At 67.7% G+C, this 55,500-nt stretch carries 56 protein-coding genes and 1 pseudogene (2 of these 57 only partly in view); 29 read left to right on the forward strand and 28 right to left on the reverse strand.

Features of this window, described 5'->3' with window-relative positions; all coding sequences use genetic code 11:
• The 4 genes from OG394_RS21070 to OG394_RS21085 all read right to left on the reverse strand — a co-directional run.
• A protein-coding gene (locus OG394_RS21070) for a glycoside hydrolase family 3 N-terminal domain-containing protein (RefSeq protein WP_328988720.1) crosses the window boundary here: on the reverse strand, window positions 1-767 show its 5' portion. The gene continues 268 nt to the left of window position 1, outside the view; the window shows 767 of its 1,035 coding nt (coding positions 1-767); its start codon is at window positions 765-767; its stop codon lies off the left edge, out of view.
• A gap of 248 nt (window positions 768-1,015) precedes the next feature.
• Entirely contained in the window at window positions 1,016-1,495 is a 480-nt protein-coding gene (locus OG394_RS21075) for a MarR family winged helix-turn-helix transcriptional regulator (protein ID WP_328988721.1), read from the reverse strand.
• 52 nt (window positions 1,496-1,547) lie between these two features.
• Complete coding sequence (locus OG394_RS21080; RefSeq protein ID WP_328988722.1) at window positions 1,548-2,216, reverse strand: potassium channel family protein; 669 nt, start codon at window positions 2,214-2,216, stop codon at window positions 1,548-1,550.
• Between the two features lie 19 nt (window positions 2,217-2,235).
• Complete coding sequence (locus OG394_RS21085) at window positions 2,236-2,748, reverse strand: acyl-CoA thioesterase (protein WP_328988723.1); 513 nt, start codon at window positions 2,746-2,748, stop codon at window positions 2,236-2,238.
• A gap of 138 nt (window positions 2,749-2,886) precedes the next feature.
• On the opposite strand from OG394_RS21085, the gene OG394_RS21090 reads away from it, so the two are divergent.
• Window positions 2,887-3,768, forward strand: a complete 882-nt coding sequence (locus OG394_RS21090) for a hypothetical protein (protein WP_328988724.1) — start codon at window positions 2,887-2,889, stop codon at window positions 3,766-3,768.
• A 312-nt stretch (window positions 3,769-4,080) separates the two neighbouring features.
• Window positions 4,081-5,838, forward strand: coding sequence for a DUF222 domain-containing protein (locus OG394_RS21095; protein ID WP_328988725.1), 1,758 nt, complete (start codon window positions 4,081-4,083; stop codon window positions 5,836-5,838).
• Window positions 5,839-5,954: 116 nt separating this feature from the next.
• On the opposite strand, the gene OG394_RS21100 is transcribed toward OG394_RS21095, so the two are convergent.
• From OG394_RS21100 to OG394_RS21110, 3 genes are all read right to left on the reverse strand, one after another.
• Window positions 5,955-6,662, reverse strand: a complete 708-nt coding sequence (locus OG394_RS21100; protein WP_328988726.1) for a fasciclin domain-containing protein — start codon at window positions 6,660-6,662, stop codon at window positions 5,955-5,957.
• 155 nt (window positions 6,663-6,817) lie between these two features.
• Window positions 6,818-8,422 carry a molybdopterin-dependent oxidoreductase gene (locus OG394_RS21105; RefSeq protein WP_328988727.1) on the reverse strand — a complete coding sequence of 535 codons (1,605 nt, stop codon included), beginning with the start codon at window positions 8,420-8,422 and terminating at the stop codon, window positions 6,818-6,820.
• Between the two features lie 59 nt (window positions 8,423-8,481).
• A complete protein-coding gene (locus OG394_RS21110; protein WP_328988728.1) occupies window positions 8,482-9,102 on the reverse strand; it encodes a flavin reductase family protein in 621 nt (206 codons plus the stop codon).
• 82 nt (window positions 9,103-9,184) lie between these two features.
• Between OG394_RS21110 and mgrA the strand changes: the two genes are divergently transcribed.
• Both mgrA and OG394_RS21120 read left to right on the forward strand, forming a co-directional pair.
• Window positions 9,185-10,237, forward strand: a complete 1,053-nt coding sequence (gene mgrA / locus OG394_RS21115) for an L-glyceraldehyde 3-phosphate reductase (RefSeq protein ID WP_442914219.1) — start codon at window positions 9,185-9,187, stop codon at window positions 10,235-10,237.
• Window positions 10,238-10,361: 124 nt separating this feature from the next.
• On the forward strand, window positions 10,362-11,060 hold the full coding sequence (locus tag OG394_RS21120; RefSeq protein ID WP_328988730.1) for a hypothetical protein: 699 nt from the start codon (window positions 10,362-10,364) through the stop codon (window positions 11,058-11,060).
• A 78-nt stretch (window positions 11,061-11,138) separates the two neighbouring features.
• Here OG394_RS21120 and OG394_RS21125 read toward each other — a convergent pair whose 3' ends face one another.
• Window positions 11,139-12,116 (reverse strand): TAXI family TRAP transporter solute-binding subunit, encoded by a 978-nt coding sequence (locus OG394_RS21125; protein WP_328988731.1) that lies wholly within the window; start codon window positions 12,114-12,116, stop codon window positions 11,139-11,141.
• Complete coding sequence (locus tag OG394_RS21130; protein ID WP_328988733.1) at window positions 12,113-14,140, reverse strand: TRAP transporter permease; 2,028 nt, start codon at window positions 14,138-14,140, stop codon at window positions 12,113-12,115. The genes OG394_RS21125 and OG394_RS21130 overlap by 4 nt, the downstream gene beginning before the upstream one ends.
• Window positions 14,141-14,263: 123 nt before the next feature.
• Between OG394_RS21130 and OG394_RS21135 the strand changes: the two genes are divergently transcribed.
• Together OG394_RS21135 and OG394_RS21140 are read left to right on the forward strand one after the other, a co-directional pair.
• Entirely contained in the window at window positions 14,264-14,929 is a 666-nt protein-coding gene (locus OG394_RS21135) for a response regulator transcription factor (RefSeq protein WP_328988734.1), read from the forward strand.
• Window positions 14,930-14,946: 17 nt separating this feature from the next.
• Window positions 14,947-16,344: a sensor histidine kinase gene (locus OG394_RS21140; protein WP_328988735.1), complete on the forward strand. Its 1,398-nt coding sequence runs from the start codon at window positions 14,947-14,949 to the stop codon at window positions 16,342-16,344.
• 6 nt (window positions 16,345-16,350) lie between these two features.
• Here OG394_RS21140 and OG394_RS21145 read toward each other — a convergent pair whose 3' ends face one another.
• Complete coding sequence (locus OG394_RS21145; RefSeq protein WP_328988736.1) at window positions 16,351-17,319, reverse strand: TAXI family TRAP transporter solute-binding subunit; 969 nt, start codon at window positions 17,317-17,319, stop codon at window positions 16,351-16,353.
• 133 nt (window positions 17,320-17,452) lie between these two features.
• Between OG394_RS21145 and OG394_RS21150 the strand changes: the two genes are divergently transcribed.
• Window positions 17,453-20,485, forward strand: a complete 3,033-nt coding sequence (locus OG394_RS21150) for an alpha-mannosidase (protein WP_328988737.1) — start codon at window positions 17,453-17,455, stop codon at window positions 20,483-20,485.
• A 49-nt stretch (window positions 20,486-20,534) separates the two neighbouring features.
• Here the strand turns inward: OG394_RS21150 and OG394_RS21155 are convergent, their stop codons facing one another.
• Entirely contained in the window at window positions 20,535-20,666 is a 132-nt protein-coding gene (locus tag OG394_RS21155) for a hypothetical protein (protein ID WP_328988738.1), read from the reverse strand.
• Between the two features lie 14 nt (window positions 20,667-20,680).
• Here OG394_RS21155 and OG394_RS21160 point away from each other — a divergent pair.
• Window positions 20,681-20,866, forward strand: a pseudogene (locus tag OG394_RS21160) (helix-turn-helix domain-containing protein); the annotation flags it as partial.
• Here the strand turns inward: OG394_RS21160 and OG394_RS21165 are convergent.
• Window positions 20,827-21,252: a DUF5709 domain-containing protein gene (locus OG394_RS21165; RefSeq protein WP_328988739.1), complete on the reverse strand. Its 426-nt coding sequence runs from the start codon at window positions 21,250-21,252 to the stop codon at window positions 20,827-20,829. The pseudogene OG394_RS21160 and the gene OG394_RS21165 overlap by 40 nt on opposite strands.
• Window positions 21,253-21,309: 57 nt before the next feature.
• On the opposite strand from OG394_RS21165, the gene OG394_RS21170 reads away from it, so the two are divergent.
• The 3 genes from OG394_RS21170 to OG394_RS21180 are packed head-to-tail and all read left to right on the forward strand — an operon-like array spanning window position 21,310 to window position 23,992.
• Window positions 21,310-22,623 (forward strand): cytochrome P450, encoded by a 1,314-nt coding sequence (locus OG394_RS21170; protein ID WP_328988740.1) that lies wholly within the window; start codon window positions 21,310-21,312, stop codon window positions 22,621-22,623.
• A gap of 10 nt (window positions 22,624-22,633) precedes the next feature.
• Window positions 22,634-23,788: an FUSC family protein gene (locus OG394_RS21175; RefSeq protein ID WP_328988741.1), complete on the forward strand. Its 1,155-nt coding sequence runs from the start codon at window positions 22,634-22,636 to the stop codon at window positions 23,786-23,788.
• A gap of 57 nt (window positions 23,789-23,845) precedes the next feature.
• Window positions 23,846-23,992: a hypothetical protein gene (locus OG394_RS21180; protein ID WP_328988742.1), complete on the forward strand. Its 147-nt coding sequence runs from the start codon at window positions 23,846-23,848 to the stop codon at window positions 23,990-23,992.
• 185 nt (window positions 23,993-24,177) lie between these two features.
• Here the strand turns inward: OG394_RS21180 and OG394_RS21185 are convergent, their stop codons facing one another.
• From OG394_RS21185 to OG394_RS21200, 4 genes are all read right to left on the reverse strand, one after another.
• Window positions 24,178-24,624 (reverse strand): OsmC family protein, encoded by a 447-nt coding sequence (locus OG394_RS21185; RefSeq protein WP_328988743.1) that lies wholly within the window; start codon window positions 24,622-24,624, stop codon window positions 24,178-24,180.
• 8 nt (window positions 24,625-24,632) lie between these two features.
• Complete coding sequence (locus tag OG394_RS21190; protein WP_328988744.1) at window positions 24,633-25,772, reverse strand: phosphatidylinositol-specific phospholipase C1-like protein; 1,140 nt, start codon at window positions 25,770-25,772, stop codon at window positions 24,633-24,635.
• Between the two features lie 88 nt (window positions 25,773-25,860).
• A complete protein-coding gene (locus OG394_RS21195; protein WP_328988745.1) occupies window positions 25,861-27,066 on the reverse strand; it encodes an RNA-guided endonuclease InsQ/TnpB family protein in 1,206 nt (401 codons plus the stop codon).
• Between the two features lie 23 nt (window positions 27,067-27,089).
• Window positions 27,090-29,855, reverse strand: a complete 2,766-nt coding sequence (locus tag OG394_RS21200; protein WP_328988746.1) for a helix-turn-helix transcriptional regulator — start codon at window positions 29,853-29,855, stop codon at window positions 27,090-27,092.
• 117 nt (window positions 29,856-29,972) lie between these two features.
• Between OG394_RS21200 and OG394_RS21205 the strand changes: the two genes are divergently transcribed.
• The 4 genes from OG394_RS21205 to OG394_RS21220 are packed head-to-tail and all read left to right on the forward strand — an operon-like array spanning window position 29,973 to window position 32,906.
• Entirely contained in the window at window positions 29,973-30,590 is a 618-nt protein-coding gene (locus OG394_RS21205) for a hypothetical protein (RefSeq protein ID WP_328988747.1), read from the forward strand.
• Entirely contained in the window at window positions 30,590-31,039 is a 450-nt protein-coding gene (locus OG394_RS21210) for an SgcJ/EcaC family oxidoreductase (protein ID WP_328988748.1), read from the forward strand. The genes OG394_RS21205 and OG394_RS21210 overlap by 1 nt, the downstream gene beginning before the upstream one ends.
• Complete coding sequence (locus OG394_RS21215) at window positions 31,036-32,232, forward strand: FAD-dependent oxidoreductase (protein ID WP_328988749.1); 1,197 nt, start codon at window positions 31,036-31,038, stop codon at window positions 32,230-32,232. The genes OG394_RS21210 and OG394_RS21215 overlap by 4 nt, the downstream gene beginning before the upstream one ends.
• Before the next feature lie 35 nt (window positions 32,233-32,267).
• On the forward strand, window positions 32,268-32,906 hold the full coding sequence (locus OG394_RS21220; RefSeq protein WP_328988750.1) for a TetR/AcrR family transcriptional regulator: 639 nt from the start codon (window positions 32,268-32,270) through the stop codon (window positions 32,904-32,906).
• Between the two features lie 2 nt (window positions 32,907-32,908).
• Here the strand turns inward: OG394_RS21220 and OG394_RS21225 are convergent, their stop codons facing one another.
• Window positions 32,909-33,295, reverse strand: a complete 387-nt coding sequence (locus OG394_RS21225; protein WP_328988751.1) for a hypothetical protein — start codon at window positions 33,293-33,295, stop codon at window positions 32,909-32,911.
• 134 nt (window positions 33,296-33,429) lie between these two features.
• Entirely contained in the window at window positions 33,430-35,355 is a 1,926-nt protein-coding gene (locus OG394_RS21230; protein WP_328988752.1) for a DUF5107 domain-containing protein, read from the reverse strand.
• Between the two features lie 163 nt (window positions 35,356-35,518).
• Here OG394_RS21230 and OG394_RS21235 point away from each other — a divergent pair, with 163 nt between their 5' ends.
• Window positions 35,519-36,292, forward strand: coding sequence for a hypothetical protein (locus OG394_RS21235; RefSeq protein ID WP_328988753.1), 774 nt, complete (start codon window positions 35,519-35,521; stop codon window positions 36,290-36,292).
• On the opposite strand, the gene OG394_RS21240 is transcribed toward OG394_RS21235, so the two are convergent.
• Window positions 36,271-36,903 carry a TetR/AcrR family transcriptional regulator gene (locus tag OG394_RS21240; protein ID WP_328988754.1) on the reverse strand — a complete coding sequence of 211 codons (633 nt, stop codon included), beginning with the start codon at window positions 36,901-36,903 and terminating at the stop codon, window positions 36,271-36,273. The genes OG394_RS21235 and OG394_RS21240 overlap by 22 nt on opposite strands.
• A gap of 51 nt (window positions 36,904-36,954) precedes the next feature.
• Here OG394_RS21240 and OG394_RS21245 point away from each other — a divergent pair, with 51 nt between their 5' ends.
• On the forward strand, window positions 36,955-38,646 hold the full coding sequence (locus tag OG394_RS21245) for an FAD-binding dehydrogenase (RefSeq protein WP_328988755.1): 1,692 nt from the start codon (window positions 36,955-36,957) through the stop codon (window positions 38,644-38,646).
• A gap of 3 nt (window positions 38,647-38,649) precedes the next feature.
• Here the strand turns inward: OG394_RS21245 and OG394_RS21250 are convergent, their stop codons facing one another.
• The 3 genes from OG394_RS21250 to OG394_RS21260 form a co-directional block, all read right to left on the reverse strand.
• On the reverse strand, window positions 38,650-39,525 hold the full coding sequence (locus tag OG394_RS21250; protein WP_328988756.1) for a serine protein kinase RIO: 876 nt from the start codon (window positions 39,523-39,525) through the stop codon (window positions 38,650-38,652).
• Window positions 39,526-39,672: 147 nt separating this feature from the next.
• Complete coding sequence (locus OG394_RS21255; RefSeq protein WP_328988757.1) at window positions 39,673-40,383, reverse strand: NIPSNAP family protein; 711 nt, start codon at window positions 40,381-40,383, stop codon at window positions 39,673-39,675.
• Window positions 40,384-40,465: 82 nt separating this feature from the next.
• Complete coding sequence (locus OG394_RS21260) at window positions 40,466-40,609, reverse strand: GPGG-motif small membrane protein (protein ID WP_328988758.1); 144 nt, start codon at window positions 40,607-40,609, stop codon at window positions 40,466-40,468.
• Window positions 40,610-40,783: 174 nt separating this feature from the next.
• Here OG394_RS21260 and OG394_RS21265 point away from each other — a divergent pair, with 174 nt between their 5' ends.
• The 4 genes from OG394_RS21265 (at window position 40,784) to OG394_RS21280 (ending at window position 43,317) form a co-directional block, all read left to right on the forward strand.
• Complete coding sequence (locus tag OG394_RS21265; protein ID WP_328988759.1) at window positions 40,784-41,749, forward strand: TIGR03557 family F420-dependent LLM class oxidoreductase; 966 nt, start codon at window positions 40,784-40,786, stop codon at window positions 41,747-41,749.
• A 154-nt stretch (window positions 41,750-41,903) separates the two neighbouring features.
• On the forward strand, window positions 41,904-42,053 hold the full coding sequence (locus tag OG394_RS21270; RefSeq protein ID WP_328988760.1) for a hypothetical protein: 150 nt from the start codon (window positions 41,904-41,906) through the stop codon (window positions 42,051-42,053).
• A gap of 139 nt (window positions 42,054-42,192) precedes the next feature.
• Entirely contained in the window at window positions 42,193-43,158 is a 966-nt protein-coding gene (locus OG394_RS21275) for a hypothetical protein (RefSeq protein WP_328988761.1), read from the forward strand.
• A 15-nt stretch (window positions 43,159-43,173) separates the two neighbouring features.
• Window positions 43,174-43,317, forward strand: a complete 144-nt coding sequence (locus tag OG394_RS21280; protein ID WP_328988762.1) for a hypothetical protein — start codon at window positions 43,174-43,176, stop codon at window positions 43,315-43,317.
• A gap of 163 nt (window positions 43,318-43,480) precedes the next feature.
• Here the strand turns inward: OG394_RS21280 and OG394_RS21285 are convergent, their stop codons facing one another.
• Window positions 43,481-43,807 carry a plasmid stabilization protein gene (locus OG394_RS21285; RefSeq protein WP_328988763.1) on the reverse strand — a complete coding sequence of 109 codons (327 nt, stop codon included), beginning with the start codon at window positions 43,805-43,807 and terminating at the stop codon, window positions 43,481-43,483.
• Window positions 43,808-43,928: 121 nt separating this feature from the next.
• Window positions 43,929-44,384 (reverse strand): hypothetical protein, encoded by a 456-nt coding sequence (locus tag OG394_RS21290; RefSeq protein WP_328996854.1) that lies wholly within the window; start codon window positions 44,382-44,384, stop codon window positions 43,929-43,931.
• Window positions 44,385-44,633: 249 nt separating this feature from the next.
• Here OG394_RS21290 and OG394_RS21295 point away from each other — a divergent pair, with 249 nt between their 5' ends.
• The 3 genes from OG394_RS21295 (at window position 44,634) to ku (ending at window position 46,797) form a co-directional block, all read left to right on the forward strand.
• Complete coding sequence (locus OG394_RS21295; RefSeq protein ID WP_328988764.1) at window positions 44,634-44,810, forward strand: CsbD family protein; 177 nt, start codon at window positions 44,634-44,636, stop codon at window positions 44,808-44,810.
• A 92-nt stretch (window positions 44,811-44,902) separates the two neighbouring features.
• Entirely contained in the window at window positions 44,903-45,841 is a 939-nt protein-coding gene (locus tag OG394_RS21300) for a hypothetical protein (RefSeq protein ID WP_328988765.1), read from the forward strand.
• 47 nt (window positions 45,842-45,888) lie between these two features.
• Window positions 45,889-46,797: a non-homologous end joining protein Ku gene (gene ku / locus OG394_RS21305; protein ID WP_328988766.1), complete on the forward strand. Its 909-nt coding sequence runs from the start codon at window positions 45,889-45,891 to the stop codon at window positions 46,795-46,797.
• A 184-nt stretch (window positions 46,798-46,981) separates the two neighbouring features.
• Here ku and OG394_RS21310 read toward each other — a convergent pair whose 3' ends face one another.
• Complete coding sequence (locus tag OG394_RS21310; protein WP_328988767.1) at window positions 46,982-47,830, reverse strand: hypothetical protein; 849 nt, start codon at window positions 47,828-47,830, stop codon at window positions 46,982-46,984.
• Between the two features lie 129 nt (window positions 47,831-47,959).
• A complete protein-coding gene (locus OG394_RS21315) occupies window positions 47,960-48,313 on the reverse strand; it encodes a VOC family protein (RefSeq protein WP_328988768.1) in 354 nt (117 codons plus the stop codon).
• 18 nt (window positions 48,314-48,331) lie between these two features.
• Between OG394_RS21315 and OG394_RS21320 the strand changes: the two genes are divergently transcribed.
• Window positions 48,332-48,790, forward strand: a complete 459-nt coding sequence (locus OG394_RS21320) for a GNAT family N-acetyltransferase (RefSeq protein WP_328988769.1) — start codon at window positions 48,332-48,334, stop codon at window positions 48,788-48,790.
• 3 nt (window positions 48,791-48,793) lie between these two features.
• Here the strand turns inward: OG394_RS21320 and OG394_RS21325 are convergent, their stop codons facing one another.
• The gene (locus tag OG394_RS21325) at window positions 48,794-50,083 is read right to left on the reverse strand and encodes an MFS transporter (protein WP_328988770.1); all 1,290 of its coding nucleotides are present in this window, start codon (window positions 50,081-50,083) and stop codon (window positions 48,794-48,796) included.
• Between the two features lie 94 nt (window positions 50,084-50,177).
• Here OG394_RS21325 and OG394_RS21330 point away from each other — a divergent pair, with 94 nt between their 5' ends.
• Both OG394_RS21330 and OG394_RS21335 read left to right on the forward strand, forming a co-directional pair.
• Window positions 50,178-50,651: a MarR family winged helix-turn-helix transcriptional regulator gene (locus OG394_RS21330; RefSeq protein ID WP_328988771.1), complete on the forward strand. Its 474-nt coding sequence runs from the start codon at window positions 50,178-50,180 to the stop codon at window positions 50,649-50,651.
• Window positions 50,651-52,762, forward strand: coding sequence for a thiamine pyrophosphate-dependent enzyme (locus OG394_RS21335; protein WP_328988772.1), 2,112 nt, complete (start codon window positions 50,651-50,653; stop codon window positions 52,760-52,762). Before OG394_RS21330 ends, OG394_RS21335 begins: the two co-directional genes overlap by 1 nt.
• Here OG394_RS21335 and OG394_RS21340 read toward each other — a convergent pair whose 3' ends face one another.
• Window positions 52,763-53,257 (reverse strand): J-domain-containing protein, encoded by a 495-nt coding sequence (locus OG394_RS21340; protein WP_328988773.1) that lies wholly within the window; start codon window positions 53,255-53,257, stop codon window positions 52,763-52,765.
• A 138-nt stretch (window positions 53,258-53,395) separates the two neighbouring features.
• On the opposite strand from OG394_RS21340, the gene OG394_RS21345 reads away from it, so the two are divergent.
• Entirely contained in the window at window positions 53,396-54,937 is a 1,542-nt protein-coding gene (locus tag OG394_RS21345; RefSeq protein WP_328988774.1) for an aldehyde dehydrogenase family protein, read from the forward strand.
• A 4-nt stretch (window positions 54,938-54,941) separates the two neighbouring features.
• Window positions 54,942-55,500: the 5' portion of an NAD(P)/FAD-dependent oxidoreductase gene (locus tag OG394_RS21350; protein WP_328988775.1), read on the forward strand. It continues 599 nt past the right edge of the window; 559 of the gene's 1,158 nt are visible here — the first part of the coding sequence; it begins with the start codon at window positions 54,942-54,944; the stop codon falls past the right edge of the window.

The raw sequence follows: 55,500 nt of genomic DNA on the forward strand, positions 1-55,500 counted from the left end.
CCGCGTAGCAGCTCGCGGATCACGATCGGCGAGAACACCGCCCGCTGGTCGGGATCGATCCGCTCGTACGTCGCGGTCGCGATCATCACCATGTCCGTCCCGGCCGCGATCCCCGCCGCGAATGGCGCCAGCAGCGGATCGTCTCGCCTGGTCACCCGGTCGACCACGCCAGCCGAGAAGTCCGTGTTGCCCCGCACCCGGCCAAGACCTGGGAAGTGCTTGACCGACGTCATCACGCCAGCTTGGTTCATTCCACGGACGAATGCCGCAACGGGTCCACTGGTGGCGTTCGCCGTACTGCCGAAGTTGCGGTCGAGGGCGCCGATCGGCTCGTTCCGGTCACCGATCGAGTCCGGTACGACGTCCGCGACGGGTGCCAGGTCGACGTTCACCCCGACGCCGGCCAGCTCCCGGCCCCAGGCGGCGGCCTTCGCGGTCAACCGCTCGCTGGTCCAGCCGCCTTGCTCTCGCGCCGAGGGGATGCGCTCGAAGCCGCTGCCCTTGAGCCGTTGCACCTTGCCGCCCTCCTGGTCGGCCGCCACCAAAGGCTGCACGCCGTACGCCTGGCCGACCGCGGTTGTGGCGGTGTCGACGACGCGTCTGACCTCGCGGACGCTGCCGCCCGCGCCCATCAGGAGTACGCCGCCGGGCTGCTGGGCACGGAGGACTGCCTTCTCGGACGAGCGGACGCCGGTGGCGCGGACTCCGGACATGACCAGCTGGGCCGCTTGGTCGCGTAGAGGCATGGCCGCGATGACCTTGCTCACGCAGGCGGACGGGCTGCCCGGCGCGCTCGTCGTACTGCTTGCTGTCGGGCTCGTCGGGCCTGTCGGGCTTGTCGGACTGCTTGCGCCTGTCGGGCTGCTTGGGCTGGTGCTGGCGCTTGGTTGGCTCGGGCTTGCGGTGGTGCCCGGGGATGAGCTGGCGCCGGGGTCATCCGCGCATCCGGTGGCGACCAGGGCAAGCAGGAGAACCGGTACGACCGGCCGACGGCGCCACGCGGAGAAATTCACCACTACTGCCAGCGGGCCATGTCGTAGGTGCCACCGGCCTCGCCGGCCAGAGTGGCGCAGACATCGTGCAACTGGGTGACCTGCTCCGGCGACAGTACGTCGAAGATCAACTGGCGGACGGTCTCGACGTGGCCCGGCGCAGCCTCACGCAACACCTCGCGGCCCTTGTCGGTCAGCACCGCCTCCTGGCCGCGGCGATCGCTCTCGACGTCCTGACGGCAGACCCAGCCGTTCTTCTCCAGCCTGTCGACCGCATGGGACAACCGGCTGCGTGAACCGAGTGTGGACACCGCCAGCTCGCTCATCCGCAACCGGCCGTCCGGCGCCTCCGAAAGGCGCACGAGGATCTCGAAGTAGGTATGCGGCATACCGGAGTCGCGCTGGAGCTGCTGCTCGATCTTGCTGTTGATCACCCGCTGCGCCGCGATGAAGGCACGCCAGGCCCGTTGCTCGTTCTCATCCAGCCACCGCGGTTCCGCCATCCTCGAAGCCTAACGACTTCTCGACAGGTTGTTGATTCCCGGCCCGTCGGGTCTACCCCTTGGCCCGTCTGGCGAGGGTGAGGCCGACCAGACGCGAGACGACCATGGCGACATATCCCAAGCCTGCAAGCTGTTCCAGCATCACCACGGACCGGCCGTACGGTGTGACCGGCACAACATCGCTCAGCCCCGTACTGGACAACGTGGTGAAGCTGAGGAACAACAACTCCATCCAGGTCCGGTCGGCCGTCGGGTTGACCGCCGCGATGAAGCTGCCGGGATCAAGCGCCTGCACGAAGACATAGAGGTACGCCCAGCCCCAGGCGAGCAGGGTGAAAGTAGCGCCAGTGGCGAACAGCTCGTCCGTACTGACTTCGTGGTCCGACAGCATGTACCGCAAGAGGCTGTACGCCGCGTAGAAGTAGAAGATCGCGTGCAGCATCGCCGACCAGGGCACGAGTGCGGTGTTCGGCTGGGCGGCGTCGATCAGCGACAGCACCACCGCCGGCAGACCGAGGCAGACGCTGACCCAGGTCAGACCAGGCGACTTCCGCACCGAGAACACCGCGAGCGCCAGCACGATGATGCCGAGAATCTCGAAAGCCACCCGCCCGGCACCACTGCCGCTGCTCTCCATCGCGGGATAGACCAGCACGCCGAGCAACTGCACCACCAGCAGTACCGCCGACGGATGCCTGCGAGCCCGCGCGATCAACTCCATGGCAGCGGACCCTACAGACCTAGCGGCCCTCCTGGGCGCGGGAGGCGATGATGGCGGCGCGGCGGGCGAGTCGGTGCTCACGCCGGATCTCGGCCTCGCGATTACGTCTGCGATCGGTCTCGGTCTCGGGCAGTACCGGCGGCACCGGCCGCGGCTTGCCCTCGGAGTCGACCGCGACGAACACGAGATAGGCCGTCGCGACATGCACCTGCGGCGTCACCGAATCCCACCGGTCGGCCGTGATCCGGACGCCGATCTCCATCGAGCTCGAGCCGGTCCAGTTCACCTGGGCGCTGAAATGCACCACGTCGCCAACCCGGACCGGCACCAGGAATGTCATCTCGTCCATTGACACCGTCACCGCGGGACCTTCCGAATGCCGCGCGGCGACGACCCCCGCGACCGAGTCGACCAACGTCATGATCACGCCGCCGTGCACGGTCCCGACCAGGTTGGTCTCGTTCTGGGCGGTGATGTGCGACAACGACAACCGAGCCGCCGACGTAGGCCGCGCAGCCAGGACCTCACCCATCAACAACCTCCAAGACTCGTGCTGACACCGCCTCGCACCCTACGGCCCTGCCCTGGAGCCGGTTGTCCACAGGGGTTGAAGTCGTCCGGAAACGCGGGCCCTTCGCTCGTACCTTCCCTGGCAAGAAGGAGGTGGACCATGTTCCTCAAGGGACCTACGCTCGATCCGGTGCTCGCTCCGCTGTCCATGGCGGAGGCGGAGCGGCTGGTGCGACTTGCCGAGGCGGCGGCGACCGCGCGTGGGCTTCGCGTGCGGTACGACGGTGCCGGCGCGCTGCTCACGTCGGACGGCGCCGTGGCGGGGCTGACCAACCTGGCCCGGGCGGTGTGCGGCCAGCCGGCACCACACTGGCGGGAGATCGTCGACGAGCACTTCGACCGAATAGTCCGCTGGGTCATGCATCCCCCGTCACCACCGGCCGATCCAGAGCACGAGGTGTACCTGCGTCTCGTCACCGCGCAGAACATTCCGCCCGACTGGTGCGCCCAGTTGCCGGAGTTCCTGCCCGGCGTGCACACCGTGGCCGCGACCCGTGCCGACGGTGCCATCGCGCTCCACCTCGAACCGGAACACCTCGGCCTCACCCAAGCCGAGGCCACAATCGCCGGCCTGGCCAATCTCCGCGGCCTGACCGACGAGGTGGACTACGTGATGTTCGACGGCGCCGTCGTCGCACAGCTCAGCGGTTCACCTTTCGCCGCCTCGCGAGCGCTCGTCCTCGACACCGTGCTGCGCGAGTCCCTGCAAGCCGAGAACCCGTCGTACGGCGTGCTCGCCTCCATCCCCGCCCGCGATCGCCTACTCCTGCACGTCATCCGCGACGAATCCCTGGTCGCAGCGCTGTCCCTGATGACCTGCCTCACCACCAAGGCCTTCGCGTGCGACCCCGGCCCGATCAGCCCGCACATCTACCACGTCCACTCCGGCGATTGGGAGCGCCTGACCGACACCGACGGCCACACCCTCCGCCCCGACCTAAGCCCCCACGTCCTCAACACCATCCAACCTCTCCTGGAATAGCCCGCAGTGATCCCCACAAGCCGGGAGTGGCCCTTTGGCGGAAGCGCCCCTCCCACCGGGTGGCCGGCCTCCCCCCAACGCCGGCCACCCGGCTTTACGCCCGCCCTTCGGTGACCACTGCGCCTGCCCGTCCGCGAGTTGCCATTGTGCTGCCAGCTCAAAGGGGCTGGTACCGACATTTGGTGGCGCCCGTCGGGACCTCCGACGGCAATCGGCCCATGCCAGACAGGCACACCTATCCTCTCCCAAAGTCTGGCGATTTCCCTTGTGGATAAGGAGAATCGCAGTTCTTGACGCTGTATAATCGCTAGTATGTTCGATAACGGTGTTGATGAGCTCGACGTGGACCAGACCCTGGACCGCGCCGCCGCCTCGCGCGCCCGCATCGCGGCCGACGAAGCCGAGTCGCTGCTGCTCGCCCTGCACTACACCGACCTCAACGCCACCGTCGAACCCCCACCCGGCGGCGAGATCGTGCCGGGAGTGGAACGGCTGCGCGTGTATGGCGGTGAGGGCTGCCCGCCGATCGCCGAATTCTGTGCCCAGGAATTCGGCTGGCGGCTCGGCATGTCCCACGGCGCCGCGGCCGCCTACCTCGGCGAAGCCCTCGCGCTGCGCCACCGGTTCCCGAAAATCCTCGCCCAGGTCCTGGCCGGCAACGCCGAAGCCTGGCGGGCCCGCTCGATCGCCCGCACCTGCCTCTCCCTGAGTTTGGCGGCGGCCGGCATCGTGGACGCCAAGATCCACGCCATCATCAACACCGTCACCCCGTCACGGCTGAAGGTGTTCGTGAAGGCGGCCAAAATGCAGGCCGACCCCGCCAAGGCCCAAGCCGACGCCGACCTCTACGCCCGCCAACGCGGCGTGTGGCTGGGCCAATCCAACGACCACGGCACGAAATCCGTCATCGCCCGCACCGCAACCGGTGACGCCATCCGTTTCGATGCCGCCGTCGACGAACTCGCCGAGATCATGGCCCAGGAGGGCGAGCCCGGCTCCCACCAGCAACTCCGCGCCAAGGCCGTCGGACTGCTAGCCGACCCCGCCGTCGCCCTAGACCTGCGCGAACACGGCCGCCGCAAAGCCCGCAAGAACGCCGCCCAGACCACTGAGGGCTTCGCAGAACACTGCACCAGCGGCAGCGGCAGCGACAGCGACCACGAATACAGCGACGGCGAGCACGGCAACGGCCAGGGCGGCAACAGCGAGTACGAGTGCGGCCAGGGTGACATCGGCGGCGACAGTGCGCGCACTGCCGATACACGCGGCCCGCAGCAGGCGCCCGGCGGCCACACCGCCGATGGCGGCAGCGGCAGCGGCAGCGGCAGCGGCAGCCACGAATACAGCGACGGCGACGGCGACGGCGACGTGCCGGTTGACCGGTTGGTTGCCGGCTTCAAGGCCCGTAACCGCAGCCGCGGTCTCGGGCGGGCACCGCACACCTTCTACGTACACATCAGCCAGGAATCACTCGCCAGCGGTCAAGGGATCGTACGGGTCGAAGGCATCGGCCCGATGCTGGTCTCAGACCTGAAAGAACTCATCGCCGGTGACGCCGTCACCCTCAAGCCAGTGATCGATCTGCGTGAACAGCTCAGTGCTGGTTCCTACGAAATTCCGCAGCGGATCAGGGAATGGGTGAAACTGCGCTACCCAACCCCGATGGAGCCCTGGTCCACCGGCGAAACCACCTTCTCCACCGACCTCGACCACGTCGTGCCCTACGACAAGAACGGCCCACCAGGCCAAACGAGCACCCGGAACCTGCTTCCGGTGACACGCACACCCCACCGGGCCAAAACCCACGGTGGCCTGCGTAATGCCCTCCTGCCCGACGGCAGCGTCGAATGGACCACCCCACGCGGCGCCCGCTACCTGGTGGTCGACCACACCGGCACCCACTACCTCGGCCAAGTCAACCTCACCACCGGCGAACTCACCCCACCACCACGGCAGAAGAGAGGGAAATCAGCTGGCAAGACCAAACGGAAGACAGGCAAGAGAATCGGCAAAGACCAGCCGAGCCGAATCGATTTCACCACAAAGGAGACGCCAAAAGACTGCAACTGATAGATGAAGGGACAGCAAAGCCGGGGCATCGCTGGGCGTGCCGGTCGGGCGGCATCCCCGTGGAATGCCGCCCGATGGGGTGGTACAGGCCGCCGCCCTGGGCTCCGGTGGCACCGTCAGGCTGGGGGCATGAGGACGGTGTCGATCAGGTAGACGGTTGCGTTGGCGGTCTTAACGCCGCCGCAGATGACCTTGGACTTGCCGATGGTGAGGGCGTCGGTGGTGCCGGTGACGGTGAGTTCGCCGCCTTGGACGGTCTTGTGTTTGCCGGCGATGGCGTCGGGGGCGATCTGGCCGGGGAGCACGTGGTAGGTCAGGATCTTGGTCAGCGTTTTGTCGTCGGTCTTGAGGCCGTTGACGGTCGCCGGCGGGATCTTGGCGAACGCGGTGTCGACTGGGGCGAAGACGGTGAAGTCGCCGCCGTTGAGGGTGTCGACCAGGTTGACCTTCGGGTTCAGCTTGCCGGAGACGGCGGCGACCAGCGTCTTCAGCAGCGGGTTGTTGCTGGCGGCAACGGCTACCGGGTCCTGGGCCATGCCTTCGACCGAGCCCTTGCCTGCCGGTACGGCCTTGGCGTAGGCGGCGCAACCCGGTCCGACCAGATCCGCCATCGGGTCGGCCGTGGTCGGCTCCGAGGAGGGGGCCGACGAAGGTGCGGAGGACGGTGCCGAGGTGGGAGCGGTCGAGCCGCTGCCTGCGTTGCCGGCGTTGTCCTCACTGCCACACGCGACGGTGGCGAAGAGCAGGGCTACTGCCGAGGCGGCGATACCGGCGCGGCGGATGGTGGCCTGGCGGATGGTGGCGCGGTGGATGGTGTTCGACATGACGGTCGTTCTCCTTAGGTTGAGGTCGTACAGGTGGGAGGTGCGCTTGCGGCGGATCGTGGGGGCGCGCGGTCGTGGGGCGCGGCGTGGGGCGCGGCGTGGGGCGCGGTCGTGGGCGCGGGCGTGGGCGCGGTGGTGGGCGCGGTGGTGGGTGGTCATTCGGCGGTCACCACGACGTTGTGTTGGCCGGTTGAGCCGTTGGGGCGGGGGCGGGCGCGGTCGGCGGTTTGGAGTTGGCCGTCGCCGTCGGTGGCGCGGACGGTGAGTTTGTGGTTGCCCGGGGTGGCGTTCCACTGGAAGGTCCATTGGCGCCAGGTGTCGATGGAGGCCTCGGCGGCGAGGTTCGCGGGCTGCCAGTCGCCGTCGTCGACCTGAACCTCGACCTTGGTGATGCCGCGACGTTGGGACCACGCCACCCCGGCGGCGACCGCGGCACCGGCCTTGATGGTCGCGAAAGCCTTGGGTACGTCGATTCGGGAGGAGGTCTTGATGGGTGCTTCGACGGCCCAGTCGCGTTCGGTCCAGTAGGCGGTGAAGTCGGCGAAACGGGTGACCTCGAAGTCGACGATCCACTTGGTCGCCGAGACGTATCCGTACAGACCAGGCACGACCATCCGGACCGGGAAGCCGTGGTCGAAGGGCAACGGCTCGCCGTTCATGGCAAGGGCGAACAGCGCATCCCGGCCGTCCCGTAAGGCCGCGAGCGGAGTGCCGATGGTCAGGCCGTCCACACTGGTCGACTTGACCGCGTCGGCGCCGGGGCGTACGCCTGCCTCCTTGAGGATCTCCTCGATCGGTACGCCGATCCAGCGCGCGTTTCCGACGTACGGGCCGCCGACCTCGTTCGAAACGCACGTCAGGGTGATGTCGCGTTCGACCAGCGGGCGGCCGAGCAGGTCGGCGAACGACAGCCGCAGTTCGCGATCGACCATGCCGTGAACGCGGAGTTCCCAGTCGCGCGGGTCGACCTTCGGCACGGTCAGCAAGGTGTCGACGCGATAGAAGGCCTTGTTCGGCGTGACGAAGCGGCTCACCCCGTCGACGTCGACCGAAACCCCTGCTGGCAAAGGCGGTGCGGCACTGGCTGGCCGGGGAATCCGGATGCCGGCTCGTACCGACTCGTCCGTACCACCCGGCACCAACCGAGAGACCCCGAATCCACCAACACCGGCCACACCAAGCGCCATCGCCGTCGCGAGAAACCCACGTCGATCGAAACCTTCCGGAGCAGCCGCATCAGCGACGACCGGCGCGGATTGCTTGCCTCGAGCAAAGAGTTGCCGATGGCCGAGCGCTCGCAGCACGAGGAGGATGCCGATCGACGCGACCACCAGGGTGACGAAACCCGGCAGCAGGCGAGTGACGAGATTGCCCGCGAGGCTTCGCCCGGTTGCCGCCGCGAGGATCGCCGCGAGGCCCAGGGCAACGGTCATAGTGAAGGCCAATCGGGGGCGTCGTACGCCGAGATAGCCTGCCAGTAAGGCGAAACCCGCGACGGCGAGGAGCACCCCGCCGATCAGGATGGGCTTGTCCGCTGTACCGAGGTTCTTGACCGCCCAGTCCTTCGCAGGGCCGGGCGCCCGGTCGATCAACTGCGTGCCGACGCCGACGACGGGTGAGGTGCCACCCGCCAGCGCAGCGCTCAGTTCACCGAGGCCAAGACCAGCTCCGGCGGCGAGCAGACCACCCAGACCACCCAGAGCACCCAGCCGACGGGAGCGGTCTGGCGTGGTCGTGTGGTGTGCTTTCGCCCTGGTCATGCGGGTGCTTCGGAGCACCTCCACGACCGGATGGGCCGGATCGCGAGAAAAGAATTTCCTTAGCTGTCAGGCGAAAAGTGCCCGGGCCAGTCGGCGTACCGAATGCGGGCGATCGTCTTGACCTCGCCGATCGTGCTCCACTCGTCCTTGCCGAGGCGGGCGAGAGGACGCAACAGACCGATGGACGGGTGGTCGCCGTCCAGGACGGCCGGGTCGATCGCGAGGTGGCGTACCCGGCCGATCACCACGGTCGAGTCGCCCAGTTCCAAAGTGGTGTGCAAGCCGCATTCGATCGCGACCGGCGACTCGGCCACCCGGGGTACGGCGACGGTCAGGCCGGGTTCCGGCGTCAGCCCCACGGCGGCGAACTCGTCCACCGTCGGCGGGAAGTTGGTCCCGGTCGCGTTCACCCGCTCGAACAACGGCTCGGCCGCGAAGTTCACCACGAACTCGCCGGTCGCCTCGACGTTGTTCAGGCTGTCCTTGCGCCCGACCGAGGTGAACTGGACCATCGGCGGATTCACGCACGCCACCGTGAAGAAGGAGTGCGGAGCCAGGTTCGCCACCCCGTCAGCCGAAACCGTCGACACCCAGGCGATCGGTCGCGGCACCACGATGGAGTTCAGCAACGCGTAGAAGGCCCGAGGGGCGACCTGGTCGGGGGAATAGTCGATACGCACCCGCCCAGGCTTTCACGCCGACCGAGCGCCCGGCCGACCAACTGCTTACATGCTGAACCGGTTGAGCAATCAGGCACCGGAGATGGCAGACTCAGCGGACGTGACTGATTACGTAGCCGCTTCCGATCGGTATGACGACCAGATGACCTACCGCCGGACGGGCCGCAGCGGCCTGCAGTTGCCGGCCATCTCGCTGGGGCTCTGGCACAACTTCGGTGACGACAAGCCGAACGAGGTGCAGCGGGACATCCTGCGCCGGGCGTTCGACCTCGGTGTCACGCACTTCGACCTCGCGAACAACTACGGCCCGCCGTACGGATCGGCCGAGACCAACTTCGGCACGCACTTCGCCCGCGACTTCCGGCCGTATCGCGACGAGCTGATCATCTCGACCAAGGCCGGGTACGACATGTGGCCCGGGCCGTACGGGCAGGGCGGCGGCTCCCGCAAGTACCTGCTGGCCTCGCTCGACCAGTCGCTGGGCCGGATGGGCCTGGACTACGTCGACATCTTCTACTCGCACCGGTTCGACCCGGACACCCCGCTCGAGGAGACGATGGGTGCGCTCGACGCCGCCGTACGGTCCGGGAAGGCCTTGTACGCCGGCATCTCGTCGTACAGCGCTGAGCGGACGGCAGAGGCGGCCGCGATTCTCAAGGAACTCGGTACGCCGTTGCTGATCCACCAGCCGTCGTACTCGATGCTGAACCGGTGGATCGAGGAGGACCTGCTCGACACCGTCGGTGAGCTCGGGGTCGGCGTCATCGCGTTCTCGCCGCTGGCGCAGGGGCTGCTGACGAACCGCTACCTGAACGGCGTACCGGAGGACTCGCGCGCGGCGCAGGGCAAGTCGCTCAGCACCGAGATGCTGACCGAAGAGACGCTCAAACATGTCCGCGCGCTGAACGAGATCGCCAAGCAGCGCGGCCAGTCCGTCGCCCAGCTGGCCCTCGCCTGGACGCTGCGCGACGACCGGGTCACCAGCGCGCTGATCGGCGCGTCGAGTGTGGCCCAGCTCGAGGACAACCTCGCCACGGTCAAGAACCTGGGTTTCTCGGCCGAAGAGCTGGCCGCCATCGACGCCGACGCGGTCGAAGCCGGCGTCAACCTCTGGAAGAAGAGCTCAGACGCCTAGTGTCCCGTTAACGGGACACTAGCGGTTACAAAGAGTGATTACGGACGGTACCGGGGCAGTTGCGCTGGTACCGTCCGCGGCGCACTCTGGAGGTGTACCAAAAGCCCCCAGGAGGTGACCGGAGATGTCGGTCTCCACGCTCGAGAAAGCCCTCAGTTACGAACACCTGATGATCCGCGAGCTGGCCATGCCGGCCCACCGGTCGAACGCCGGCGCCCCCGACCGGCGGCACGAGACCGACTGGTTCTACGCGATCACCGCCCAGCACCTAGCCGCCGCGGAGGACGTCCTGCTCCCCCGGATCCGCGACCTCGATGACGGCAAATCCAAGGTGACGGCGTACGTCGAGAACGCCCGGCTGCTGGAGAAGAACCTACGCCGGCTGAAAGGCCGGATCTACGGCGATGGCCGCGCGCAGCACTTCCGGAAGACGGAGCTGTGGCAGCGGATCGACGAGCTGATGGACGACCACGAACGGATCGAGACCGAGTACGGCGCGATGCTGTCGGCCGAACTCGACGGCCCGGACATCAGCGACCTCACCGAGCGGCTGCTCACCGCCGAGGAACACGCACCTACCCGGGCCCACCCGGTCTCACCGCACACCGGCCTGGCCGGGCGAATGGCCCATCGGGCCTGGCGGCTGGCCGACCGGACCTGGGATGCCGCCGAGGGGCGGGTCGTGCCGACGCACTACCACCGCCACCCCAAGCACGATTCGGCGTGGTCGGTCTACCTCCGCGGCGACATGATGCCGGGCGCCGAGGAAGCAGCCGAGAAAGAAGCAGCCGACCAAGCAGAAACGGAACCACGTCAAAGCTGAATCGCCCAGAACGGCGAACACCCTCCCCCGCTGCGCCTGGTGTTGCGGGGGAGGGTGGCTCTGTGGGCCGAAAGGAACTCAGCCGAGTGCGTCGATCGCCTTCTGCGCGCCCGGGTGCATCGTGACCGGGGTGACCTTGGTGGCGTCCTCGAGCTTGATGCCCTTGGCAGCGGCATTGACCTGAACGAGGGCGTCCTTGTTCTCGTAGAGCAGCTTGGTCAGCTTCTCCGCCAGATCAGCGGGCATGTCCTTGCGAACCAGCAGCACGTTCGGTACGACGATCGTAGACACGTCGGCCGGCTGCTTGTAGGTCGCAGCCGGGATGTCGCCCGCGGCGTAGACATCGCCGTACGTCTTCTGCATGGCAGGCAGTACGTCGGCCAGCGAGATCAGCTTGACGTCCTTGCCCAGGCTGGTGGTGAGGTCGGTGATACCGCTGGTCGGCAGACCGCCGGACCACACCAGCGCGTCGATCGTGCCGCTCTTCATCGCGTCGACCGACTCGGGCAGACCGAGCCGCTGGGCGGTGATGTCGCGGGCCGGGTTGAGACCGGCGGCCTCCAGCAGGCGCCGGGCGATCACCTCGGTACCGGAGTCGGGCGAACCGGTCGAGACCCGCTTGCCCTTCAGGTCGGCGATCGTGTTGATCCCGGACGAGGCCCGCACCGCGACCTGGGTGTAGTTGGAGTACAGCCGGGTCAGCGCGACGACCTCCTGCTTGACCGGGAACTTGCCCTTGCCATTGACGGCGTCGGCAGCGGTGTCGCCGAGCGAGAAGGCGATGTCGAAGTTGCCCGCGGCCAGGCCCTGGATGTTCTGCACCGAGGCGCCGGTCTCACTGGCCGTGGCGCGGTAGCCCTCGAGCTTCGACGAGATCAGCGAGGCGTACGCGCCACCCAGCTGGTAGTAGACGCCGGTGGTGTTACCGGTCGCGATGGTGAGACGGCCACCGGCGGGGTCGTCCCCGGTGTTCGCCTCACGTTGGCCACCGCAGGCGGCCAAGGTGATGGCCGTGGCGATCGCGACCACCGCAGTGGAGAGGCGACGGATTCTCATGTCGGGACAGATCCTTCCGTTGTACTCCGCAGGCGCTGTCGCCGGCCGAGGTTGATGACCAACGCGACCAGTAGCAGGCCTAGCCCGATACCGATGGTGGTTGGCGCAAGGTACAGGAGCAAGAGGGCAGCCGGTGCGCAGATGACCCGCTCGAGCCAACCGGTCCGGACCACGATCCAGCCACCGGTCACGATCGCCAGCGCAGCCACCGCGAGCGCCGAGACCAGCAGTGTCCAGACCATACCGAGCAGATCGCCCTGACCGAGCAGACTCGCGCCGTTATCGGTCAAGACGAACGCGAACGGCACCAGGAATGCGGGCAGCGTGTACTTCCACGCTTGCCACATTGTCGCCATCGCGCGGCCGCCGGTGATCGCGGCCGTCGCCACCGCGGCCAGGGCGGTCGGCGGTGACACCTCCGAGAGTACGGCGTAGTAGAAGATGAACATGTACGCCTCGGGCTGCGTCACGCCGAGCTGCATCAGCGCCGGCGCGATGATGACCGCCGCGATGATGAACGACGCCGTCACCGGCACGGCCAATCCCAGCAGCAGGACGGCGAACGCCGACAGCACCACGGTCAGGATCAGCACCACGGTCGCGTTCTCCGACACCGCGGCGGCGGCCGAGACGATGATCTCCGCCAGGTTGAGGCCGAGACCGGTCTGGGTGGTGACCGCGACGATGATGCCCGCCACCGCACAGGTCGCCGCGACCGGCAGCACCGAGCGGGTGCCCTGAGCCAAGGCGGTGAACAGCCGGTCCGGCATCAGCCGGTGCTCCTTGTCCAGGAACGACAGCGCGATCTGGATCAGCGTCGCGTAGACCACGGCCTTGAACGGCGGCACGTTCACCGCCATGAAGCCGATGATCACGAACAACGAGATGAAGTGGTAGCTGAACCGCAGCAGCAGCTTGCCGGCCGACTGGGTCGACGGCTCCCCCGCCCCGGTGCCATGCCGGCGGGCGTCGATCTCGATCGCGAGCAGGATGCCGAGGTAGTAGAGGATCGTCGGGATGACCGCGAAACCCAGCACGGTCAGATAGCTCGTCTGCAGGTACTCGGCGATGATGAACGCCGCCGCGCCCAGGGTGGGTGGCGACAGGATCGCGCCGATGCCGGCCGCCGCGAGCATTCCGCCCGCCGGTTCCGCCGGATAGCCCGCCTTCCGCAGGATCGGCCAGGAGACCGTGCCGAGGGACACCGCGGTCGCCGTACCCGATCCGGACACAGTGCCGAGCAGGAAGCCGGCCAACGTGACAGTACGGCCAGGAGCGGTGCGACTGCGTTTGAAAGCCGCGAATGACAAGTCGATGAAAAACTTTCCCGCACCGGATGCGTCGAGCACCGCGCCGTAGATCGTGAACAGCACGATGTAACTCGCTGCAACCGCCAGAGGTGTTCCGTAGAACCCGGAAGTGCCCATGAAGAGCTGCGCCACGATCGACGAGAAGTCGAATCCTTGGTGGGCCAGAGACCACGTGTACGGCAGGAAGCCGCCGTAGTAGGAGTACCCGATGAAGGCCAGGCTGACGATCGGAAGAACCCAACCCGTCGTACGTCGGCAGGCCTCCAGCGTCAGCAGCAACAGCAGGGCCCCGGCGATGATGTCGAGCGTGTTCGGGGCCTGCCGACGCTCCAGGAAACCGTCGAAATCGAGGATCGGATAGAGGGCCGCCGCGAACGACACAACCGCCAGAACCCAGTCGAACACGCCTGGATTGTCGTCCACACGGGGGCGATTCCGGAACGGGTTCATCACCGCGGGGACTTTCCAGCCGCGGTAGCAGAGCAGGGTGATCGGCAGGACGGCGGCGAGGAAGAGGACAAGGTAGTACTGCGTGCCGGTAGGGATCGGGAAGAACACCTGAAGCAGCACGCCAACACTTACGGCGGCACACCAGACAGACACCGCCAGGTCCAGGACCCGGTGCAGATTTCGCGCCGGACGTTCCTGCTCGAACCCGGCGATGTCGGCCTCGGACAGCGTTTTACCGCCACCACCTCCGATACCGACAGTCATCGTTCCGCTCCCTCCTGTGCCCGAAGGCTAGGTGTGCCCGACTCAGGGCATGGAGATTACAGATCGGCTCTTAACCAAGATCTGACACACACGTCTTACCGGCGGTGCCCTACGATCACCCCCATGAGCGGCGCCGTGAGGATCTTGCTGGTCGAGGATGATCTCGACATCGCGAATGCGCTCATCCCTGCGTTGAGACGATATGGCCTGGTGGTCACGCACGTGCGGACCGCCGCCGAAGCACTGGCCGCCGACCCTGGCGATCTGGTGCTACTCGATCTCGGGCTGCCCGACGGAGACGGCATCAACGTGTGCCGCCAGATCCGGACCGTCTCCGACGTTCCGGTCATCGCCGTCACGGCCAGGGGTGAGGCAGCTGACCGGGTCCGGGGATTGCGCAGTGGTGCCGACGACTACGTCGTGAAGCCCTTCGCGATCTCCGAACTGCTGGCCCGGATCGACGCGGTACTACGCCGGACCGGCTTGTTGCAGCCGCGTCCGCGGGTCACGGTCGGCGACCTGACCGTGGATATCGAGGCCCGGACGGTCGAGGTGGCGAGTAAGCCGATCACCCTGACCCGGAAGGAATTCGACGTGCTCGCGGTGCTCGCCTCCCACCACGGCCGGGTGGTGCCGCGCGAACAGGTCGCGCTGTACGCCTGGCAGTCGGTGTTCGAGGCCTCGTCGCGGACGATGGACGTGCACGTGGCGAGCCTGCGGGCGAAACTCGGCCGGCCGGAACTCGTCCAGACCATCCGGGGTGTCGGCTACCGCCTGGGCGCGGATTGAGGACCGAGGACTGATCCGTGCGCCGCCGCCTGCTGCAGTCCCTGGTTCCGTTGGTCATCCTGCTGGCCATCGCCGCCTCCCTTCCGTTGGCCAATTACGTGGCATCGGGCGCGTCCCGCACGCTCTTCGTCTCCCGCAGCAACGACGCGGACTGGTTCGCCGACGTGGCCGAATCGCCCTTGCAGTCGGGCGATATCGCGACCCTTCGGCAGCTCGCCGTGCGCTATCACAAGCTCTACAACACCCCGGTCTTCATCGTCGACGTCGATATGCGGGTGATCGCCACCTCGCGTTCCGGTATCAACGTGAAGGAGCCCAAACTCAAGACCGAGCTCGACCGCACCCTGGCCGGCCGGCTGAACGAGGAACCACCCGCGCTCTGGCCCTGGCGGACCGGCGACATGCTCGTCTCCCGTCCGGTGGTGAACAACGGGCGCGTGCTCGGTGCCGCCGTGCTGGTGGTCCCGACCGACGAGGGCCGCGCCGACGTACAGCGCTGGCTGCTGGTCGTGCTCGGCGGTCTGCTGCTCAGCCTCGGCCTCGTCGTGCTGGGTGTGGTCCGGCCGGTCAGCCGCTGGGTGCTGCGCCCGCTCCAGGACCTCGACAACGCGACTCACCAGGTGGCCCGTGGCGCGCTCGACATCCGGGTCCGTACGGACGGCCGCGCGCCCGAGCTGCGGCGCCTGGGCGACAGCTTCAACTCGATGGCGTTGAGCCTGAACCAGTCCCGCCAGCGCGAGCGTGAGTTCGTGGCCGACGCGTCCCATCAGCTCCGTACGCCGCTGACCTCGGCGCGGATCCACATCGAAGGCCTGTCCCGGCTGTCGCCGACCGCGCGGTTCGCCCTCGCGGATATCGACCGGCTCGGCCGGATCGTGCAGCGGCTGTCCCGGCTGGCCGGTTCGGATCGCCCGGTCGACGAGAGCGACGCCGAGGGCATGGACCTGGCCGAGGCCGTCGGCGAGCGGCTGGTCGGCTGGTCCGCGGTGTACGCCGCCGACGACCTCGAGCTGATCGTCGGCAAGATGCAGCCGGGCCGGGTCGCGTCCGAGCTCGAGATCGACGACATCCTCGACGTACTGCTCGACAACGCCGCCAAGTACGGCCAGCCGCCGGTCGAGGTCTCGGTGCTGCGCGATTCCGACGAAGTGGTGCTCCAGGTCCGCGACCACGGTCTCGGCCTCAGCTCGAACGACCTGAAGAAGATCGGCGAGCGGTTCTGGCGCAGCACCCACCACCGTGAGATGCCCGGTACGGGTCTGGGCCTGGCCATCGTCCGGGCGGAAGCGACCCGGGTCGGCGGTCGCGTGGTGGCCACGCCAGGCGCCGGTGGTGGCCTGGTGATCGAGATCCGGCTGCCCGCGCTGGATCCGGCGCCGATGCTGATGCCGTTGGAGGCCCAGCACCGCCGCTGATCCGCTTTAGGTGTGGTTGGCCCGGTACCAGCGCTCGGCGGCGGGGTGCAGCGGGACCGGCATGGTGGCGATGGCGGAGCGCGGGTCCAGCGAGCCGGCCTCGACGTGGAACTTGGTCAGGTCGGCCTGGCGGCGGAACAACGTGTTGACGGTCCACCAGGCCCAGGGGTCGGGCAGGCCGAACCGGCAGAGCAGGTAGTTCGGCACGGACAGGGTGTTGACCGAGCTCGACGTGCCGTAGACCGATGGCGGAATCTGGGTCAGCACGTAGTTGCCGATTCGCCGGCTGGCCACCTTCGTGGCCTGCGGGCCGATGTCGATCAGCTTGAAACCCAGTTGGCTCTGCAAGTCGGTGATCGGATCGGTCGGCAGACCGCCGCTCCAGATCAGCGCGTCGATCTTATCCGTCCGCAGCGCGACCGTCGCAGCCTTCAGATCGAGGTGGGACGGGATGTACTCGGTCGACTTGATGCCCGACATGCTCAGCAGCCGTGTCGCGACCACCAAGGTGCCCGAGTTCAGGGAGCCGATGTTGACCCGCTTGCCGACCAGCTGGGGCAGGCTCTCGATCTCCGACTTGAGTGGCACGATCACGTGCACGTAGTTGTCGTGCGTGCGCGCGAGGGCCCGCATCGGGATCACCCCGGTCTTGAGGAAACCCGCCCTGCCCTCGTAGGCGTCGGCGGCCGAATCGGCCAGGCTGAAGGCGAGATCGGCACCGCCGTTCTGCCCGAGCAGTTTGAGGTTCTCGACCGACCCGTCCGTCCGGATGGTGGACAGCTCCGTGCCCGTCACCTCGGATACGAGCTTGGCCAGACCCTTCCCGTACTTGTCGTAGACGCCATCGGCATTGCCGGTGGCGAGCTTGGCTGCGAACGAGGGGGCTGGTTCGTCGGAGCGGCCACGGGAGCACCCGGGCGTCACGACGGCCGCGGCGCCGGCGACGGCGGCACCGAGGAACGATCGGCGATCCATGGGGCGAGGGTAGTCGGCATTCGCCCCGGCCGCCTCCCCGCGAGAAGAATCCGTGCCGTCTAGACGGGCCCCACCTCGGTGTGACAGCGTTGTCATCGACGAACATAGGTAGGACCATTCCCCGGAGGACTTCGTGCACGACGACCGATCACTCATCGAGGAGCGGCTCAAGCGCGCCCTGAAGGAGCGCATCCGCCCCGCGATCTACGGCGCCGCCGTACCGCTCGACATCAAGGTCTGGCACGCGCCGGGTGAGCCCGTGCCGCCCGCCGAGGCCCTCGCCGCCGACTACGAACCGGCTGCGATCGGTACGCCGTGGGGCCCTGCCTGGGGTACCGCCTGGTTCCACTTCAGCGGGCAGGTCCCGGCGGACTGGGCCGGCCAGGAGATCGAGGCGGTCATCGACCTCGGCTTCAGCGGCGGACCGGGCTTCTCCGCGGAAGGTCTCGTGCACACCACCGCCGGCGTACCGCTGAAGGGGCTGCACCCGCGCCAGACGTACGCCCCGCTCTCGATCCTCGGGCCCGACGGCGATCCGGCCGCGCCGGGTGACTCGGTCGAGTTCTACGTCGAGGCCGCCGCGAACCCCGAGGTGCTCGGCTGGAACGCGTTCGCCCCGATCGAGGACCTCGGCAGCAAGCCGAAGCCGGGCGGTAAGCCCATCTACGAGCTGCGCCGGGCCGATCTGGCCATCTTCCACGCGCAGGTCTGGGATCTCGTCCTCGACCTGGTGGCGCTGGACGGCCTGCAGAAGGAACTGCCGGAGAGCGAGCCGCGTCGTCGGGAGATCCTCCGGGCGATCAGCCGTTCGCTCGACGTCCTCGACTACGAGAACGTCGCGGGAACCGCCGAGGACGCCCGCGCGGAGCTCACCGACGTACTGAGCCGTCCGGCCCATGCGAGCGCCCACCAGCTCTCGGCCGTCGGACACGCGCACATCGACTCCGCCTGGCTCTGGCCGCTGCGGGAGACCAAGCGCAAGGTGGCCCGTACGGTCTCGAACGTCGCCACGCTGGCGCAGGAGTACCCGGAGCTGGTCTTCGCGTTCTCCCAGGCTCAGCAGCACGCGTGGGTGAAGGAGAACTACCCGGAGGTCTGGGAGCGGCTCAAGAAGGCCGTGGCCGACGGCACGATCGTCCCGGTCGGCGGTATGTGGGTCGAGTCCGACACCAACCTGCCGGGCGGTGAAGCGCTCGCGCGGCAGTTCATCCACGGCAAGCGGTTCTTCCTGGACGAGTACGGCATCGACACCCAAGAGGTCTGGCTGCCGGACTCCTTCGGCTACACGGCCGCATTGCCGCAGCTGGTGAAGTTGTCCGGCTCCAAGTGGTTCCTGACCCAGAAGATCTCCTGGAACAAGGAGAACCGTTTCCCCCACCACACGTTCTGGTGGGAGGGTCTGGACGGCACCCGCGTCTTCACGCACTTCCCGCCGATCGACACGTACAACTCGGACCTGTCCGGCCGGGAGCTCGCCCACGCCCAGCGCAACTTCGCCGAGAACGGTTCGGCCACGCGATCTCTGGTGCCCTTCGGGTACGGCGATGGCGGCGGCGGCCCCACCCGTGAGTTCGTCGCGACGGCTCGTCGGGTGGCCAACCTGGAGTCAAGCCCGAAGGTGACGATCGAGTCGCCCACGGAGTTCTTCAGCGCGGCAGAGGCCGAGTACCCGAATGCGCCCGTGTGGTCCGGCGAGCTCTACCTGGAGATCCACCGGGCGACGTACACGTCTCAGGCCAAGACCAAGCAGGGCAACCGTCGTAGCGAGCACCTGCTGCGCGAGGCCGAGCTATGGGCCGCAAGCGCGGTAGTGGCCGGCAAGCTCGACAGCTATCCGTATGAGGAGTTCGACCGGCTCTGGAAGGTCGTACTGCTCAACCAGTTCCACGACATCCTGCCGGGTAGCTCGATCTCCTGGGTGCACCGCGAGGCCGAGGCGACGTACGCCAAGGTCGCCGAGGAGCTCGAGTCGATCATCGGCAACTCTTTGAAGGCGCTGGCAGGTGTTGGGTTCGAGCCGGTCGTGTTCAACGCGGCGCCGCATAGCCGTGGTGGTGTGGCTGCCCTTGGTGCCGGTCCCCGGATTAGCGATGACGCGCCCGTCACGATCGAGGGTGGTGTCCTCGACAACGGCGTGATCCGCGTGACTGTGGACGAGCGTGGTCTGATCACTTCGGTGTACGACATCGCGGCCGAGCGTGAGGTCGTTGCCCCGGGCAACGTGGCGAACCTGCTGCAGATCCACGTGGACACGCCGAACCAGTGGGATGCGTGGGACGTCGACTCGTTCTACAAGAACAACGTCCGCGACATCACCGAGGTCGACTCGGTCGAGTTCAGCGGACCGGACGAGGATGGCGACGGCGCGGCCTCGGTCGTGGTGAAGCGCTCGTTCAACCGGTCCAGCATCACCCAGACGCTGCGGTTGCGCCCGGGCACGAAGCGGGTCGACATCGAGACCTCGGTCGACTGGCACGAGTCGGAGAAGTTCCTCAAGGCGGCCTTCCCGGTGGACATCCACGCGGATCGCTCGGCCTCGGAGACGCAGTTCGGGCACATCTTCCGCCCGACCCACCAGAACACCTCGTGGGACGCGGCCAAGTTCGAGATCGCGGCGCATCGCTGGGTGCACGTGGGCGAGCCCGGGTACGGCGTTGCCGTGGTGAACGACTCGACGTACGGGCACGACATCACTCGCACGGCCCGCGAGGACGGTGGTACGACGACCAACATCCGGCTGTCGGTCATTCGCGCGCCGCGGTTCCCCGACCCGCAGACCGACCAGGGTGTGCACGTCATCAACTACGCGTTGGTGGTGGGTGCGGGGATTCCGGAGGCCGTCGAAGAGGGTTACCGGATCAACCTGCCGGAACGTGTCGTCAGCGGTGCGGCCGCGCCTGCGCCGATCGTTGCCGTTGACAATGGAAACGTCATCGTCGAGGCGGTCAAGCTGGCCGACGACCAGTCCGGCGACGTGGTCGTCCGGCTGTACGAGTCCAGCGGTGGTCGCTCCCGGGCGACGCTGACCGCCGGATTCGCCGCCGCCTCGGTGACCGAGGTGGACCTGCTGGAGCGCCCACTCGCCGACCGCGAACTGGTCGACGGCGGCGTCTCCTTCGAGCTCCGCCCGTTCCAGATCCTGACGTTCCGCTTCAAGCGCGCGTAGTCCCCTTTATCCCGCGAGTGGTCGCGTATGACCACTCGCGGGAAAGGGGTTAGGCGAGTGAGTTCCGGCGTACGTCGGTGAAGGTGGTGTCGTCGTACTCGGGCTGGCCGTCGGACCGCATCCGGACGAGAGCGAGCCCGGTACGGATCCACGCATCGCCGCCCGCCGCAAACTCCGGCACCGACGTACCTCGACACAGGACGGAGCCGGCGTCGTACGGCGGCCGCGCTGCACGTCCACGCGAACACCGTCGACTACCGGCTCCGGCAGGTCGGGCGGCTGACGGGGTTGGACCCGGCCCAGCCTGACCAACTCCCGCGGCTCATCGCGGCAATGGCGGGTCAGTCCTCGTACAGATCGTCTTCCTCGTCCACGACGTGAACCGCGGCCTCTTCCGCGCTGGCGCCCGCGCCGTCGATACCGACGTCCTCGGCGACCAGGTCACTGTCCTCGTCGGACGACAAGCCTTCGTCGGGCGCGACCAGCCGGCCGGAACGCACACCGCCGACCTCGGGACCGCCGACGTTCTCGGTGTCCTCCTCGGCGTACGGGTCGAGCTCGGGCTCTTCCTGGGCAAGCCGCTGGTCGAGCGTTTCCCCTTCCAGCGCCTCTTCCGCGGTGTTGCCGAACCCTTCGGCCGGTGACCACTTCTCGGCCGGGGAATAGCCCTCGTCCAGCACGTCGGCCACCCCGCGGTCGTCCAAGGTGTCCTCGGGCTGCAGCTGGTTCTCGTCGTCGACGCTGTACTCGCCGTTGTTCTCCGTCATACCTCCACCTTGTCCATCCGGGTCGCCGTACGCAAGCGTCCCGCCTACCGTGGAGTGGTGACGACGCCTCTGCTCGACACTCGCACGCTCGATCGGGAAACGGCCCGCGCACTGCCGCCGGGTCCACGGCTGCCGATGATGGTGCAGACGGTCATGTTCGCCAGACACCGGGCCTGGTATTTGCCCGCGGTGCGGCGGCGATACGGCGACGTGGCAACGATCCGGATCGTGCCGCGCGGCCGGGTCTGTGTCGTCCTCAGCGATCCGGTCCATATCCGCGAGTTGTTCGCCCAGCCGATCACCACCGCACATACCGGCGAGGGCAATGTGGTGTTGCGGCCGATCATGGGCGACAACTCGCTGCTGCTGCTCGACGAAGACGCCCACCTGCGCATGCGCAAACAGCTGATGCCCGCGTTCCACGGCCACGCGCTGCGCGGTTATCGCGAGCTGATCGCCCGTCTCGCGGTGGCCGAGGTCGAGAGTTGGCCGGCGAATCAGCCGTTCCGCGTGCACGACCGGATGCGCGCGCTCACGCTCGAGATCATCCTGCAGGTGGTGTTCGGGATGACCGACGGCGATCGGCTGGATCGGCTCCGGCCGCTGCTCGATCGGGTCGTCTCGGTTGATCCCGTCATCATGCTGGGCGGGTTCTATCCGCGACTGCTGAAGTATCCGCCCTGGCGGCACTACGTCGGCGCGCAACGCGAGGCGGACGCGACCCTGTACGACGAAATCGCGGCGAGACGGGTGAGCCCGGATCTGGCCGGGCGTACCGACGTACTGTCCAGGCTTTTGCAGAACGGCGAGTGGTCGGACGTCGAGCTGCGGGATCAACTCGTCACGTTGCTCCTGGCCGGGCATGAGACGACGGCGACGTCCTTGGCCTGGGCGTTCCACGATCTGGCCAGGATGCCGGACGTGATGCGGAAGGCGCAGGATGGTGACGACGAGTATCTGGAGGCGGTGACGAAGGAGTCGCTGCGGCGGCATCCGGTGATCTACCAGGTGAGCCGGCGGCTGGCGGAGGCGACGTCGGTCGGTGGATACGAGTTGCCGAGAGGTACGACGGTGATGGCGGGCATCGGGTTGGTCCACAGCGATCCGGCGCACTACCCCGAGCCGGACGAGTTCCGCCCGGAGCGCTTCCTCGGCGACAACCCGGCCGCCCCCTGGATCCCTTTCGGCGGCGGCGTACGACGCTGCCTCGGCGCCGGCTTCTCCCTGCTCGAATCCACCGAAATCCTCCGAGCCACCCTCACCCGCCATGATCTCCGCGCCCCCAACCCCACCCCCGAACCCCCCAAACCCCGCAACGTGACCCTTACTCCCGCCCACGGCTGCACCCTCACCGCCAGTCGGCGTAGTTGATGATGTAGGCGTGGATCCGGTTCGGTTGACGTTGGAGCAGTTGCGGGAGCTTCGGGATGACGTGGCGCCGTTGGCTGCTCGGCGGTCTCGGGCGTCGATTCGGCGGCGGGTCACCCGGCTGAAGGACCGCGCGTTCTTCGTCGCGCAGTGCGCCCTGGCCGCGGGCGTCGCGTGGGGTCTGGCGCGGTACGTCCTCGGCCATGAGATGCCGTTCTTCGCGCCTGTCGCCGCCATGGTCTGCCTCGGCTTCAGCTTCGGCCAGCGCCTCCGCCGAGTCGCCGAGGTCATGGTCGGGGTGGCCGTCGGAGTAGGCGTGGGCGACCTGTTCGTCCACTTCTTCGGCACGGGCGTCTGGCAGATCATCTTCGTGGTCGCACTGGCCATGAGCCTCGCCGTACTCCTCGGTGCTGGCGGTCTGATGGTCACCCAAGCGGGCATCCAGGCCGCCATGGTCACCACGCTTCTCCCCGACCCCGGTGCCGGCTTCAGCCGCTGGTTGGACGCCGCCCTCGGCGGCGCCGTCGCCCTGGCTGCCGCCACGATCGCGCCGGTAGCACCCATCCGCCGTCCCCGCCAACAGGCGACCGAGGTCCTCAACGAACTCGCCTCCATCCTGCTGGAAACCGCCGACAGCCTCGCGGCCCACGACGGGGACGCGGCCAAAGACGCTCTGCGCCGGGCGCGAGCCAGCGAATCCCTGCTCGACGATCTCCGCAGCGCGGCGGCGGAGGGGGTCGCTGTCGTCCGGATGTCGCCGTTCCGGCGTAGGCATAAGGGGCGGGTCCAGCAGATCGCCGACCTGGTCATCCCGCTCGACCGGGCGATTCGCAATGTCCGGGTGCTGGTCCGCCGGGCGGCCGTGTCGATTTGGCGGGACGAACGGATGCCCGCGGAGTACCCGGCCCTGCTGGAGCGCCTCGCCGACGGCACCCGGCTGATCGCGGAATCCCTGTTCGAGCCGAACGCCCGCGTCGCCGCCCACCGCATCCTCGGCGAGCTCGGCCGCCGTACCGCCGAGATGCCCACGCCGAACTCGCTCTCGGCCGTCGTCGTCCTCGGCCAGATCCGCTCGACCATCGTCGACCTGGTCGAACTCACCGGCGCCACCTACGACGAGGCGCGGGCGCTCGTCCCGCTCCGGCCGGACGGTCTCGACGAGACGTGACCTAGGTCACATTCAAAACCCGCGTCATAGAACCCTAGGTCCAGCCGTCTCTTGGGCATGACGATCCACCGACTGATGACGGCCATCGCGACGGAACCGGTGCAACTGCCCCGGGCCGAAGACGATGCCGCCAGCAACGAATCGCAGCCCGAGCCGGCCCATGCCGGCTGCCCAGACGACCGGCCCAACGTCGCCGCCGAATGACGCGGTAACCGGTCCCGACGAACAGGCGGCGCACCGGCCGGTCTTTCCCACCGAGTCAGACCGTACGGGAGTCGCACGTCGCTAGAGGCGCCCCTGTTGCGCGCGCCGTCTGTTCGTCGCCAGTAGGCCGGCTGGTCATCCGGAGCTCATGCGCGAGGCTCTGGGTGACCAGCCGTTCTCATTTGTCAGTAGCCCGCGACCGTCACCTCGGTCAGCACGGAGTTCGCGATGAAGCACTCCTCGTGCGACCGGTGATGCATCCGCCCCAGCGCCTCCGCGTCCGGCGTCTCGCCCGCGAACACGATCTCCGGGTTGAGCACCACCTTCGTGATGGCGAGCTTGCCCTTCTCGTTCTTCTCCATCTGACCGACCGCGTGATCGGCGTACGAGTCGACCACCAGCCGCTTCTTCGCCGCGATCGAGAGGAACGTCAGCATGTGGCAAGACGACAACGCCGCCACGAACGCCTCTTCCGGATCGACCAGAGCCTCACTACCGAGGTACGCCGGATTGGCCGAGCCGGCCACGGTGACACCGCCATCGAAGCGCCACTCGTGATCCCGGCTGTAGGTCTGATAGGTGAACTCATGCTCACCACGGGCCCACACCACGTCCACCACATGCTCCGACACGACGCCTCCTACCGTTGTAGCGAGTGGTCGCGGCAGCGGGCCGCCGCCGCGACAGGATTGCATCGTACGGCGACCGCGCCGGGCAGTTGCGCCACGAAGTCGCTGTCGTAGCGCGCGGCCATCCCGACCACCGGGAAGTCGGTCGTCACCACCTGCGCGCCGCTGCCGAGCGCGATGCCGACACGGCTGAAGTCCTTAGTCAGGATCGTGCTCATGGGCTCGTCTGAGCGGGTCCGGACCAGGTAGCCCTTGCGCACCAGCCGCTGGATCTCGGTCGCGTTGGCGCCGCGCGGATCGTTCACCATCGTGACGGCCGCATCCGGCTGCCCCTCGGGACCGCGCGTGAAGACCGCCCGGCCCTCCAGATTGGGCCGATCGGCACGGTAGGCGTCCCGGATCGCACCAGGCCCGCCGTTGTCGAAGAAGAACATCACCTTGCCGCGAATGTCGTCGACCTTCGGCCAGCCCTTGGTCAGCACCGACTGCTCCAACGTCAGCCCGGGACGTCGTACGTCGTCCGGCGTGAGCAGGTCGCCGGGCCCGAAGACCGACCGGATCTCGGTGTCGATGCCGTTGAGCTGGGTCGCGTCCCAAGGCGGGCTCTGCGCACCACCGGCCGCGACGATGCGCGGGTCGGACTGCTTCAGCTCGAGCTGGATCACGATCGGCGTGTGCCGGGGGTTCGCGTCCGACCAGGTCTTCACTTGCTGGAGGCAACGAACGAAGGACCGGCAGGTGGTGTTGTAGTCGAAGTCCGCGATGTGCATGACCTTGATCCCGGGCTTGGCCAGCTCGGGATCGGTCAGCGCGGGCAGTCCGGCAAGGCGGCGCAGCAGCGGGTTGGCGTAGAGGCCGCCGGCCGGATCCGGGAACAAGTCGAGCTCCAGCGCGCGAATGTTCTGCGCACCGAGCTGGTCGGGCAGCGAGGCGTGCGAATACCAGATGTTGCCGGCATTCGGATCCTGGCTGAGCTGGATCTTCTTCTCCGCGTCGGAAAGCTCGCGGTGGTAGGCGTTGTGCGCACCGATGAACTGGGTCTGGTTCAGGTGCACACCGCCCGCCGTGCGATCCGCGCTGGGCCAGGCGACACCGGTCAGCGCTACCGCGACCGACACCGCTCCGGCGACCAGAGAACGACGAGACAGCATTTTGGCTCCTATCTCCTGCTTGGGCGGGTTTCAGAAGATCGCACCTCGTTGACGTCCTCCCCTGCCTGAGGGTGGGGGAATCATCCCACTACGCGGAGGTAGCGAGATGTGGTTCACGCTTCAACGGCACAGACCTCGTGCCTCGGCGTGCAGTCACGGCCCGTCCGGCCGCGATGTTCCTAGCTGCATTCACATCAGCATGCGCGGTATGCCCGCAGACAACGCATCGGAACACCGCTTGGCTCTCGCGGTTCTCCGACGCGCAATGCCCGCACTCCGCGCACGTCTGACTCGTATACGCCGGGTTGACCCGCTCGACCCGACCCGGCGCTTTCTGCTCCAACCGAGTGACAAGCAGTCCCCACCCCTGAGCGAGGATGCCCCGGTTCAGCCCGGCCTTGGCCCGGACGTTGCGGCCCGGCTGCTCGACGGTGCCGCTAACCGAGCGGGTCATGTTGCGGATCTTGAGGTCCTCGACCCTGATCAGGTCAAACCAGCGGACGAGGTGGGTGGAGGTCTTCTCGACCCAATCCTTGCGCCGGTCGGCTTCGCGCGCCCGCAGCCGAGCGATGGCTGTCTTGATCCGGGTGCGCCGGTTCGACCCGCGCAGGCACCGCCCGAGTTGCCGTTGCAGCCGCTTCAGCCGCGCCTGCTCGCTGGCGCGCAGCCCGGGACACGCGAGCAGCTCACCGGTGGACAGTACCGCCGACACGGCAACACCCCGGTCCACCCCGACGACCTCACCGGTCCCGGGTGCCGGGATCGGGTCGGGGATGGCGGCGAAGGCGATGTGCCAACGCCCCGTCGAGTCCCGGGTGATCCGGTACGACTTGGCGTCGGGTATCTTGCGCGACCAGCGGAACTTGATCCAGCCGGTTTTCGGCACCAGCACCCGGCCCCACTTACGGTTCAACCGTTCCAACCGCTGGGCCTGCGACCCGACGATGCGGAATCCCTCATGTTGGCCGGCCCTGCGCCAGGTCGGCTTGTGGTGGGTGCCGCCCCAATAGGTTCGCCACGCCTGGTCCAGGTCGCGCAGCGCTTGCTGCTGCACCATCTGCGACCCCGCCGCCAACCACGGCTCCGCCGCCCTCGCCTCGGTCAGTTGCGCCGCCTGGGCCACATACCCTGGTGTGGGTGGCCGTCCCGGTCGCCACATCAACCGTTGTTCCAGTCCCAAATTCCACACATACCGGGCATGGCCGCAGTGCCCCAGCAGCGCAGTCTCCTGCGCCGGGGTCGGGACAAGCCGGTACCTGGACACTCCACCAATGGTGGCGGCTACCACCGACACTTTCCCGAAGGGAGAGACCGGCGTCAGTCGAAGAGGTGGAGGCGATGGGCGGTGGCGGCGGCCTCACCACGGCTGGCGACACCGAACTTTGCGAGGATGTTCGACACGTGCACGCTGACGGTCTTGGCGCTGACGAAGAGCTCGTCGGCGATCTGCTTGTTCGACCGGCCGGCCGCGACCAGGCGCAGCACTTCGGTCTCGCGCTCCGTGAGGCCGGCTGTCCTCTCCTGTTGGGGCTCTGTGGTCGGCAGGGAGAGGTGGCCGCCGCGGGCGAGTGCTTCGGCCTGGCCGCGGAGCGGTTCGGCGCCGAGTTGGTCGCAGCGGGTCATTGCCGACCGCAACCAATCGGCGGCCGCCGTGCGATCACCGGTGGCCAGCGCCTCGGCCGCCGCGAGCACCTCCGCGTCCGCCGTACGTTGCTGGTGGCCGATCGACGCCCAGGCTGCTGCCACGGCGGGCCAGTTCGATCCGGACAGCTCGGCCGCGAAAAGCAGCTGGTACGCCGCGAGCGCGGGCGAGTCGGCCCGCAACGCCTTGGCCGTCTCCTCCAGCGCTTCTTGTTGTACGCCTGCCAACCGTTGGATCCGCGCTCCAGTGGCAACGAGGGCCCAGGCGTGCGGCGGCGTTCCGCGCTCGAGCGCGATCCCCAGCGCACCGGCGACCGTGGCGCGCGCCTCGTCGGGACGCCCTTCGGCAAGAGCCAACTCCGCCTGCTGCCGAACGGCCATCAGGCTCCCCGGCGAGAGATCCGAGGCACCGCCGCCAACCGAACGCGCGAGGGTCAGTTCTTCCCGCGCGGCGGCGAAATCCCCACGCCCGAAGGCGATCTCGGCTCGTACGGTGTGCAACGCGGCCGCGCTCATCCCCGGCGGATCGAGGGCAAGGCCGTCCGCTGCGGCCGCCAGCGCCTCATCCCAACGGCCTAGCGCGGTCAGGGCCGTCGCCAGGCAGGCCGCCAGCACTCCGCCGAATCCCCGGAGCAGTCCGGAGGCGCGCGCCGAGGCAAGACCGATCCGCGCGGCGGTCACCGCGTCGTCGTACCGGCCGGCCGCTTCGTACGCCGTGGCGAGGTTGAGGTCCACCCGGGCGAGCTGGCGCTGATCCCCATCGGCGCGCAGCCGGGCGACCTCCAGCGCGGCGAGCCCCTCGTCGTACGAGCCGAGCATGGTGAGCGCCCAACCACACGTCGTCCGGGCGGCGGCCTCGAGTGGGCGATCACCCAGCTGCGCGGCGATCTCGGCCGCTTCGGTCGCGGTCTCGATGGCGACCGTCGTCCGTCCGCGCAGGGTGAAAACACTGGCGAGCAGGTCTAGCACTCGGGCGCGGCCCAAGGTCGGTGCCTCAGGCAACAAGGCGAGCGCCTCCTCGGCCGCGACCAGAGCGCCATCGCGATCGAGGCTGTGCAGGGCCAGACCACGATGCCCGAACAACATCGCCAGCCGTTCGGGATCAGCAGTGTGATCGACGGCCCGATCGATCAGATCCAAGCTCTGCAAGGGATCCGCGGCCCAGCCGGCCGCTTCGATCGCCTGCTCGTACAACGCCAGCCGGTCCAGCCCTGCCGGGGTCACTTTGTCCCAAAGACTCAGGGCGCGGCCGAGTTGTTGCGCCTTCTCCGCGTACGCCGGGATGCGCCCGGCCTCGTCGGCGGCTTTGATTAGCGCGGGCAAGGCTTTGGCCGCGTTGCCCGACTCGTACCAGTGGTAGGCCAACTCGGCCGCATACCGCTCGGGCTCGGCCAAAGCCGGATCGGCCTCGAGCGCCTCGGCGCAGACCCGGTGCAGGGCCGTTCGCTCGGCGGGCAGCAGCTCGTCGAGAACCGCCTCGCGGACAAGCCCGTGCCGGAATGCGTATCCCGCGCCTTCCGGCAGCAGCACTCGCTGATCCGCCGCCTGCCGCAGCGCCTGGAACAACTCGGCCGCCGGTAGACCCGAGATCGCCGCCAGCAATGGATGCGAGATCGACCGCCCACCGACGGCAGCCCGCTGTACGACGTACCGCGTGGTCTCGTCGAGCTGGTCGATCCGCGCGCTCATGAGGTCCCGGAGGCTGTCGGGCAGGCCGCCGGCTGGTGTGAGGGCGAGTTCGGCCGCCATGAACGCGTTGCCGCCGGAACGCAGGTGCACTCGGTCGATCAGTTCGTCCGTGGCTCGCGGGCCGATCGTTGCTCGTACGAGTTCGGCGGTCTCGGCGCGGGTGAAGGGCGGCAGGTCGATCTTCGCGACCTCCGGGAGGCGGTGTAGCTCGGCGAGGAATGGGCGTAGCGGGTGGTTCCGGTCGAGCCCGTCGGCGCGATAGGCCGGAACGATCAGGACACGGGAGGCCTGGAGCGTACGAGCCAGGTAGCCGAGCAGCTCGCGGGTCGACGGGTCCGCCCAGTGCAGGTCGTCGATGAGCCAGACCAGCAGGCGTTCGCCGCCGAGGTGGCCCAGGAGCGCGCCGAACAACTCGAACATCCGGGCCCGGTCGAGGCCTTGCCCGTCGGCGTACTCCGGCAGTAGTTGATCCAGGTCGCGGAAAGCCTCGGGCAACGGGTGCAGCTGCCGCAAGGCCATGGTCACGGGCGCGAGGGGTAGGCCTTGGGTGCCGAGCTCGATGGCGGCCGTGCGCAGGATCCGGGCGTCGCCTTCACCGAGGCGGTCGGCGAAATGAGCCATCAGGGTCGACTTGCCGATGCCCGCGTCGGCACCGATGACGACCACCTGCGGCACCCCGGCGCCGGCCGTCTGTACGGCCTCGTCGAGCCGCGCCAACGCGTCCCGCCGCCCCACGAACCGCCGCTCGCCCATTGCGGCAGCCTACGTCTTTCGGGCGAGATCTGAGGAGGTACTTAGGACATCTGACCGAGGCGTCGGTCGGCACCTCAGGAACATTCTCGAAGTACTGAACGAACGAGAGGAACCGAGATGACCTACGCAACCTCCTCCGGCATCCGGGAGGCGCATGTGGTGGTGCCACGCCGGACCGATCTGGACACGGCGAGACTGAGTTTCGACAACGGCCTGGAAGGGTTGCACCTGGCCGGTGGCGACGAGCTGGACGGCATTCTCGAGGGCGAGTTCGCAGCCCCGTTGCCGGTGGTCTGGGCGAGCGAGCACAACGTGCATGTCGAGTACCCGCTCGGCGCGCGGTTGCTGCGACGCCCACGCGCCAACACCGTCCGGCTGGCTCGCGACCTGACCTGGTCGATCGACGTCCACGGCGGTGGCGCCCAACTCACGGCCGACCTAGCCGACCTGCGGTTGCAGTCGTTGTCGTTCCACTCCGGTCTAGCCCATGCGCACCTGAAGCTCGGGCCGACTCCCTGCGTCGTACGGCTTGGCTCGGTCAAAGACCTGCGGATCGAACGGCCCAGCGGCGTACCGGTGCGACTGCGCCTCGCCAAGGGCGCCACCAAGATCACCCTCGACGACAACCACTTAGGGGCCATCGGCAACGGTCTCGACCCCGGCACCGACGGCGGCTACGAAGTGCTCATCTCCGGCGGCGCCGACACCATCACGATCACTGAAGGAGCTTCATGATGAACACGGACGATAAAGAAGTACGCGAACTGTTCGCGCAGTTCCTGGCCGGCTGGAACGCGGGCGACGGCACCGCCTTCGCCGCGCCGTTCACCGACGACATCGACTTCATCGGTTTCGACGGCACCTCCTTCACGACCAAGGCGGAGCTGGCGTCCTTCCACCAGGAGCTGTTCGACAAGTTCCTGAAGGGCACGCGACTCGTCGGCGAGGTCAAGGTCCGCTTCCCGCATCCGGATCTCGCGGTGCTGGTCGGCCGAGGTGGCACGATCATGCGCGGCAAGACCAAACCCTCGCCCGTGCGCGACTCGATCCAGACGTTGACCGCGATCCGGACGCCGACGGGCTGGCGGCTGACCTCGTTCCAGAACACCCGGCTACGCCCGATGGGCAAGAACTTCCTGCGTTGGGTCATCACCGACCTGCTCTGGAAAGGAGCAAAGAAATGAAGGCACTCGTCATTGGCGCGGGTATTGCCGGACCGGTGATGGCGATGGCTCTGCAGCGGGCCGGCTGGCAGGCCGACGTGTTCGAGGCGTACGCCGGACCCGCCTACCACACCGGGCTGTTCCTGAACACTGCGTCGAATGGGCTCGAAGCGCTGAAGGCCCTCGACATCGACCTCGCCACTCTCGCGGACGGGCATCCGATGCCGAGGATGGTGATGGTCAACGGAAACGGCCGCCACCTCGGCACCGTCGCGAACGGCCTCCGCTTGGCCGACGGCACGGTGAGCGTCTGCCTCAAACGGAACGAGTTGCAGAAGGCGCTCCGCGACACGGCCGTTGCCCGCGGCATCGACGTCCACTACGGCAAGGCGCTCACGTCGTACGACGTTCTGCCGGGCGGTGTGCGGGCACGTTTCGCGGATGGCAGTGAGGCCACGGGAGACGTACTGATAGGGGCCGACGGCATCCATTCGCGAACGCGCGCGTTGCTCGACCCGAACGCGCCTGCTCCGGCGTACACCGGATTGGTCGGGCTCGGCGGTTACAGCCGGGTTGAAGGGCTGGCGCCGACGACCGATACCCAGCACTTCGTCTTCGGCAAGCGCGCGTTCTTCGGGTACCTGGTGCGCGAGGACGGCGAGATCTACTGGTTCGCCAACCTCGCGCATCCGGAGGCGACGACTGCCGAGCTGGCGGCCGTTCCCGCCGAGGCGTGGAAGCGCCGGGCGCTCGAGTTGTTCGCGGACGACCTGCCGCTGATCCGGCAGATCATCGAGAACACCACCGGCCGGATCGGCGCGCATCCGGTGCACGACATCCCGACCAGCCCGGTCTGGTCGAAGGGCCCGGTGGTGCTGATCGGCGATGCCGCGCACGCCACCTCGCCCAGTGCCGGTCAGGGCGCCTCGCTCGCCTTCGAAGACGCGATCGTGCTGGCCAAGTGCCTGCGCGATCTCCCCGACCCGGCGGCGGCCTTCGCGGCGTACGAGCGGTTGCGGCGGAAGCGGGTCGAGAAGGTGGTCGCGTATGCGCGGAAGCGCGGCAACAACAAGGTCGCCGGGCCGGTGGCGCGGGTGTTCCGCGATCTGATGATGCCGGTGGTGTTGCGGTTCGTCGCGAGTGAGAGGGCGCATGCCTGGATGTACGACCATCCCATTCGCTGGGACGAGAAGGTGGACGTGACCGGCGGGTGACAGCGTTGTCGGTCGATCGGGGGCACAATGGCGCTATGGCGTCCATCTCGCCGGGCGAGCCGCCCGTTCAACTCGAGTACTCGCTGCGCCGGGTGCCGACGCAGGACCGAGCCAGCGCGCAGGTCGAGCGCATCCTCGACGCGGCTTGTACCGAGGTGACCGAGCGCGGCTACGACACCGCCTCGACCAGCAGCATCGCCCGTCGCGCCGGGATCGCGGTCGGCTCCGTCTACCGGTACTTCCCGGACAAACGCGCGTTGATGCAGGCCGTCGAACGACGCAACCAGCGCCGGTACGCCGAGGCCGTCCGGGAGCGGATGACCTCGGTCACCGGCTGGCGCGAGGCGGTCGACGTCACGCTGGACACCTTCCGCGAGATGCACGGCACCGACCCGGGCTTCCGCGCGGTGGCGCTCAGCGGTCTGGGCGATCCCGATCTGGAGACGACGCCCGGCGAATTCGATGACGATCACGCGGCCGAGTTCGGCGACCTGCTGGTCAGCCGGTTCGGCGCCAAGGAGAGCCGCGAGTTCCGGCTGGCGGTGACGTTGTCGATCACCATGGGCGAGGCGGTCGCCCACCTGGCTGACCGCCTGCCCGCGGCCGACGCCAGTCACGTCCTGGTCACCGGCCGCGCCACCTTGCACCGACTACTCGAACCGCATTTGCCGTAGTACTACTGCGACTGCCTCACCTGGTCGGTCTTTCTCGGCCAGTAAGGAATCCGGCCGGTCATCTGACCCCGGCGCGGCTGACGGCAGTCGTAGCTGACGACCACTCGTTCACCTTTGGCGTACAGCTTGCCGGCGCTGACCGGAAACCTGCGAACGGCCTCGAACGGGCCTTCGCTGCCCCGGGTGTAGTACTGCGCCGTGACCTCGATGAACTCGGACGGTGCGCCACCGTCCGCTTGCCCCCGGAGTGGTCCCCGCACCCGGGTGACCACACCCACTGTCAACTCGGAGCCGGCCTTGCGCCTCGGTCGGCCCGCAACGACGTCGGCAATGATGCATGTCGTGATGACCAGCACCAAGCCGAACCCGACAATTACTGCGATCCACATGGCACTCACCCCCGACGCACCGCCGGTTTGCGGCGCTATCGTCGACTAAGGCTTACTCGTCCGGGAGGTCCCGCACAAGTGGTTTGACGCCACACGTACCAAGTCGGTTCCTGCAAGTAATGACAAATTCGATTTCAGTTCTCGAACATGCCGAAGTTGTACGCCGGTGGGACGGGTTCGTCGGTGCCGAGCGCCGTCTGCACGGAGCGCCAAATTTCGGCCAGCTGGTTTGCGCCTTCGCGTAGGCCGGGGAGCTCGATGCCCTGTGCCAGCAGGCTTTCCGCGCCCTTGGCATCGCCTCGCGCCAGCCTTTGCCGGGCCTCCGCCAACAGCACTCGCGGGTCCTGCCGGATATCCGCGGGCAACCGATCGAGCAAGGCGGCGGCTTCTTCCGACGTCCCGAGTACGTCGAGGGCCTCGATCGCCAGCGGGCGGTTGTCCGGCACCAGCTCGACGGCACGCAGGTACGCCGTGGTCGCGTCGTCCGTACGGCCTTCGCTCAAGTAGGCGACGGCCAGATTCCGCAAGGCCCAAGGCGACTCCGCGAGTTCCAGCGACTGCTGCCAGGCCTCGACCGCAGCGGTCTGCTTACCGTCGTACCAGCGGGCCACTCCGCGGTGGTACCAGACGAGCCAGTTGTCGGCCGCTTGCTCTAACCGAGAGGCCCAAGCCACCAGAGTTCCATCGGGCGCCTCAAGCGGATCCGTTTCCGGTAGACGCCCCTGCAACAGCGGGAGCCACGCTAGCTCTCTATCGGTCTGCGAGTCCTCCGCGAACGGCGTACCGGGTGAGACCTTCCAGTCGGTCCGGGCAATCTCCAGAGCTCCCCAACCCGATCCCGTGAACAACGCCTCGCCAGGTCGACCGTCAGCCACTGCGAGCCAACGGTCGTAGCGCTCGGCCAAGTCGGTTGCAGACAGCCGTAGCTCGCAGACCGCGTCCACGCCGGCAGTAGCGGCAGACCAGTCATCAGCGTGTACGACTTCGGGATCCACCTCTAGCCGCCCGTACGCCTCTAGCCAGGACCAACTGGTCTCGGCCGGTAGTGGCAGGTGTTCCATCTGCGTCCGCGCAAGGCCCGCCTGGATCTCCGCGTAGCCGTCGCCACCCATGCCCGGCGCGAGCCACTCCTGCCATCTGCGACCGCCTTCGCTCTCGCCCCAGACGAAGAGCTTCCGGCCGCGCAGGCGTTCCGTCGAGAGCTGGACGAGACCCGTGCCGCTGGCGTCGAGTGAGGCGATCCATGGGCGCTGCTCGGGCGGTAGCTCGAAGAAGAAGTCGACGGCCCGGCGGTGTTGCATGGGATACGTGAGGTCGAACCCGTCGTACTGAGGTACGTCGACCAGGTCCAACCGGCTGCCGTATCCGAACCGCCAGGCCTGATCCGCAGGCGCGACGACCCTGGTGCCGGGCGATTGCTCGACGGCGATGTTCGACCACCAGTAGACGGGTACGACCTGGTCCGACGGGTTCTGGATGCGTACGCCGACGTACAGCAGGTCTGACTCGTTCGGAAGCCAGAAGTCGAGCTGGACGACAAGACCGCGACTACGCTCCCACTCCCACAGGCGAAGCATGGGGCTGCCGTCCGGGCCTTCAACCTGTGCAGCGTGCATTGGGCTGCACGTCCCGGTCCAGTGGCCAGTACTACCCAGGTTCCACTCGACGCCTCCTGCGAACCAGGCGTTCCGTAGGGCCAGGTTGGCCGGCTGCAGTACGGGATTCCGGTAGAGGAGTTCCTGGTCGAACGTCTTGTCCACTAGCGAGTACAGCCGCCCACCGAGACCGGGGAGCACTGTGGCCCGCAGGAAGTCGTTCTCGAGGACTAGTGCGGGTAGCGCCTCTTCCACCCGGGTCCGGCCGTGGCCGTCCTGCTCGAGGCACGGCAAGACGCTGTGGAGGCGTCCGTACTGGACGTTGTCCCGGAGATCTTGGGGAAGCTCGTCAAGGTTCTCGACGTCGTGCAGCTCTTGCACGCTTCGCAACGGCGGCAGCGGGTTCTCCGGCCCGAGAGCGGCTACGGGCAGGACCAAGTCTTCGGGAAAGAGTCTCGTCGTCACACCAACCAGTCTGCGCCTTCGTCATAACTGTCCGCAATCCCGCCTTATGCGCAATATCGCTCAATCTATGGAGTTACCTGAACTCGTACAACCTCAACGCCTCTCCAGACGTCTTCTCATCACCGGGCCGACAATCGGCCCGGCCTCAGGGGGAGGACCCACAATGCACGCCAAGCTTCGCCGTCTCGCCATCTCACTCGCCGCCACCGCGGTCGCCACCACCGCCGCGGTCGCGGGCGCCTCCAGCGCGTCCGCCGCGGGCGATGCGCAGAGCTGCCTCAACGCGCTCACCGGCCCCGGCTCGACCACACCCACGTCGATCACCTACCCGGCGCAGCCCGCCCAGGTGAGCCTCTTCACCTCGCAGTACGCGGGGGATCTCTGCAAGCACCTGTCCGTGTCGATCGGCATCAGCCGCACGGACCTGACTGGTTTCAAGGCCGCCAACGCCAACGACACCCGCTGGTACGACGCGACCCGGCAGCGCTTCACCGCGGGATTCGTGCTGCCGCCGAACCAGCCCGGCACCTGGATGACCCGCCAGATCGCGGTCAAGGACCTGGCCGGCCGGACCGCCGTGAAGACGTTCACCGCAACGGATTCCCCGGCCAAGGTGACGATCAAGCGCGAGTCGTTCCTCACCGGCACGCCGACCGGCTCGGCCATCACGCACGAATACGTGACGGCCCGGCTGAAGGCGTGGAGCTCGGTCGGCACGATGGCGAATCTGGGCAACCAGAACGTTCTCGTCCAGGTCAAGGCGCCGGGCACTACGACGTACCAGACGATCGCTCAGCGCAAGACCGACCCGCAGTACGGCTCGATGGGCATCAGCGTGAACCTGAGCAACTACCCGAAGCACGATCTGCGGCTGGCCTTCGTCTCGCCGTTCCAGACCATCGCGTCCGACTTCACCTACTTGGGCAAAATCGCTTGAGGTGTTGAGGCCGCGCGCAGGATGAGCGGTAGGAAGACTTGTTCGAGCCGGCCCGCGGGGAGGCGGTCCGGCTCGACCAGGGATTGGGCCATGCCGCCTTCGCGAATGGCGACCACCAGCCGGGTCAGCAGGTCCAGATCGACCGATGGCGTCCGGCCCGCGTCGGCCAGCAGGCGTTGCAGCAACCCGCTCAGCTCGGCGCGTAATCGCTCGTCATGCGCGGTGAGGACCTCGGCGGCCTTGGCGTTGCGCGCGGCGTACAGGGTGAATTCCGCGGAGACCAGGTGCCAGAGCTGGTCCTGCTCGTCCAGCGACAGCTTCGCGACCAGACCGCCGAGCGGGTCGTCCGTGCCGGTCAGCTCGTCCACCGCGGCCGCCACTCGCTCGACGATGCGGCCGGTGCGCTGGTCGAAGAGCGCGAAGAACAACTCGTCCTTGCTGGCGAAATTCGAGTAGAAGGCGCCACGGGTGAAACCGGCCCGCTCACAGATCTCCTCGATCGTCGCGGCGTGAAACCCCTTTGCCGCGAACATCTGCAAAGCTGCGTCAAGTAAGCGCGCCAACGTCTCTGGGCGGCGCTTTGTCGGCCCCTTCGGCATTGCAGCTCCCATTGACAGACGCGACCAGCAGATCGAACATACAGGGACGAATCGGATACGTCGATGTATCCGATTGCGGCTGGGCTGCGACAGGGGTTGATGATGGACGCGGATGTAATCGTCGTCGGTGCGGGACTGGCCGGACTGGCCGCAACGGCAGAACTGGCCGACGCCGGCAAGAAGGTACTGCTGCTCGACCAGGAACCCGAGGCCTCCCTCGGCGGCCAGGCCTTCTGGTCCTTCGGCGGCCTGATGTTCGTCAATTCACCCGAGCAGCGCCGCATGGGGATCAAGGACTCGCGCGACCTCGCCATGCAGGACTGGCTGGGCTCGGCCGGGTTCGACCGGCTGGACGACCAGGACAAGTGGGCCCGCCAATGGGCCGAGGCGTACGTCGACTTCGCGGCCGGCGAGAAGCGTCCCTGGCTGCACGCCCAAGGGGTGCGGTTCTTCCCGATCGTCGGTTGGGCGGAGCGCGGCGGGTACGACGCGGCCGGGCACGGCAACTCCGTCCCCCGCTTCCACGTCACCTGGGGCACGGGCCCCGGCCTGGTGGCGCCGTTCGAGCGACGCGTGCGCGAGGCCGTCGAAAAAGGCTTGGTGCAGCTGCGTTTCCGTCATCGGGTGGACGAGCTGACCGTCAGTGGCGGTGTGGTCGACGGCGTCAGTGGCAAGATCCTCGAGCCCAGCTCCGTCGCGCGCGGGGTGTCGAGTTCGCGGGTCGAGGTGGAGGACTTCGAGCTCAAGGCGCAGGCCGTCATCGTCACGTCGGGCGGTATCGGCGGTAACCACGATCTCGTCCGGGCGAACTGGCCGGAGCGTCTCGGCAAGGCGCCCGAGCACATGATCTCCGGCGTACCGGCGCACGTCGACGGCCGCATGCTCGGCATCACCCAGACCGCCGGCGGCCGGGTGGTGAACGAGGACCGGATGTGGCACTACACCGAGGGCATCCACAACTGGGACCCGATCTGGCCGATGCACGGTATCCGCATCCTGCCCGGGCCGTCGTCACTCTGGTTCGATGCCACCGGCAAGCGCCTGCCGGTGCCGTTGTTCCCCGGCTTCGACACGCTCGGCACGTTGGCGCACATCATGAAGACCGGCCACGACTACAGCTGGTTCGTGCTGACGCAGAAGATCATCGAGAAGGAGTTCACGCTTTCCGGCCAGGAGCAGAACCCCGACCTCACCAACAAGGACATTCGCGGCGTGCTCGGCCGCGCCCGCGGTGGTGCGCCCGCCCCGGTGCAGGCGTTCATGGACAAGGGCGTGGACTTCATCATCCGCGACAACCTGGCCGACCTGGTCCGCGGCATGAACGAGCTGACCGGCACCTCGCTGATCGACCTGGCCGATCTCGAACGGCAGATCGTCGCGCGTGACCGGGAGATGGACAACACCTTCACCAAGGACGCGCAGATCACGGCGTTACGCGGCGCGCGGAACTATCGCGGCGACAAGCTGATCCGGGTCGCGAGCCCGCACAAGATCCTCGACCCGAAGGCCGGGCCGCTCATCGCGGTGAAGCTGAACATCCTCACCCGCAAGTCGCTCGGCGGTCTGCAGACCGACCTGGACTCGCGGGTGCTGCGCGCCGACGGCACTCCCCTGCCCGGGGTGTACGCCGCCGGCGAGGTCGCGGGCTTCGGCGGCGGCGGGATCCACGGTTATCGCTCCCTGGAGGGAACGTTCGTCGGTGGCTGCCTGTTCACCGGACGAACCGCGGGTCGCGCCGCCGCCAAAGCCGTCTAGCGATCAGAAGACCTGCACGAGGAGATCGGCGAACAGCTCCTGGTCGTCGATCTCCAGACCACGCGAGGTGAACCACGCGGCCATGTTTCGGCAGTCCCGCATGAGGAATTCCATGCCCTGCGGGTTGCCGACCACGTCCACCACCTGAGGCAGATCGATCATCACGATCCGGTTGCCCTGGGCAAGGACGTTGTACGGCGACAGGTCTCCGTGCGCGAGGCCTGCCCGGGCCAGCTCGCGCATACCGTGGCGGACCTGCTCGAAGTACGACGCGAGCAGGTCGCCCTTCGGACGGGTCTGCGCTAGCCGTGGTGCGGCACCACCCTGGCCGTCGTCGATGAACTCCATCAACAACTCGGTGCCGTCGATCTGGACGGGATACGGAACCGGCACACCGGCGGTCCAGAGCCGGCACAACGCGTTCCATTCGGCGTACGCCCATTGACCGGAGGCCACACTGCGGCCGTGTTCGGTCTTCTTGGCCATGGCGCGGCTGTCCCGGCTGTTCCGGGTCCGCCGCCCCTCGACGTACGACGTGCTGCGGTGGAACGAGCGATGCTCCTCGGTCCGGTACCGCTTGGCCGCGAGCAACGAGCTCTTGGCCGGGTCGGCACCGATCGCCTCGACGGCCCGTTCGACCAGGAAGACGTCCGCTTCCTTACCGGTTTTGAGGATGCCGAGCTCGGTATCGATCGCCGCCTGTGCCGTCACAACCCAGTCGGGCCGGGGCTCCGGGCCGCGAGAACCGCGCTCGACATCCAGCCAGGTGGACCATCGCTGCCCCGCCGCCAGGTCCTCTTCGACCTGCTGGAACTGGAACTGGAACGGGTCGCTGGATTCAGAAAACTCGTAGTTGGTGCTGAAAACGTCCGAAGACATCAGGTGAACTCCTGAGATGAGAAGCGATACGGGCGCGGGCATGCCGCAGCACACTGATGGCCATCCGTCACCCCTCCTCATCTCACGCAGCCTGTTCGGCCGCACTGCCCGCAACTGTCCCCTACACCGCCGCTCCCCGCAACTGATTTAACGCAGGGCCGATCGCGCCGTCGGGCTCAGGCGCAGATGCTGGGGCGGAGCGACCGAGATCCGGTCGATCTCAGGCTGGATCTGGTCGCGCCAGATCGCCGACGAGGCCAGCCACCGGCAGTGCTCGTCGTACGACGCAAAGTCCGCGAAAGTGGTGAGCCAGACCAGCACGGACTCGTCCCGCAGCGGCAGGGCCGGGAAGTTGTTCTCGGCCGGGAAAGTCTCGAAGAGGGCGATTGGGCGAGCGCCCGCCTCGGCCAGCACCGGCTCGATCTGCGTGTTGAAGAAATCAGCGAAGCCGTCGGAAAGGTCCCTGCGGTGGTAGACCGCGCCCGCCACGATCGTGCTTGGGATGTCGACGGCACCGATCGGCGGCCGCTCCGAGCCAGGAACGGGATAGCCGGTTCGCAGCTCTAGAGGCGTGAGCAGCAAGGCGTTGTCGGAGTCGAGCATGGTCTCGTTGGCGGCTCGGCTGTGCGCTTTCCAGATCGGCCCACCGTAAAAGTCGCTCAACGCCAGCCCCCGGGCCTCATAACTCTCGAAGGCGCGCAGCCAGACGAATCGATCGGGATCGTCGAGATCGCGGAACTGCCCGACGAGATGCATGCCGGACGCTTCCTGGCCCTCGACGAAGTGCTCATCGAAGACGTCGATCAGGTCATCCCGGCGGCCGGGGTGAAGCGTGTACTGCCTGAGGTCAACCAACATGACCACAGTAAAGCCGGAAACGCTGACACCTGCTGTCAGCGTTCCGCACAGAAACGCTGACAGCAGGTGCGAGACTTCTTGGTCAGTTGAAGATGCTGACGCCACCAGGTCCGACCAGCAGACCCACGATGATCAGCAACGCACCCGCCAGGATCTGCCCCCGGACGAGCGACACGATTCCCGCGATGACGAGGATCGCCGCGATGATCCAGAGCACAGTAAGCATGGTCGTTCTCCTTCAATCCGGCCGTCTCTGGTGAGACGGCGATGGGCCCCGAGTAACTGCCCCGTGCCTGCTTCCGGTGCCCGCCGATCCCCGATGGCAAACGCCAGGCTTGGGGAGGCGGAGGTGGGGAACCGGGAACACAACGAGATCGAGCATCGAGCGAGGAGGCACACGGTGAAGATCGGATACTTCCTGTCCAGCGAGGAGTACACGCCTGCTCAGCTGATCGAACAGGCGCGGCTGGCGGAGGACGCGGGTTTCGACGGGTTGTGGATCAGCGACCACTACCACCCGTGGAACGACGAACAAGGCCAGAGCGCGTTCGTCTGGTCTGTCATCGGCGCGATCTCCCAGGTGTGCGAACTACCGGTGACCACGGCGGTCACCTGCCCGACCGTGCGGATCCACCCGGCCGTGATCGCGCAGGCCGCCGCGACCAGCGCCGTACTGCTGAACGGGCGGTTCCGGCTCGGCATCGGTTCCGGTGAGGCGCTGAACGAGCACATCCTCGGTTCGGTCTGGCCGACGGTCGAGGTACGGCTGGAGATGCTCGAGGAGGCCGTCGAGATCATGCGCCGGCTCTGGACCGAGGACTTCGTCTCGCATCACGGCAAGCACTACACGGTCGACACCGCGCGGATCTATACCCGGCCGGACTCGCCACTGGAGATCTACATGTCGGGATTGGGGCCGAAGGCAATCGATGTGGCCGCGCGGATCGCCGATGGGTACATCACCACGCAGCCGAATCCCGAACACCTGAAGCGATTCCGCGACAATGGTGGCGGTACCAAGACGGCTCAAGCGGGGTTCAAGGTGAGCTACGCGCCGACCGTCGACGAGGGTGTCGAGCAGGCCCATCGCATCTGGGCGAACTCGGGCCTACCGGGCGAGCTGGCGCAGGTGCTGCCCTCCCCGAGGCACTTCGAGCAGGCCGCCAAACTGGTCACGCCGGAGCAGACGGGCAAGTCCGTCGTCTGTGGACCGAAGGCCGCGGATCACGTGGCCGCGTTCAAGCCGTACGTCGAGGCCGGGTTCGACGAGATCTACGTGGCGAACATGGGCCCGCATTCGGTCGACATGCTGAAGCTGTACGGCAGCGAGGTGCTGCCGGAGCTACGCCATGCGGGCCGACTCTAGTAGTTGAGCCGCGCAGCAGGTAGTGCGCCGGTTGAGGCCACCGCGTGTTCGTACGTCGACAACACCCGGGGCCGGGGCGATTACGACAAACTGCATGTCCATTACTGACCCTCAGGAAGTCTGACACCATGAGCACTGACCCGGAGGTGAAGCGATGCGCACAAAGATTGCTCAGCTGTTGGCCGTCACGCTCTTCGGCCTGATCGCCTGTACGACGGCCGCGGCCTGCACCGGCTCAGGCAGTCACCCGGTCTGCGCCGCGAGTCCGACCATGTCTGACGAGGAGCGCGACAAGAAGTGCTGATCGCCGCCGACCGCCTGCATTGCAACTAGCTGCAATGCAGGCGGTTGGATGGTGACAGTGAGTTCTCAGCGCAGTTCACTTGCCGCAGCCGGCCGCCGCCAACAGGCTCCCTGCACGGCCGGCGAGGGAGGAATGCGCCATGAGAGCAAGGATTCTCGCCGTCGCGACAATGATGGCCGGCAGCACCTTGATCGGTGCTGCCGGTCCGGCTGTCGCCGCCGTTCCGCCGGAGTGTGCCGACTCGGCCCAGAAGCTGGCCGCACTCGGATCGGTGGCTGAAGTCGCCGTACCGGCAGTGTGCGTGCCCGTCGGGGCATCGGTCATGGTGGGTGGATTCGCCCTGAAGGTCCCGCCGGCAGGCGAAGGGGTCGGTGTCTACGACTCGCTCGAGGAAGGTGTGGACCGGCTGGCCGGAGTCGAGGTCGAATCGGGCGATGGAGTGCTCACCGCGAGGGCCGATGGAGCCGGAGATCCGGCTGAGGCGCCAGGCAAGCTGGCAGGCCCTCCAGCGGCTTGTTCGGACACTGCGCGGGCCTGGTCCGGCAAGCGGAACAACGGCTACGAGTACTTCGTCTCCTCGGCTGTGCTGGATGACGGAGTCACCTACCAGATGTTCCTCGACGAGGTGAAGTTCGCCGCCGCCACCATCGACACCGGCCGCAACGACTGTGGTCTGGGGACCGGTGGCCTCGGCATCAACATCACTCACAAGGGCTCGACGACGCTACGAGCCGCCAACGTCGACGGTAGTTGCCCCGGCAGCGACAGTTGGGACGTGATCGACTTCGGATCGCTGCCGGCCGGAGTGCTCGGCCGGACCTGCACCCGCTATACGATTGTCCCGTTCGCTGACGACCGGATCGTCGAGGCCGACGTCCGGCTCAGCAACCGGGCCGCCTGGTTCCGGACGCTCCCGAGTGGTTGCTACAACCGGTATGAGATGGCCGGCGTGCTCACCCACGAGTTCGGTCATGTGTTCGGCATGGATCATGTCAGTGAGTCGAGTCACGGCTTCCTGACCATGAGCACGATCGCGACGCCCTGTTCCTACGTCGACAACACGTGGGGCCGCGGCGACTACGACAACCTCCATGTGCACTACTGATCCAGAGGTGATCCGATGCGGGTAAGGCTGGCTCAACTGTTGGCGCTCACGCTGTTCACTCTGCTTGCCTGCGTCGCGTGCGGCTCCGGCAGCGACGACGCCTGCGCGGCGACCCCAACGCCGACCATGTCGGAGAAGGAAGCCGACAAGAAGTGCTGAGCGCCCGTTCGGCGGTCAGCCAGGGGCCGCAGGCAACGATATGACCGACGGCGGGAGTTTTGTGGATTCGCCGTTTCCCCTGCCTGGTAAAGCGAAAGTGCTTCACCGCACATTCGTCAGGAACACGTCTGACCGGTCGACCCGCCCCCGGGGACTGGGTCACTCAGCGTCCGACCGCTCGGGCCAGCTCGGACTTGTTCATCTTCGAACGGCCCTTGATGCCCTTGCGCTTGGCGTCGGCGTAGAGCTGTTCCTTCGTCCGGCCGCCGGAGCCCTTGTGTGAGCGCTGACCGCCGCGCTTGCTCGAGGACATGTCGTGGGTGGAGGTGCGGCTCTTCTCCTTCGCCTCACCGGAGCGGGCGCGTTCCTTGTTGACCGTACGGGCCGCGATCTCTTCCGCGGTGTCCTCGCTCCGGCCACGCTTCTTCAGCCCGCCCTTGATGTGCTCGTACTGGCGCTCGCGCTTCTTGCTCCAAGCATCCTGAGGCATGTCTCCCACTCCTCCCGACTACTAAGAGCGTTCCGGTACCCGAGGGGTTCGAGCTCAATCCACGTCCAGCAGCCGTATGACGGAACGCTCCAGCGTGCCGTGCACGGACGGCCGGGTCAGGTCATGCGACCCGGCCCGCCGAATGGCCCTCGCGATCGTCCGACCTCGTTCGAACTGGTAGATCACGCGCGGATCGACGTACGACCGGCGGGTCACGGCCGGGGTGTTGCCGAGCTCTTCGGAGACCTCCGCGAGCATCGCCTGGATGGCCCGCTGGGTCGCGCGTTTGCTGCTGGGCGGTTCCATTCCGGCCAGGACCACGGCGGCGTACACCGTCGCATGCCAAGTCCGGAGGTCCTTCAAGAGCAGCTTCGCCTGCCGGACGCAGACGTCGCTGCGGAGCAAGGTGGCGGCACCCCGGGCTGCCGTACTCGTCCGCGTACTGCGTGCCGCCGGTGCGGAACACGCCGTGGTCGAGCATGCGCAGCGCCACCGCCAGGATCCGCTCGCGCTCGAGCCCGGACTTGGCGAGATCGGCTGCGACCTTGTGGCGGAAGGCAGGCAGTCGGCGGACCAGGCGCCGTACCCGCTCGTGCGGATCCGCTCGAGGATTTCGGGGTCAGTGACGGGGCTGCCGTGGGCGTCCAGATAGGTGAAACCGCGGCCGTGGCCCTTCCTGGTCAGGCCCGGTTCGTCCACCTTGCTTCGTCGCAACCGCATGGCCGTCCGGTACCCGGGCGGCGTTCGTTATCCGGGCGTTGAGATACATGGTTCGGGGAGTTGTGGGCACAGCGGTGGCAAGGATTCATCCACCAAGGAGGAACCGATGGGTATCGGGGACAAACTGAAGAATGTTGCCGAAGAAGCCAAGGGCAAGATGAAGGAAAAGGCCGGCGACGCCACGAACAACGAGGACCTGCAGGCCGAGGGCCAGTTCGAAGAGAGCAAGGCCGATCTGAAGCAGGCCGCCGAGAAGGCTAAGGACGCCTTCGACAATCGCTGACACCCGTCCACGCTCGACCGCATCTCTGTCTGGGTGCGGTCGAGCTGTCTGTTTAGCGGCGTTCTCCGGAGTCGGTTCGCTAGTGTCGGGACATGGACTTCGATGAGGCGGCCAGCGAGCTCTACGGCGTACCGGCGGGCGACTTCATCAGCACCCGCAACGACCTGGCCAAGCGGCTGAAGGCAGACGGCGACGCGCTCGGTTCGGCCCGGTTGAAGGCCCTGCGCAAGCCCACGGTGGCGGCCTGGGTGGCGAACTTGCTCGCCCGGGAGAAGCCCGACGAACTCGACGACCTGCTTGCCCTGGGCGACGAGTTGCGCGAGGCAACGGCCGACCTGGACGGCGAACGCCTGCGCGAACTCACCCCACGCCGCCACCAGCAGACCGACGTACTCGCCAAAGCGGCCCACCAGCTCGCGAGTGACGCGGGCGTGAAGGTCAGCGCGGACGTCGGCCAGAAATTGCGCGAGACCCTCGACGCGGCCCTGATCGACCCGGCCGCGGGCGAGGCGGTCCGCGAAGGCCGGTTGAGCAGCGCCTTGCGCCATGTCGGGTTCGGCGTGGTCGACGAGAGCGGCGACCCGTCCAACGTCATGCCGCTCACCGATGAGCGCCGCCAGCGGGCGAAGGAGCGGCGTACGGCCCGCTCCACCTCGGCGCGTGCTGCCTCGCCTGCCTCGGCGGGTGCTGCTGATGCCGTTGAGGTTGAGGCGGATGACGAGGCGGCGGCGCGGGAACGGGCTGAGCGGGAAGAGGCCGAGCGGCAGGAGGAGGAACGCCGCGAGGCGGAACGGGCGGAGGCGCAGCGCGAGGCGGATGAGGCGGTTGCCGCCGCGGAGGCCGCCGAGTCCACCGTCGAGGAGCTGACCGGCGAGCTCGCGTCGGCCCGGGAGGCGCTGGAGGCGGCGCAGGACGAGGTCCGCCGCCTCGGTGACGCGGTGGACGAGGCGCGCAAGGAGGCCCGCGCCGCCCAGCAGACCAGCCGGGACGCGCGCAAGCGGCTGAACCGGCTCGGGCGCAGGCTTTCTTGAATTCGGCCTGAGCGGGTACCGGCCCGGCAGACGAAAGGGGTGCCGCGATGCCACGCGCGATCTGGTCGGGATACATCACGTTCGGGCTGGTCTCCGTACCGGTCGGGTTGTTCAGTGCGACGTCGGAACACGAGGTCGACTTCCACCAATTCCAGCGTGGTACGTCGGACCGGATCCGGTACAAGCGGGTGAACGAGCGCACCGGTCGCGAGGTCGACTTCGACAAGATCGTGAAGGGGCACGACGTCGGCGGCGGCGAGTACGTCATCGTCGAGCCGGACGAACTGGACGACATCGCCCCCGGGCGCTCCCGCTCGCTGGAGATCTCGCGGTTCGTCGACCTGGACGAGATCGACCCGATCCACTTCCAGAAGAGCTACTACCTCGCGCCGACCGACAAGGACAACACCAAGTCGTACGCCCTGCTCCGCGACGCCCTCGCGAAGACCAACCGGACCGGCATCGCCAGTTTTGTCATGCGGGGCAAGGAATACCTGGCCGCGATCCGGGCCGACGGCAAGGTACTCGTACTGGAAACGATGTTCTTCGCCGACGAGATCCGCGATCCGGGCGATATCGGCTCGCTGCCCACGAAGACGACCGGCAAGCAACTCGCGATGGCAACGGACCTGATCGAGGCGATGAGCGGAACCTGGCGCCCGTCCGACTACCACGACAGCTACACCGAACGCGTCATGAAGCTGGTCGAAACCAAACGCAAGGGCAAGGAAGTCGTCATCAACGAGGAAACTCCCGAAGCCACCCACACCGACGACCTGGTAACCGCCCTCCGCGCCAGCGTAGAAGCCGCCCGCTCCCGCCGCTCCACCCCCACCAAGAAGCCCACCACCCCTTCGAAGAAGACCACCACCAAAAAGTCCACCGCGCCAAAGAAGACCGCCACCAAGAAGTCCGCGGCAAGAAAGACCACCACCCGCAAGAAAGCCGCCGCCTAGCAGCCAGTCGGCGACAAACTCAAGAGCGCAGGGTTGGGGACTAGGGCCACGCCGTGTACGGCGTCCCGCGCTCACCACGGTCCGGCAGCACTTCAAGCCCTCGGGCCGCGGCCGCCTTCCTTTGTCCGCGAGTGGTCGCATCTGGTCCCTCGCGCGAGCGGAGCCGGCTATGAGCGGAGGGGCGCTATTCGCTCTTGCGGAGGAGGAAGGCGCCGGGGTCGGCGGGGGCACCGGCGTCCAGCCAGCGGCGGAAGCCTTCGGGGTTGAGGCGTTCGAGTTCGTTGAGGCATAACCGGCGGACTTCGGCGACGGTTTCGCGCTCGTGGGGATCGCTCGTACGGCGTAGGGCGATTCCGCTCTCGCGCCAGACCCGGCAAAGCTCCTCGACCGACATCCCCGCGTCGCCAACGCCACCCGCCAGCGAGTCCGCCCCCGAAGCGCCCGAGCCAGCGCCACCCGAGCCAGGCCTACCCGAGCCGGATCGCCCCGATCCCGATCCCGTTCCCGGCAGGTCCGATCCCGCCACGTCCGGGTTGGGTGCGCCGGAATCGGACAAGCCGGACTTCTTTGGCGGGCGTGGGGAATTCGGGCCGTCGGCGCTTGTGGGTTTGTCGGCCGGGTGACGTTCGGGCGGGTCGTCGGCGCTGGGGCGCAGTCCTGGTGGGAGGTTGTCGAAGAGGTCCGGCGGCTGCGGGCGGTTCCGTCTGAGCAGGTCGACGACCACCGCGATAGTCGCGAAACAGATGGCGACGAGCCAGCCGGCCGCACCCCACGTCAGCAGGCGAATCACCCCCGGCAGCGCGAGCACACCACCGGCGGCGACCAACGCCACCAGCAACGGCGGCCCGTACGACGACTCGACCGCGACGGATCGCACCACCATCGCGGCCGGCCAGACCAGGCAGAAGACGATCGCGAGCAGGAGTAGCGATCCGAACGGCCCGATCACCAGTACCCCGGCCAGACCACCCGCGATGGCACAACCGACCGCGGCGGCGATTGCGCTACGTCGTACCCTCGGGCCCGGCCACATGTCAGCCGGACCGGGTGATGGACACGGTGGGCATGACTTGCACCTTCTGACCAGGAAAGACTGCTGCTCGAGACAAACTGCTGCGATATCCGAGAGCCGTACCCGCCCTCGCCGCCACGTAAACGACGCTCACTGGTCGTGCTGGATAACGCAGAACTCGTTACCGTCCGGATCCAGCAGCACGATGAAATCGTGGTCATCGGGATACGGCCAGTCGTCCGGTTCGGTCGCGCCGAGTTCAAGCAAACGCTCGACGTGACGGTCGCGTTCGGACGTGTACAGGTCGAGGTGTACCGGTGCCGGGTCGGACGGAATCTCCTTCGCCTGATAACCGAGCGCGGCCGTCCAGAAGGCGGCGGCGCGGTCCAGATCGGTCACGTTCACGACCACCGTCGCGAGGTGCAGATCCCCGACCTCGTTCATCGTCTCGTCCTCTCGCCCCGGGATCCCGGGCCGGTACCCAGCACCCGAATCCCGATGCATCCCTGGCATTCTGAGCCGATGTCTTCCGTCCTGATCCGACCGCGCGTTGATGACGATCTGCCGGCGTGTGTCGAGATCCTGCGCAAGGTCCACGACACCGCCGCCTATCCGCTCAACTGGCCTAACGACCCCACGGCCTGGATCACACCAGACGACGCCCTCGGCATTTGGGTCGCGACAGCGGACGGCCAAATCGCGGGCCACGTCGCACTTGCGGCGTACGGCGAAGGGACCCGGGTCGAGCGCCTGTACGTCGACCCGGCTGCTACCGGGCGAGGGCTTGGACGCGAACTGCTGGGCCACTGCGTCATCAATGCGCGGGAGCTCGGGAGGGAACTCACGCTGGAGGTCGCGGACAACGGCGACTCGGCGATCGCGTTGTACCGCCGGGCGGGTTGGCGCGAGACCGGACGCGGACCCGTCGCCTGGGGAGGCGACCGGGTCCGCGAGGTCGTCTACTTCACCGCACCGGACTGACCGCTAAGCGGCAACCTCCACCGGGTCGGGGGTGATGGCGTCGAGGGGATGTGCGAGTTCGTCGGCCTGCATGCGACCGAGCCAGAGGGCGATGAGGCAGGCGATGACCGGGCCGATACCGGCCGCGACGAAGACGGCAGTGACGCCGAACAGGCTGCTGGCCGGACCGGCGAGCGCCATCGATACCGGCATCAGCAGCAACGAGACGAAGAAGTCGAGGCTGGAAATCCGCCCGCGCAGGTGATCGGGGATGCGGCGCTGCAGCAGCGTCCCCCAGATCACCATCCCCACCGACATGGTCGCGCCGACGATCGCGGCACCGATCGCCATCTGCCAGACCTCACCCGCGATCCCGAGCAGGACGAACGGCGCCGAACCGAACCCCCACACCAGCATCATCACCGTCATGTACCGCCGGGGCAGCCGCCGCGAGGAGATCGCCAGCGCCCCGATCGCCCCGCCGATACCGAACGCGGCGAGCACGAAGCCGTACGCACCCGCGCCGCCACCGGTCTGATCCAGGATCGCGAACGGCAGCAGCACCTCCATCGGCCCGAGGATGAACAACACGAACGCCGTACCGAACAGCAACGACGCCAGCAGCCAGCGCGTCTTGCGAACGTAGCCCCAGCCTTCGCGGAAGTCCGCGGCGAGAGCGGCGATACCCGTCTTCTGGTCGTCGGCCGCAGCCGCGGCGGGCGCCGGTCGGACCTGCATGGCCAGAACGCAAGCGGCCGAGAAGAAGTACGTCAGGCCGGCAACGAGGATCGCGACACCCGGTGAGAGCGTTGCGACGGCGATACCGCCAAGGGCCGGGCCCGTCGCTTGTTGCGCGAGTGGGCGCAACGTGCCTTCAAGTCCGTTGGCCGCGAGCAGTTCTTCCTCCGGCAGTAGTCGCGGCACGAGCGCGGTGTACGCCGGGATCAGGAACGCCTCGCCCGCGCCGATGATCACGGCGCCTACGGCCAGGTGCCACACCGCCAGCACTTCCGTGAATGCCAACGCGGCGAGCATGACCAACACGACGCCGCGAACGGTGTCCGCGGCGACGATCACCGTTCGCTGCGACAACCGGTCGGCCGCGATTCCGCCGAACAGCACACAGGTGACCAGACCCACGCTGTACGCCGTGGTGACGACCGACAGTTGGACCGGACCACCACCCAACTCGATCACCTGCCAGGCGAGCGCCACCAACCAGAGGCCACTGCCGATCAGCGCAACGGCCAGGCCCATCCACAGCAACCGGTAGTCCCGGTGCCGCAGCGGCCGAACCGCTCTCCACTCCGCCATGCTTCACACCTCAAGAGTTCACGTGTCAACTATTTACACAAGGACCGTATGCGCGAACAGTTCACGTGTCAACAGTTGCCATTACACTTCCCCCATGGCCACCAAGTCGTCCGCGGACCAGTTGACCGCCTGGCGAGCGTTGTACCGCGCTGACACCCTGCTCTTCGCTCAGCTGGACAACACGCTGAGGGCGAACGCCGACATGTCCTATTTCGAGCGCGAGGTGCTGTCCGAGCTCGACCTGGCCGGCGGCCGGCTGCGAATGGCTCCACTGGCCGAGCGGCTGATGCTCTCCCGCAGCGGCACCACCCGATTGGTCGCGAAGCTCGAGGAGAAGAACGGCTGGGTCACCCGAAGCGCCTCCCCTGACGATCGCCGCGCCACCTGGGCAGAGCTGACCGACGACGGCAAGGCGGCCCTCGCGAAGGCGGCGCCGATCGTGGACGCAGTTGTCGCGGCCTTCTTCGCGGACCGCCTCAGCCCGGCCGAGCTGCGTCGCTCGGCCAATATCCTGAACAAGCTCGCCGATGCCAACCAAGGCATCACCATGGTCGAATGTGACGTCTGATGCCCCAACTCGACGACCTCTTCGCCCAGCGCGTCCACGCCCTCGAGCCCGGCAGCTGCGAGCTCCCGGCCGAGCGGTTGCTCGCGCTCTTCGACGCGCAACTCGCGAGCCGGCACGCGGATCTGGCGGCTCGCTGGCTGCAGTCACAAGGCCAGGGGTATTACACGATCGGCTCGTCCGGCCACGAGGGTAATGCCGCCGTCGCCGCCGCGCTGCGCCCGACCGATCCGGCCTTGCTGCATTACCGTTCAGGCGCGTTCTACCTGGCCCGCGCGGCCCAGGCCGGCGTCACCGACGGCGTTCGCGACATCCTGCTCGGCGTGGCCGCGGCGACCAGCGAGCCGATTTCCGGCGGCCGGCACAAGGTCTTCGGGCGGCACGACCTCGCGGTGATTCCGCAGACCTCCACCATCGCGTCCCATCTGCCGCGCGCCCTCGGCGTCGCCTTCTCGATCGCCCGCGCGACCAAACTCGGCGTACCGTCGCCCTGGCCTGCCGATGCGCTGGTGGTGTGCAGTTTCGGCGACGCCTCGGCCAACCACTCGACGGCCACCGGCGCGATCAACGCGGCCCTGCACGCGTCGTACCAAGGTCTGCCGATCCCCCTCCTCCTGGTGTGCGAGGACAACGGGATCGGGATCAGCGTGCCGACGCCGGCAGACTGGATCAAGCACGCCTACGGTCAACGCCCGGGCCTTCGCTACTTCGAGGCCGACGGCTTCGACCTTGCAGAGGCACTGCGAGTGGCAACCGAGGCGGCGGAGTTCGTACGGCATGCCCGGCGGCCGGCGTTCCTCCGCCTGCGGACCGTCCGCCTGCTCGGGCATGCCGGGTCCGACGTCGAAACCGCATACCGCACACCGGCCGAGCTCCTCGCGGACGAGGAACGCGACCCACTCCTCGGTACGGCGCGCCTGCTGATCGGTTCCGGCGCCTGCACGGCGGATGAGGTCGTACGGCGCTACGAAGCCAAACGTACCGAGGTGATGGGCATCGCCGCCGACGTTCTCGGTTCGCCACAGCTCGACTCGGCAGCAGCCATCGCGGCACCCCTCGCCTATCCGAAGGACGTGCAGGCGCCTGCCCCGAAGGCCCGTACCGCGGAGCGGATGACCCTCGCGCAGGCGGTCAATCGCGCGCTGGCGGAAGGCCTCGCGGCGTACCCGGAAATGATGGTCTTCGGCGAGGACGTCGGTCGCAAGGGTGGCGTGTACGGCGTAACGCGCGGGCTGCAGAAGAAGGCCGGCGCGGCACGGGTCTTCGACACGTTGCTGGACGAGCAATCGATCCTCGGCCTCGCGCTCGGCGCCGGGGTATCCGGCCTGCTGCCCGTGCCGGAGATCCAGTACCTGGCGTACTTGCACAACGCGGAGGACCAGCTTCGTGGCGAGGCGGCGACGCTCAAGTTCTTCTCGAACGGCCAGTACCGCAATCCGATGGTCGTGCGGATCCCGGGATACGGCTACCAGAAGGGGTTCGGCGGCCACTTCCACAACGACGACGCGATCGGCGTCCTGCGGGACATCCCGGGCATCGTGATCGCCTCACCGGCCCGGCCCGACGACGCCGCGGGCATGCTCACCACCTGCCTGGCGACCGCGCGGGCCGAGGGCACGGTGTGCGTATTCCTCGAGCCGATCGCGCTATACCACCGACGCGATCTGCGCACCGAGGGCGATGAAGGGTGGCTGGCGGAATACCCGGCCGAGCAGGTGCCGCTCGGGCGTGGGCGTACGCACGGAGACGGTCACGATCTCACGTTGGTGGCCTTCGGCAACGGTCTGGCGATGAGCTTGCGGGTGGCGGAGGACCTCCGCCAGCAGCGAATCGGCGTACGCGTGCTCGATCTGCGGTGGCTTGCGCCGTTGCCGGTGGAGGACTTGTTGCGGGAGGCAAGTATTACCGGACGCGTGCTCGTGGTTGACGAGACTCGGCGCTCTGGCGGGGTCTCCGAAGGCGTACTCGCGGCACTCGTCGACGGCGGCTATACGGGGCGGATGGCGCGCGTTACCAGCGACGACTCGTTCATCCCGCTGGGCGCTGCCGCCAACCACGTGTTGTTGGCGGAGTCGACCGTCGAGGGCGCCGCGTTGCGCCTACTCGCCGAATAGCTACTCGCCGAAGAGCGCCCGGCGCCACCAGGTCTTGCGTTTCGGCTCGGCCGCCAACGCCGCCGCCGCGGTCTCGGCCTGCTGCCGACGGGTCTCGCGGGCCTCTTGCCACTCCGCGACCACCTTTTCCACGTCAACCTGCGCGACCGCGACCCACGGCCCGGTGCCGAACCTGATCCAGTCCTGCACCCGCTTGTTGATGCCCTCGACGTGATCGCGGACCTGCTGTTCCTTCCAGAGCGGTTTGACCGTCTCCGAAAGGTGCTCGATCTCGCGGCGCAGCTTCAACGGCTCGGGCAGCAGTTCCTCGGTCGGAATGCCCTCGCGTTTGATGAGGCTCTTGGCCCACCAGTCGGGATCATGTGGCTCGCCCAGGCCCGGAATCGGCTTGCCCGCGCCCTCCAGATCATCGAAGGCGCCAGACCGTTCGGCATGCTTGAGCTGCTGCTCGGTCCAGGTCTCGAAACTCATCCCGGGCGGTTTGCGCTGGGTCATCCGCACCTCACCTGTCGATCCGACACGGTTCTGGAACGCTTCCAGTTTACCGTTATCCACAGGTCAACCGGACTGGGGTTGCGAGCCGGTGCCGGGTGACGGAGGCTGGGCGCACTCAGTCGTCGAGAGGACTCACCCGTGACCAGCATCCTGTCCGTCGTGGCCGGCCAGCGGATCGGCGATCCCGTCCGCACCGTGCCGTCGACCAATCCCGCCAACACCGCCGACGTGCTCGGCACCATCGGCCTCGCGCGCCCGGACGACTTCGTCCGCGCGGCTCGAGCGGCCAAGGCGGCACAGGCGGGCTGGGCGGCGCTGCCCGCACCCCAACGCGGCCAGGTAATAGCGAACGTCGGCCGCCTGATGACCGCCAACAAGGACCGCCTTGCCGCGATCGTCACGCGCGAGATCGGCAAACCGCTGGCCGAAGCGCTCGGCGAGGTCCAGGAGATCATCGACACCTGCGACTTCTTCATCGGCGAGGGGCGTCGCCTCTACGGGCAGACCGTGCCGTCGGAGATGCCGGACAAGCAGCTGTTCACGTTCCGCCGCCCGGTCGGCGCCGTCGCGGTGATCTCGGCCGGCAACTTCCCGGTCGCCGTCCCTTCTTGGTACATCGTGCCCGCCCTGCTCTGCGGCAACACCGTCGTCTGGAAGCCCGCTGAGTACTCCGCGGTCTGCTCCGACGCCTTCTATGAGATCTTCGCCCACGCCGGCGTGCCGGACGGCGTGCTCAATGTCGTGTACGCCGATGGGCCCGACACCTTCGCGGGGCTCGAGCAGTCGCTGATCGCCGGGTTGATCGACAAGGTCGGGTTCACCGGTTCCAGCGAGGTCGGGACGCGGATCGGCGAGCTGTGCGGGCGCCACCTGCAGACCGCGTGCCTCGAGCTCGGCGGCAAGAACCCAATGGTCATCACGGAGGACGCCGACCTCGATCTGGCCGTCGAGGGCGCGCTGTTCTCCGGCTTCGGCACGGCCGGTCAACGCTGTACGTCGCTCGGCACGGTGATCGTGCACGAGTCCGTCCACGATGAGTTCGTACGCCGCTTCAGCGCGGCCGTCGCTTCGGCGGCCATGGGCGATCCAACGCAGGACGTGTTGTTCGGGCCCCTGCTGGACGAGAAGTTCGCCGCCGGCTTCGAGAAGTCGCTGGGCTGGATCGCGGCGCACCACCAGGTCATCGGCACCACCGGCCGGGTCGGCGCGGACAACCCGCGTGCCGGTTTCGTCGGATCACCCGAGGCCGGGTTGTTCTACCACCCGGTCGTCGTCGACGGCGTGCAGCCTGATGACGAGTTGTTCCTGAACGAGACGTTCGGCCCGATCGTCGGTATCACGACGTATCGGACGCTCGACGAGGCGATTGCCCTGGGCAACAAACCTGGTTACGGTCTGTCCAGCTCGATCTACACCACCGACCCGAACAAGGCCTTCCGGTTCGCGCAGGGCATCTCGGCCGGCATGGTCAGCGTCAACAACTCGACCTCCGGCGCCGAGGCGCATCTGCCGTTCGGCGGTAACGGCAAGTCCGGGAACGGCTCGCGGCAGAGCGGTATCTGGGTGCTGGACCAGTTCACCCGTTGGCAGTCGATGAACTGGGACTACTCGGGCAAGTTGCAGAAGGCCCAGATGGATACCGAGACGGTCGAGGCCGATCTCGCCTTCCGGCTGGCCTGAGCCGATGAGCACCCCGCTGCCCTCCCGCGCCGACGTGGTTGTGGTCGGCGGCGGGGTGATGGGCACGAGTATCGCGTTCCACCTGGCAGAAGCCGGCGTTCGCGATGTCGTACTGGTGGAGCGCGACAGCCTCGGCTCGGGCTCGACCTGCAAGGCCGCTGGTGGCGTCCGGGCCAACTTCTCCGACCGGCTCAACATCGCCCTCGGCGCTCGCAGTCTGGACTTGTTCCACCAGTTCGCGGAGCGGCCCGGGCAAGAGATCGACCTGCGGACTCCGGGCTATCTCTTCCTACTATCGCGGCCGGAAGACGTCGCGTTGTTCGAGGCGAGCACCACTTTGCAGAACGAGGCTGGTCTACCGACCCGGATGATCAGCCCGGCCGAGGCCCACCGCTTGTCCCCGTTGATCTCGACCGACGGTCTACTCGCCGCCTGCTTCTCGCCGTCGGACGGGCACTGCACGCCAGAATCGGTCGTCCTCGGGTACGCCGCCGCCGCGCGCCGCCTCGGCGCCGTACTGCGCACCGGATGCGAAGTGCTGGATATCGATGCCGTGGGCAACG

Source organism: Kribbella sp. NBC_01245 (genome assembly GCF_036226525.1).
GTDB lineage: Bacteria > Actinomycetota > Actinomycetes > Propionibacteriales > Kribbellaceae > Kribbella.

What these genes read in the sequence shown, in the direction of transcription:
- OG394_RS21075 (WP_328988721.1), bottom strand. Translation starts at nt 1,495, where the DNA reads ATGGCGGAACCGCGGTGGCTGGATGAGAACGAGCAACGGGCCTGGCGT.
- OG394_RS21080 (WP_328988722.1), bottom strand. Translation starts at nt 2,216, where the DNA reads ATGGAGTTGATCGCGCGGGCTCGCAGGCATCCGTCGGCGGTACTGCTG.
- OG394_RS21085 (WP_328988723.1), bottom strand. Translation starts at nt 2,748, where the DNA reads ATGGGTGAGGTCCTGGCTGCGCGGCCTACGTCGGCGGCTCGGTTGTCG.
- OG394_RS21090 (WP_328988724.1), top strand. Translation starts at nt 2,887, where the DNA reads ATGTTCCTCAAGGGACCTACGCTCGATCCGGTGCTCGCTCCGCTGTCC.
- OG394_RS21095 (WP_328988725.1), top strand. Translation starts at nt 4,081, where the DNA reads ATGTTCGATAACGGTGTTGATGAGCTCGACGTGGACCAGACCCTGGAC.
- OG394_RS21100 (WP_328988726.1), bottom strand. Translation starts at nt 6,662, where the DNA reads ATGTCGAACACCATCCACCGCGCCACCATCCGCCAGGCCACCATCCGC.
- OG394_RS21105 (WP_328988727.1), bottom strand. Translation starts at nt 8,422, where the DNA reads ATGACCAGGGCGAAAGCACACCACACGACCACGCCAGACCGCTCCCGT.
- mgrA (WP_442914219.1), top strand. Translation starts at nt 9,185, where the DNA reads ATGGCAGACTCAGCGGACGTGACTGATTACGTAGCCGCTTCCGATCGG.
- OG394_RS21120 (WP_328988730.1), top strand. Translation starts at nt 10,362, where the DNA reads ATGTCGGTCTCCACGCTCGAGAAAGCCCTCAGTTACGAACACCTGATG.
- OG394_RS21125 (WP_328988731.1), bottom strand. Translation starts at nt 12,116, where the DNA reads ATGAGAATCCGTCGCCTCTCCACTGCGGTGGTCGCGATCGCCACGGCC.
- OG394_RS21130 (WP_328988733.1), bottom strand. Translation starts at nt 14,140, where the DNA reads ATGACTGTCGGTATCGGAGGTGGTGGCGGTAAAACGCTGTCCGAGGCC.
- OG394_RS21135 (WP_328988734.1), top strand. Translation starts at nt 14,264, where the DNA reads ATGAGCGGCGCCGTGAGGATCTTGCTGGTCGAGGATGATCTCGACATC.
- OG394_RS21145 (WP_328988736.1), bottom strand. Translation starts at nt 17,319, where the DNA reads ATGGATCGCCGATCGTTCCTCGGTGCCGCCGTCGCCGGCGCCGCGGCC.
- OG394_RS21165 (WP_328988739.1), bottom strand. Translation starts at nt 21,252, where the DNA reads ATGACGGAGAACAACGGCGAGTACAGCGTCGACGACGAGAACCAGCTG.
- OG394_RS21180 (WP_328988742.1), top strand. Translation starts at nt 23,846, where the DNA reads ATGACGATCCACCGACTGATGACGGCCATCGCGACGGAACCGGTGCAA.
- OG394_RS21190 (WP_328988744.1), bottom strand. Translation starts at nt 25,772, where the DNA reads ATGCTGTCTCGTCGTTCTCTGGTCGCCGGAGCGGTGTCGGTCGCGGTA.
- OG394_RS21200 (WP_328988746.1), bottom strand. Translation starts at nt 29,855, where the DNA reads ATGGGCGAGCGGCGGTTCGTGGGGCGGCGGGACGCGTTGGCGCGGCTC.
- OG394_RS21205 (WP_328988747.1), top strand. Translation starts at nt 29,973, where the DNA reads ATGACCTACGCAACCTCCTCCGGCATCCGGGAGGCGCATGTGGTGGTG.
- OG394_RS21210 (WP_328988748.1), top strand. Translation starts at nt 30,590, where the DNA reads ATGAACACGGACGATAAAGAAGTACGCGAACTGTTCGCGCAGTTCCTG.
- OG394_RS21215 (WP_328988749.1), top strand. Translation starts at nt 31,036, where the DNA reads ATGAAGGCACTCGTCATTGGCGCGGGTATTGCCGGACCGGTGATGGCG.
- OG394_RS21220 (WP_328988750.1), top strand. Translation starts at nt 32,268, where the DNA reads ATGGCGTCCATCTCGCCGGGCGAGCCGCCCGTTCAACTCGAGTACTCG.
- OG394_RS21225 (WP_328988751.1), bottom strand. Translation starts at nt 33,295, where the DNA reads ATGTGGATCGCAGTAATTGTCGGGTTCGGCTTGGTGCTGGTCATCACG.
- OG394_RS21235 (WP_328988753.1), top strand. Translation starts at nt 35,519, where the DNA reads ATGCACGCCAAGCTTCGCCGTCTCGCCATCTCACTCGCCGCCACCGCG.
- OG394_RS21240 (WP_328988754.1), bottom strand. Translation starts at nt 36,903, where the DNA reads ATGGGAGCTGCAATGCCGAAGGGGCCGACAAAGCGCCGCCCAGAGACG.
- OG394_RS21245 (WP_328988755.1), top strand. Translation starts at nt 36,955, where the DNA reads ATGTATCCGATTGCGGCTGGGCTGCGACAGGGGTTGATGATGGACGCG.
- OG394_RS21250 (WP_328988756.1), bottom strand. Translation starts at nt 39,525, where the DNA reads ATGTCTTCGGACGTTTTCAGCACCAACTACGAGTTTTCTGAATCCAGC.
- OG394_RS21255 (WP_328988757.1), bottom strand. Translation starts at nt 40,383, where the DNA reads ATGTTGGTTGACCTCAGGCAGTACACGCTTCACCCCGGCCGCCGGGAT.
- OG394_RS21260 (WP_328988758.1), bottom strand. Translation starts at nt 40,609, where the DNA reads ATGCTTACTGTGCTCTGGATCATCGCGGCGATCCTCGTCATCGCGGGA.
- OG394_RS21270 (WP_328988760.1), top strand. Translation starts at nt 41,904, where the DNA reads ATGCGCACAAAGATTGCTCAGCTGTTGGCCGTCACGCTCTTCGGCCTG.
- OG394_RS21275 (WP_328988761.1), top strand. Translation starts at nt 42,193, where the DNA reads ATGAGAGCAAGGATTCTCGCCGTCGCGACAATGATGGCCGGCAGCACC.
- OG394_RS21280 (WP_328988762.1), top strand. Translation starts at nt 43,174, where the DNA reads ATGCGGGTAAGGCTGGCTCAACTGTTGGCGCTCACGCTGTTCACTCTG.
- OG394_RS21285 (WP_328988763.1), bottom strand. Translation starts at nt 43,807, where the DNA reads ATGCCTCAGGATGCTTGGAGCAAGAAGCGCGAGCGCCAGTACGAGCAC.
- OG394_RS21295 (WP_328988764.1), top strand. Translation starts at nt 44,634, where the DNA reads ATGGGTATCGGGGACAAACTGAAGAATGTTGCCGAAGAAGCCAAGGGC.
- OG394_RS21300 (WP_328988765.1), top strand. Translation starts at nt 44,903, where the DNA reads ATGGACTTCGATGAGGCGGCCAGCGAGCTCTACGGCGTACCGGCGGGC.
- ku (WP_328988766.1), top strand. Translation starts at nt 45,889, where the DNA reads ATGCCACGCGCGATCTGGTCGGGATACATCACGTTCGGGCTGGTCTCC.
- OG394_RS21310 (WP_328988767.1), bottom strand. Translation starts at nt 47,830, where the DNA reads ATGTGGCCGGGCCCGAGGGTACGACGTAGCGCAATCGCCGCCGCGGTC.
- OG394_RS21315 (WP_328988768.1), bottom strand. Translation starts at nt 48,313, where the DNA reads ATGCATCGGGATTCGGGTGCTGGGTACCGGCCCGGGATCCCGGGGCGA.
- OG394_RS21320 (WP_328988769.1), top strand. Translation starts at nt 48,332, where the DNA reads ATGTCTTCCGTCCTGATCCGACCGCGCGTTGATGACGATCTGCCGGCG.
- OG394_RS21325 (WP_328988770.1), bottom strand. Translation starts at nt 50,083, where the DNA reads ATGGCGGAGTGGAGAGCGGTTCGGCCGCTGCGGCACCGGGACTACCGG.
- OG394_RS21330 (WP_328988771.1), top strand. Translation starts at nt 50,178, where the DNA reads ATGGCCACCAAGTCGTCCGCGGACCAGTTGACCGCCTGGCGAGCGTTG.
- OG394_RS21335 (WP_328988772.1), top strand. Translation starts at nt 50,651, where the DNA reads ATGCCCCAACTCGACGACCTCTTCGCCCAGCGCGTCCACGCCCTCGAG.
- OG394_RS21340 (WP_328988773.1), bottom strand. Translation starts at nt 53,257, where the DNA reads ATGACCCAGCGCAAACCGCCCGGGATGAGTTTCGAGACCTGGACCGAG.